The following is a 57,671-nucleotide window of genomic DNA, read 5'->3' as shown; positions in this document are numbered from 1 at the left end:
TATCCAGATACTGTTACAAATAGGAATTATCAAAAATCAGTTGCATTGACAACGAGTTGTGGCGATCCGGATTATTTTTATGATTTTTTTGTAAATATGGACGATTTGACTACTACGTTTGCAAGTCGCCCAACAAATCCTGTTACAATCAATTCTTCTACAGCTGTCCGAATGGCTATGGTTGACAATATGGGAGCCCAAAAATCGACTGTGTGTAGTCCTGCTTCAGCTTCGGATATTGCGGGTGTGGACTCCTCTTGCGGTTCTCTTGAAAATTGTTTAGGTACTATTATTGATAATTATACACCATGTCCTCCTGGGCAGGTATGTCTGGATCGTACGACTTGTCCAACTATTACGGGGTCATATACTGCATCTTCGACAGCAATTAGTGGGACTTCAAATGAAGCTTCGGGTACACTTATAAACGTTTCTGTTTATGCAAGTGACGGAACTACTTTTTTAGGAAGTGGAACCACTACTACATCGGGAATTAACTGGACAATTAATGTAGCCGCCTTATCTCCAGCGGTGACATTGGCAGCTGGACAAATTATAAGAGCAACCGCAAAGGCAAGTGGAAAAGGAGAATCTATTGATAATTGCAGCTCGAAAACAGTTGGTGCTTCTTGTAACACAACAGCATTAACAGGCGTTTCTGGTAATTCGAAGGGAGTTTGTGGTGGTGGTTTAACTTCTGGAGCCACATTAAATGTTTATAAAGATGGAATCTTAATTCTTTCAACAGCAGTTACAACTAGTGTTCTTCAGATATCGGGAACATCTTGGTCTTATAAACCAAATGGAAGTTTTTCAAATTGTAGTAGTGGAGCAGCTAATATGCCTACTGGTTATTATCAATTTTCACAAGTCGTGGGCGGATGTGAAGGTACAAAAGTCGATTATGACAATGGAACAGGATGTTCGGGTGCCGCAACTACTCCTGTAATTACAGGTACAATTTTTGCAGGTACAACTTCAATATCAGGAACTTCAGGTAACTCTGCTTCTTTGGAATTGTTTATTGCTGGTGTTTCTAGTGGAACAGTTACCGCAAGTGCAGGTGGAGCTTGGACATTTACTTCCAAAGTAGTTACTGCGGGTCAGTCTGTTTATGTAATTGCAACTGAAACGGGAAAGTGTACAAAAACAGCAAGTAGTTCAATTACTGTTATTGCTGCGCCAATTCCTACTATTTCTGGGACTTATTGTGGTTCTGTGACTACGGTTTCGGGAAGTGTTGCCACAACATCTGGTACAATCCAGTTGTATAAAATTGGAACTCCCGATGTGGCTGTTGGTTCGCCGGTATCTATTTCGTCAAATGGTAGTTGGACTGTCTCTGGATTGAGCCTGGTTTCAGGAAATCAAATATATGCCAAAATTACTTTAAATGGGGGTGTTACCTCCAACTCAGCCACGACTACCATTGGAAATCAGACAACCAATGCAGTGGTGATTTCTACATCCATAACCGAAGGGGACACTTCTATTTCAGGAACGGGTACAAATGGAGATTTTGTTCAACTTTATATCGATGGATATTTAAGTTCTTATTTTACAACAGTGAGCGCTTCAAATACCTGGACTATTAGTGGTATTTCTGTTAATGATTTATATCTTAACGCTACTGTATATGTGACAGCAACTACGTCTGGACTTTGTGAAGGTAATGCATCAACTTCAAAAGTAGTGCAATGTAAAAGTCCAACTCTCCAAAATTATTTAGGCGGTAGTAAAAATTATTGTTATGGATCGGCTGGATCTATTACCTTAGATTCATCTGAATCGGGTGTGATTTATGAATTGGTTAATGGAGCGGGGACTAGTGTTGGGCCTTCTGCAGTAGGTACAGGAAGTTCAATAACTTTGTCTACAAATGCGTTGACTGCTAATTTGACAAATGTATATGTAAAAGCATATAAAATATTGAACACAAGCTGTTCGATAACATCTACTGTAGCAATTAATTTTGATACTCAATTACCTTCTCCTGGGATTACTTTAACAAGTACCAATGTTCCTGTTTTGCAAAGTGTAACAACAGCGGCATTTGCTTATACTTCTCCGGTAAATTCACCAACAAATTATAGCATCGCTTTCTCGATAGCAGCCAAAAACCAAGGATTTGTAGATGTTAGTAGTGCAGCATTGTCCTCGAGCCCTATTAATGTAACTGTACCCGCTGCCGCCGCTGTAGGCAGTTACTCAGCGATTTTGACAATTATAGGAGGAGGTGCCTGTTCAAGTACTTATCCAATTTCAATAACTGTTTATTCAAATTCAAGTCCACCGGTTATATCGACCCAACCTGCAAGTGCTTCCATTTGTAGTGGTTCAGCAACTACATTAAGTGTTAGTGTTTCGGGTGCATCGAGTTACCAATGGCAGTCGGCTTCATCTTTTGGAGGAACTTATGCTAATGTTGTTGGTGGTTCAGGCGCAACATCAGCAAATTACACAACGGCGACTCTTAATTCAACAACATACTATCGTGTGCTAGTTTCAAATGGCTCAGGTACAACAACGAGTAATGTCGCAACCGTAACGGTGAATAGTCCTACTGCTCAAACAATATCAGGGACTAGTCCAATATGTGGTATTGGAAATTCAGCAACTTGGACAAGTACTACTTCAGGGGGTACTTGGTCTAGTGCCACTCCTGCTGTTGCTAAAGTTGACGCCTTAACAGGATTAGTGACTGCTGTCTCAGTAGGAACATCGGTAATTACTTATTCAGTAACTGTTGGAGGTTGTGTTAATACGGCTAACAAAACCGTAACGGTATACGCATCACCTACCATTACCGGAGCAATTACAATTGCGCAAGGAGCCTCTACTACTTTCGTGGGTAGTGCAACTGCAGCGGCTAGTAATCCTTGGGTTTCTAATAACATAGGAATTGCAACAGTGACAAGTACAGGAGTGGTTACAGGGGTTTCTCCTGGTACGGCAACAATTACTTATACAAATACCAACGGATGTCAAGCTACTAAGAATATAATTATTACAATGCCAGCTTCAGACAATGACAATGATGGTATTTCTGATTCAGTTGATTTGGATGACGATAATGACGGTATTTTAGATACAGACGAATGTTCACAATCAACCACAAATGTTTCTCTCGATGGTTTAACTTTTTTAACAGGTACGGGAACGGCATCCAATATTAATGCCAACGATTATTTATTAAAAACAAATGCTATAAATTATTTAGGAGTAAATTATGATGCCGTCATAAAAATAATCAACAAACAAGTTCCTTCTGGTCAGTTAGACATAACCACAGCTTCTCCTTTGGGAACTTTGCAATTATCAGGTGCGATTCCAAATGAAAATCCGTATGTTACCTATTCTCTCAGCATTGTTCAATCTGGTTCTGCTACTGCCGGAAATCCGACAGGAACACCTGTTTCAATTAGTAAGTTATGGATTACGATTGCAGATTTAGACGGTAATGGTGGAACTAATAATTATGGAGATGTTGGGGGATATTCATCTTCTTTAAATGCAGAAGCATTAATTGTTGGTTCCAATCTTAATAATAATGGATTCATCTCTGGAGGTCCGTCAGGTTATAATTCTTTTAGACCTAATGTGATACCTGCTCCAAATGTAGTCGAAACTGATTTAACTTATGCTTATCAGGCATTGTTTGGCAGTTATACAACGGGTCAATTTGTGTTTGGAATAACCGGTACACATACAAGTACTGTTAGCAGGAAACAAGTTATATCGCTACGCTCAGAATATTCTTGTGATAACGATGGTGACGGAATACCAAATCAAATCGATTTGGATTCTGATAATGATAATTGTTCTGATGCTAATGAATATTATAATTTAACTACAGCCGATGGTGGAGATGGAGGAGTTTATGGAATTGGGACACCAACGGTAAATGGGAATGGTCAAGTAACTACTGCAGCCTATGCGGGAACTTATGCAAATGCCATAAATGCTGGTTCTGCCAGTACATTAAATTCTTCAACTCCAACTGATCAATCTACTAGCATTGGAGGGAATGCAGCATTTACAACAACAGTTACAACTCCAGGATCAGGAACTACACAACACCAATGGCAAGTAAGTACTAACAATGGTGCTACTTGGACGAATTTAACCAATACAGGTGTTTACACTACGACAACGACAGCAACTCTAAATATTACCGGTGCAACAGCAGGAATGAATGGTTATAAATATAGAGATGTTGTTACCCAAAGTAATTTCATTTGCGGAAGCGTAATTTCTACAATTGCTAATTTATGTATTATTCCGGTGGTTCCGACTTTGTCCTTGACAGCGGCCACATGTTCATCGGCGGGGACTAGTACGATTAGCAATTACAGCGCATCGAATACTTATACATTTAATCCTGCTACGGCTGGAATCACTGTCGATTCATCGGGATTGATAAGTGGAATGACTCTTGGTACATCCTATACGGTGACATCAGGAAATGGGACTTGTACATCGGCTGCTTCGGCTTCGTTTAGTAATGCGGCAATGTTGGCAACGCCATCGGCACCGATTGCTTCAGCACAAACGTTCTGTTCGGTTGAGGGTAAAAAAGTAAGCGACTTGTTAGCCACAGGCACATCGATCAAATGGTACGATGCGGCAACGGCCGGTACATTATATGCAGGAACAGAAACGTTGGTAAGTGGGACGTATTATGCGAGCCAAACGGTAAACGGCTGTGAGAGCAGCAGAACTTCGGTAAGCGTAACGGTAACTCCAACGCCATCGGCACCTACGGCCTCGGCACAAACGTTCTGTTCGGTTGAGGGTAAAAAAGTAAGCGACTTGTTAGCCACAGGCACATCGATCAAATGGTACGATGCGGCAACAGCCGGTACATTATATGCAGGAACAGAAACGTTGGTAAGTGGGACGTATTATGCGAGCCAAACGGTAAACGGCTGTGAGAGCAGCAGAACTTCGGTAAGCGTAACGGTAACTCCAACGCCATCGGCACCTACAGCATCGGCACAAACGTTCTGTTCGGTTGAGGGTAAAAAAGTAAGCGACTTGTTAGCCACAGGCACATCGATCAAATGGTACGATGCGGCAACAGCCGGTACATTATATGCAGGAACAGAAACGTTGGCAACTGGGACGTATTATGCGAGCCAAACGGTAAACGGCTGTGAGAGCAGCAGAACTTCGGTAAGCGTAACGGTAACTCCAACGCCATCGGCACCTACAGCCTCGGCACAAACGTTCTGTTCGGTTGAGGGTAAAAAAGTAAGCGACTTGTTAGCCACAGGCACATCGATCAAATGGTACGATGCGGCAACGGCCGGTACATTATATGCAGGAACAGAAACGTTGGTAAGTGGGACGTATTATGCGAGCCAAACGGTAAACGGCTGTGAGAGCAGCAGAACTTCGGTAAGCGTAACGGTAACTCCAACGCCATCGGCACCGATTGCTTCAGCACAAACGTTCTGTTCGGTTGAGGGTAAAAAAGTAAGCGACTTGTTAGCCACAGGCACATCGATCAAATGGTACGATGCGGCAACAGCCGGTACATTATATGCAGGAACAGAAACGTTGGCAACAGGGACGTATTATGCGAGCCAAACGGTAAACGGCTGTGAGAGCAGCAGAACTTCGGTAAGCGTAACGGTAACTCCAACGCCATCGGCACCTACTGCTTCGGCACAAACGTTCTGTTCGGTTGAGGGTAAAAAAGTAAGCGACTTGTTAGCCACAGGCACATCGATCAAATGGTACGATGCGGCAACAGCCGGTACATTATATGCAGGAACAGAAACGTTGGCAACAGGGACGTATTATGCGAGCCAAACGGTAAACGGCTGTGAGAGCACCAGAACTTCGGTAAGCGTAACGGTAACTCCAACGCCATCGGCACCGATTGCTTCAGCACAAACGTTCTGTTCGGTTGAGGGTAAAAAAGTAAGCGACTTGTTAGCCACAGGCACATCGATCAAATGGTACGATGCGGCAACGGCCGGTACATTATATGCAGGAACAGAAACGTTGGCAACAGGGACGTATTATGCGAGCCAAACGGTAAACGGCTGTGAGAGCAGCAGAACTTCGGTAAGCGTAACGGTAACTCCAACGCCATCGGCACCTACGGCCTCGGCACAAACGTTCTGTTCGGTTGAGGGTAAAAAAGTAAGCGACTTGTTAGCCACAGGCACATCGATCAAATGGTACGATGCGGCAACATGTACGGTACATTATATGCAGGAACAGAAACGTTGGCAACAGGGATGTATTATGCGAGCCAAACGGTAAACGGCTGTGAGAGCTCAAGAACTTCGGTAAGCGTAACGGTAACGCCAACGCCATCGGCACCGATTGCTTCAGCACAAACGTTCTGTTCGGTTGAGGGTAAAAAAGTAAGCGACTTGTTAGCCACAGGCACATCGATCAAATGGTACGATGCGGCAACGGCCGGTACATTATATGCAGGAACAGAAACGTTGGCAACAGGGACGTATTATGCGAGCCAAACGGTAAACGGCTGTGAGAGCAGCAGAACTTCGGTAAGCGTAACGGTAACGCCAACGCCATCGGCACCGATTGCTTCAGCACAAACGTTCTGTTCGGTTGAGGGTAAAAAAGTAAGCGACTTGTTAGCCACAGGCACATCGATCAAATGGTACGATGCGGCAACGGCCGGTACATTATATGCAGGAACAGAAACGTTGGCAACAGGGACGTATTATGCGAGCCAAACGGTAAACGGCTGTGAGAGCTCAAGAACTTCGGTAAGCGTAACGGTAACGCCAACGCCATCGGCACCGATTGCTTCAGCACAAACGTTCTGTTCGGTTGAGGGTAAAAAAGTAAGCGACTTGTTAGCCACAGGCACATCGATCAAATGGTACGATGCGGCAACGGCCGGTACATTATATGCAGGAACAGAAACGTTGGCAACAGGGACGTATTATGCGAGCCAAACGGTAAACGGCTGTGAGAGCAGCAGAACTTCGGTAAGCGTAACGGTAACTCCAACGCCATCGGCACCGATTGCTTCAGCACAAACGTTCTGTTCGGTTGAGGGTAAAAAAGTAAGCGACTTGTTAGCCACAGGCACATCGATCAAATGGTACGATGCGGCAACGGCCGGTACATTATATGCAGGAACAGAAACGTTGGCAACAGGGACGTATTATGCGAGCCAAACGGTAAACGGCTGTGAGAGCAGCAGAACTTCGGTAAGCGTAACGGTAACTCCAACGCCATCGGCACCTACGGCCTCGGCACAAACGTTCTGTTCGGTTGAGGGTAAAAAAGTAAGCGACTTGTTAGCCACAGGCACATCGATCAAATGGTACGATGCGGCAACGGCCGGTACATTATATGCAGGAACAGAAACGTTGGTAAGTGGGACGTATTATGCGAGCCAAACGGTAAACGGCTGTGAGAGCAGCAGAACTTCGGTAAGCGTAACGGTAACTCCAACGCCATCGGCACCTACGGCTCTCGGCACAAACGTTCTGTTCGGTTGAGGGTAAAAAAGTAAGCGACTTGTTAGCCACAGGCACATCGATCAAATGGTACGATGCGGCAACGGCCGGTACATTATATGCAGGAACAGAAACGTTGGCAACAGGGACGTATTATGCGAGCCAAACGGTAAACGGCTGTGAGAGCAGCAGAACTTCGGTAAGCGTAACGGTAACTCCAACGCCATCGGCACCTACGGCCTCGGCACAAACGTTCTGTTCGGTTGAGGGTAAAAAAGTAAGCGACTTGTTAGCCACAGGCACATCGATCAAATGGTACGATGCGGCAACGGCCGGTACATTATATGCAGGAACAGAAACGTTGGCAACAGGGACGTATTATGCGAGCCAAACGGTAAACGGCTGTGAGAGCAGCAGAACTTCGGTAAGCGTAACGGTAACTCCAACGCCATCGGCACCTACGGCCTCGGCACAAACGTTCTGTTCGGTTGAGGGTAAAAAAGTAAGCGACTTGTTAGCCACAGGCACATCGATCAAATGGTACGATGCGGCAACGGCCGGTACATTATATGCAGGAACAGAAACGTTGGCAACAGGGACGTATTATGCGAGCCAAACGGTAAACGGCTGTGAGAGCAGCAGAACTTCGGTAAGCGTAACGGTAACTCCAACGCCATCGGCACCTGCGAGCCTCGGCACAAACGTTCTGTTCGGTTGAGGGTAAAAAAGTAAGCGACTTGTTAGCCACAGGCACATCGATCAAATGGTACGATGCGGCAACAGCCGGTACATTATATATGCAGGAACAGAAACGTTGGCAACAGGGACGTATTATGCGAGCCAAACGGTAAACGGCTGTGAGAGCAGCAGAACTTCGGTAAGCGTAACGGTAACTCCAACGCCATCGGCACCGATTGCTTCAGCACAAACGTTCTGTTCGGTTGAGGGTAAAAAAGTAAGCGACTTGTTAGCCACAGGCACATCGATCAAATGGTACGATGCGGCAACAGCCGGTACATTATATGCAGGAACAGAAACGTTGGCAACAGGGACGTATTATGCGAGCCAAACGGTAAACGGCTGTGAGAGCAGCAGAACTTCGGTAAGCGTAACGGTAACTCCAACGCCATCGGCACCGATTGCTTCAGCACAAACGTTCTGTTCGGTTGAGGGTAAAAAAGTAAGCGACTTGTTAGCCACAGGCACATCGATCAAATGGTACGATGCGGCAACGGCCGGTACATTATATGCAGGAACAGAAACGTTGGCAACAGGGACGTATTATGCGAGCCAAACGGTAAACGGCTGTGAGAGCAGCAGAACTTCGGTAAGCGTAACGGTAACGCCAACGCCATCGGCACCGATTGCTTCAGCACAAACGTTCTGTTCGGTTGAGGGTAAAAAAGTAAGCGACTTGTTAGCCACAGGCACATCGATCAAATGGTACGATGCGGCAACGGCCGGTACATTATATGCAGGAACAGAAACGTTGGCAACAGGGACGTATTATGCGAGCCAAACGGTAAACGGCTGTGAGAGCAGCAGAACTTCGGTAAGCGTAACGGTAACTCCAACGCCATCGGCACCTGCACAGTATCGGCACAAACGTTCTGTTCGGTTGAGGGTAAAAAAGTAAGCGACTTGTTAGCCACAGGCACATCGATCAAATGGTACGATGCGGCAACGGCCGGTACATTATATGCAGGAACAGAAACGTTGGCAACAGGGATGTATTATGCGAGCCAAACGGTAAACGGCTGTGAGAGCTCAAGAACTTCGGTAAGCGTAACGGTAACGCCAACGCCATCGGCACCGATTGCTTCAGCACAAACGTTCTGTTCGGTTGAGGGTAAAAAAGTAAGCGACTTGTTAGCCACAGGCACATCGATCAAATGGTACGATGCGGCAACGGCCGGTACATTATATGCAGGAACAGAAACGTTGGCAACAGGGACGTATTATGCGAGCCAAACGGTAAACGGCTGTGAGAGCTCAAGAACTTCGGTAAGCGTAACGGTAACGCCAACGCCATCGGCACCGATTGCTTCAGCACAAACGTTCTGTTCGGTTGAGGGTAAAAAAGTAAGCGACTTGTTAGCCACAGGCACATCGATCAAATGGTACGATGCGGCAACGGCCGGTACATTATATGCAGGAACAGAAACGTTGGCAACAGGGACGTATTATGCGAGCCAAACGGTAAACGGCTGTGAGAGCTCAAGAACAGCTGTTTCGGTAACGGTAGATCCAGCCTCAGTTGGCGGAACCGTTGCGGGAAGTGCTTCAGTTTGTACAGGAACCAACAGTACGGTTTTAACTTTATCAGGCCATACAGGAACGATAGTAAGATGGGAATCTTCATTAGATAATTTTGCTACAGCAGGAACCCCAATTGCTAATACGGCAACTACTTTAACAGCAACGAATCTAACGACAACAACGTCGTACAGAGCAGTTTTACAAAGTGGGGTTTGTGCTTCGGCAAATTCAGCATCAGCCACTGTAACGGTAGATGCCTTGCCGTCATTTAGTATTTCAAATGTAGCTGTTGTAGAAGGAGCTAATGCTGTTTTTGTTTTAAGTTTGAATACTAGCACTTGTGAAAATACCATAATTAATGTTACAACTACTTCGGGAACTGCCGGAGCATCGGATTATACTTCAGTGACAACTACGGTAACGATCCCTGCTGGACAAACATCGGTAACGGTGAGTGTTCCGACCACGGATGACGTTATCGATGAACCATCTGAGAACTTTACTTTGACAGGAACAGTAACATCAGCAAATACCACTAACACGACGACCACAGGAACTGCGACTATCAATGACAACGATGCTACGCCAACGTTGAACATCAGCAGTCCGGTTGTAACTGAAGGTGCTAATGCGGTCTTCACGGTATCGCTAGACGTTGCGAGTTCTGTAGATACGGTTGTGAATGTGGTGACTACTTCGGGAACTGCCGGAGCATCGGATTATACTTCAGTGACAACTACGGTAACGATCCCTGCGGGACAAACATCGGTAACGGTGAGTGTTCCGACTACAGATGACGTTATTGATGAACCATCTGAGAACTTTACTTTGACAGGAACAGTAACATCAGCAAATACCACTAACACGACGTCCACAGGAACTGCAACTATAAATGACAACGATGCTACGCCAACGTTGAGCATCAGCAATCCTACGGTTGTGGAGGGTGCTAATGCGGTCTTCACGGTATCGCTAGACGTTGCGAGTTCTGTAGATACAGTTGTTAATGTTACAACTACTTCAGGCACTGCCGGAACATCGGATTATACTTCAGTGACAACTACGGTAACGATCCCTGCTGGACAAACATCGGTAACGGTGAGCGTTCCGACTACAGATGACGTTATTGATGAACCATCTGAGAACTTTACTTTGACAGGAACAGTAACATCAGCAAATACCACTAACATGACGTCCACAGGAACTGCAACTATAAATGACAACGATGCTACGCCAACGTTGAGCATCAGCAATCCGACGGTTGTGGAGGGTGCTAATGCGGTCTTCACGGTATCGCTAGACGTTGCGAGTTCTGTAGATACAGTTGTTAATGTTACAACTACTTCAGGCACTGCCGGAACATCGGATTATACTTCAGTGACAACTACGGTAACGATCCCTGCTGGACAAACATCGGTAACGGTGAGCGTTCCGACCACAGATGACGTTATTGATGAACCATCTGAGAACTTTACTTTGACAGGAACAGTAACATCAGCAAATACCACTAACACGACGACCACAGGAACAGCGACTATCAATGACAACGATGCTACGCCAACCGCTAGTATAGTGGCAAGTATAGCGAATGCTTCTGAACCATCGACAAATGGTCAATTTACAGTTACCTTGACGAACCCGATATCTACTGATACTAAAGTGACTTATACTGTAACAGGTACTGCTACCAATGGTACAGACTATGCAATGATAACTAATACAGTAACGATTCCTGCAAACAGCTTGAGCACAACGATCCCGGTGACGGTGACTGATGATAGTATTTTGGAAGGTAATGAAACGGTAATTATTACCTTAAATACTACAGATAATGGTGTGACGGTAAATACTACTTCTGCTACAGTAACGATTGGAGATAATGAAGTTGCTTCCGTTATCCAAGCTAATCCAGATGAGGTGGGATCAGTGGTGGGAATTAATCAAACGGTTGCAGTTATCAATGTTTTGGCAAATGATGAATTGAATAATGCAGCTGTATTATTAAATAGTGTTAATTTAAGTAAAACAGTTGTTTCTCCAACAGGTTATATGACATTACAACCAGATGGAACTGTGGAGTTGTTGCCAAATACACCAGCAGGAACTTACACTTTAACGTATTCTATCTGTGAGAAATTGAATCCTGCAAATTGCAGCAGTGCAACAGTTACTGTAACTGTGGTTGCTCCAACAATGACTATAACTGCAAACAGTTATTGTTCTAATGATGCGCCTTACGTTTCTTATTCTGTTGTTGCAAATAATTTTACACCAACTGGTTTATTAACTATAAATTGGATTGATAGTGCTAACAGGGTAGTGGCAACACAAAGTAATATGCCATTATCAGGAAATGTACTTTGGCCAGGAGCAGTTGTTGATGCAAATAGCAATCCGGTAGATTGGCCAGGTTGGTTATTGGTAAACGGGCAATGGACACAAGGAGCTGATGGTTTCGAATTAACCAGACCCGCAGTTACTATGCAGTTTGTATTGAATCCAACTCAAAATGTGACTGTGAATTATCCGGCTGCTACATCAGGATGTAATGCGTCTCCAAGATTTAGTATTAAAGCTAATAATGATGATGCAGGTATTATTGATGGATCAAAAGCTTTAAGTGGAGTTTTCAATGCTTTAGCCAATGATACTTTTAACGGATTGCCAATAAATGCTGCTAATGTGACAGTGACTTTCAGTGCAAGTCCTAATTTCACAATGACTGCTGCAGGATTATTAAATACATTGGCAAATATTCCTGGAGGAACTTATACGTTGACATATAATATTTGTGAAAAAGCAAATCCAAATAATTGCAGTACGGCAACTATAACAGTATTTGTTTCTAGTCCAAGTATTGGTTTAGTGAAAAAGGCAAATTTCAACGATGAGAATGGCGATGGTTATGCACAAGCGGGAGAAACTATTACTTATACTTTTGAAGTAAAAAATAAAGGAAATGTTCCATTGTCAAATATAACAATATCTGATCCACTTCCTGGAGTAACAATGACAGGTGCTCCATTGAGTTTGGCAGTTGGTGAAACCAATACAACCCAATTTAAAGCGGTGTATGTTATCAAGCAAACGGATATTAATGAAGGATCTATTTCAAATCAGGCTACTGTTTTTGGTACTGCTCCAAATGGCCGCGTTGTTGAAGATAAATCGGATGACACTGATTTTGATAGTGACGATGCAACTTCATTGGCAATTTCCGGATGTGTGATTAAGGTGTACAACGCAGTAACACCTGACGGAAGTGGAGATTATGATAAACTGGTGATACGCGGATTAGAATGTTATTCTGATAATTCGATACAGATTTTCAACCGTTGGGGAGTATTAGTATTTGAACGTGAACATTATAATAACGATGATGTTGTGTTTAAAGGTTTCTCTGAGGGTAGGGTAACTGTTGAGAGATCACAAGAATTGCCGGCTGGAACTTATTTCTATATCTTGAAATACAGAGACAGTAAATCTAACGCTTTTGAGAAATCAGGTTATTTGTATTTAAATAGAAAATAATCAATGAGTCCAAGCTATTACAAAAAAAATCAGAACATGAAAACAAGAATAATCGGGTTGGTAACATTGCTTTTTACTATTGTTAGTTCAGCTCAACAAGATGCACAATTTACTCAATATATGTACAATACAATTGTAGTAAATCCTGCCTATGCAGGATCGAGGCAAGCGATGAGTATTTTTGCATTGCATCGAAACCAATGGGTTGGAGTTGATGGGGCTCCGGTGACGAATTCCTTTTCTATTAATACTCCTTTGAGTGAAAGTAAAGTTGGATTGGGATTGTCTGTTGTAAATGATAAGATTGGAATTTCTACCGAGAATAATATCGCAGCGGATTTCTCCTATACTATCCCAGCTTCGGAGAATTATAAATTGTCTTTTGGATTAAAAGCAAGTGCCAATTTGTTAAGTTTGGATTTTAGTAAATTGAATTATCAGCCGGGAGATCCAAATGCCTATCAATCAAATATTGATAATCAATTTTCTCCAAATATCGGAGTTGGATTGTATTTGCATTCCGATAACAGTTACATAGGAATATCAGCACCTTATTTAATCGAAACTGAACATTTTGATAAATCAGATTCGAATTCTGCAAGTCATATTTCTAAAGAAAAAATCAACTATTATTTGATTGCCGGATATGTTTTCGATTTGAGTCCAAGTTTGAAATTGAAACCGACTTTGGAAACCAAATATGTTCAGGGAGCTCCTTTGCAGGTGGATGTATCGGCTAATTTGATGTTGAATGAAAAATTTGTTGTTGGACTGGCCTACAGATGGGATGCAGCCATGAGTGCTATGGTTGGATTTCAGGCAAGTGAATCATGGTTTTTTGGATATGGATATGATTTTGATACCACAGAATTTTCTAAATATAATTCGGGTTCTCATGAAATCTTTTTACGATTCGAATTGTTTAATAAATATGACAAAATTATCTCTCCAAGATTTTTCTAAAACTGACTCTTATGAAAGTTAAAAAATTACGATATAGTCTATTCTTAAGTGTTTTCTTTTTACATGGAATTGCACAAAAAGCTACAATAAGCAGAGCCGATAAAAATTATGATTCTTATGCTTATGTTGATGCAATAGGTAATTATGAAAAAGTTGCCGAAAAAGGATATCAAGACGAGAAAATGTTCCAAAAATTAGGTAATGCCTATTATTTTGGAGCCGAATTTTCAAAAGCATTAAAATGGTATGAACAGCTTTTTGCTTTATATCCCAATCAAGATCCAGAGTATTTTTATCGTTATTCCCAAACTTTAAAATCCAACGGGGATTATGCAAAAGCGAATCAAATATTGGAGCAGTTTAACGAAAAAAAAGCTAATGATAAAAGAGGCCTGCTTTTTAAGGATAATAAAAATTACCTAGAAGAAATCAAAGCCAATTCGGATCGTTTTGAAGTGGTAGATGCAGGTGTAAATTCAGAATCTTCAGAATATGGTAGTTCATTTTTAGGGAATAAATTAGTTTTTGCTTCTGCAAGAGACACTGGAGGGGTTTCTAAGAATGTATTTAAATGGACCAATAAATCGTTTACCAATCTATATTGGTCAGAGATTAAACCTGATGGAGAAATGGGAACTCCAGAGCGCTTCGAACGCAAGATAAATTCTAAGTTTAATGAGTCAACTCCTGTTTTTACTCAAGATGGGAGAACAATGTATTTTACAAGGAACAATTTCTTGGAAGGTAAAAGAGGAAGGGATGCTAATAAAAATACTTTGTTAAAGTTATATAAGGCAACTCTAAATGCAGAGGGACAGTGGGACAATGTGAAAGAATTGCCATTTAACAGTAATCAATACAGCGTTGCACATCCAGCTTTGAGTGTAGATGAAAAAACGCTTTATTTTTCTTCGGATATGCCCGGAACATTAGGGCAATCGGATTTGTTTAAGGTAAAAATCAATGATGATGGAAGCTATGGAACTCCTGAAAATCTCGGCACGGAAATTAATACCGAAGGAAGGGAGACTTTTCCTTTTGTTTCAACTGACAATGAATTGTTTTTTGCGAGTGACGGAAGACCGGGTCTAGGAGGATTAGATGTTTTCATGGCAAAGATTGACGGTGATAAAAGCTTTTACGGAATTCAAAATCTGGGAGAGCCTATCAATAGCAAGCAAGATGATTTTGCTTTTTTGATTAACAGTAAAAACAGAAATGGTTTTTTTAGTTCCAACCGTGAAGGAGGAAAAGGAAATGATGATATTTATCGATTTATAGAAAATAAGAAACTGGATTGTGAACAAACACTTTCGGGAAGTATAACCGACAAGGATTTAAAAACACCGCTTTCAGGTGTTAAAGTGACTTTGCTTGATGCCAATTTTAAGGCTCTTCAAGTAGTTCAAGCCGATGCTCAAGGATATTATAGTTTTCCTGTAAATTGTGGAAGGGGATATCATGTGAGAGCTGAAAAAGACGAGTACTTGACTAATGAGCTTTATATTAAAACCAAAACTCTTTCTACAAGTAAAAACGAGCTTTCAGTGCCACTTGAGCGTCGTATTAAACTGGTAGGAGTTGGTACTGATTTGGCTAAGACTTTGAATATTCCAATTATTTATTTTGACTTGGATAAATCAAATATTCGTAAGGACGCAGCTTTTGAATTGGCTAAAGTATTAGCGGTAATGCAGGAATTCCCAGAGATAAAAATCGAGGTACGTTCGCATACAGATAGCCGCCAATCGGTTAAGTATAATATGAAATTATCTGATAAGCGAGCGAAAGCCACTGTAGATTGGTTAGTGAAAAACGGAATCGGTTCAGAACGATTGATCGGTAATGGTTATGGAGAATCGCAATTGGTAAATAATTGCTCTGATGGAGTGCCATGTACCGAAGAGGAACATCAGGCCAACAGGAGAAGTGAGTTCATTATCGTTTCGATGAATAAATAACATAATTTCAATTTATTATAAATCCCTTTTTTCAAAAGTTTTTGAATGAAGGGATTTTTTTTATGATTGTCATAAAAGTGAATGTTTTAAAGAATAAAAAGTATGCTTTTTGATTTTTGTATATGATTTTTTTTTAAATTTAACATTCTAAAATTTTTTTATTATGACTGTAAATCAAATACTAAGCACGAAAGGAAGCGAAGTTTATTCAATTGTTTCAACCATTACAGTATTCGAAGCGTTGAAAGTTTTGGGAGAGAAAAACATTGGGGCAATTCCTGTAATTGAAGACGGAATTTTAAAAGGAATTCTATCTGAAAGAGACTACGCAAGAAAAATTGTTTTAAAGGATAAGTCTTCTAAGGAAACACTCGTAAGTGAAATTATGGCAACTGATGTGGTGACCGTTAAGCCAACAGATAATGTGGATTATTGCATGGAATTAATGAGTAAAAGAAGAATAAGACATTTACCGGTTGTTGAAAATAATACAGTAATTGGTTTGGTGTCTATTGGGGATGTTGTAAAAACAATTATTGAGGTTCAAAAAGAAACAATCAAGCATTTGGATTCTTATATTTCACAATAACAGATGATTGGTAAAAAAATAGTAATAGCTGCACCTTTGTGTGGCTATTTTTTTTGGTTATAAATTATTTAATAAATTGAATAAAGAATGTTATAAAAGCAACTGTTTAAATGAAGTCAGTTATCTTTGCTTAAAAAAAAAATAAAAAATAAAAATGGATAAGAATAGTAAAAGAAGAGAGGCGTTATTGTATCACGCTGAGCCCACTCCAGGAAAAATCCAAGTAGTTCCAACCAAAAAATATGCAACACAAAGAGATCTGTCTTTGGCTTATTCTCCCGGAGTTGCTGAACCTTGTTTGGAAATTGCAAAAGACATTAACAATGTTTATAAATATACAGCCAAAGGGAATTTGGTAGCAGTTATTTCGAATGGAACTGCGGTTTTGGGACTTGGCGATATTGGTCCTGAAGCGGGAAAACCAGTAATGGAAGGGAAAGGTCTTTTATTTAAAATATTTTCGGATATTGATGTTTTTGACATCGAAATTGGAACCAAAAATGTTGAAGAATTTATCCAGACAGTAAAAAATATTGCACCCACTTTTGGTGGAATCAATTTAGAAGACATTAAAGCACCTGAATCTTTTGAAATTGAAAGAAGATTGGTCGAAGAACTTGATATTCCGGTTATGCACGACGATCAGCATGGTACCGCAATTATTTCTTCGGCGGCTTTAATCAATGCATTGGAATTGGCCGGGAAAAAACCCGAAGAGGCAAAAATGGTTGTATCAGGAGCGGGATCAGCAGCTATTGCTTGTGCTGATTTGTATGTGTCCTTGGGAGTGAAAAGGGAGAATATTTCAATGTTCAATAGTAAAGGGCTTTTGACAAAAGACAATCCGTCACTGTCTGAATTGCAACAAAAATATGCGGTAGAAGGTCCAGCAATTTCACTTGCAGAATCTGTAAAGGGAGCTGATGTTTTCATTGGATTGTCAACTGCGGATGTGTTGACTTCGGAAATGTTATTGACCATGGCTGATAATCCGATAGTATTTGCAATGGCAAATCCAAATCCTGAAATTGACTATAATGTTGCGATTTCAACTCGTAAGGATGTTATCATGGCAACGGGACGTTCCGATCATCCTAACCAGGTAAATAATGTACTTGGATTCCCATACATTTTTAGAGGGGCACTTGATGTTCGTGCTACCAAGATAAATGAAGCAATGAAAATGGCTGCTGTAAAAGCACTTGCGGCATTGGCCAAAGAAAATGTTCCGGAACAAGTAAACATAGCTTATAATGCAACCAAATTGGTTTTTGGTACAGAGTATATTATTCCAAAACCTTTTGATCCGAGATTGATTGCTGTTGTGCCGCTAGCTGTTGCAAAAGCCGCAATGGAATCGGGTGTGGCATTGAATCCAATAACAGATTGGGAAGCGTATGAAGAAGAACTTCGTAATCGTCTTGGCAATGACAACAAAATGGTTCGAATGATTACCAATAGGGCAAAAACTGATCCCAAGAGAGTAGTTTTTGCGGAAGCGGAACACTTGGACGTTTTAAAAGCTGCCCAAATTGTTTATGAAGAAGGTATCGGTTTTCCAATTTTGTTAGGAAATAAAGAAATAATAGTAGAGTTGAAACAAGAATTAGGTTTCGATGCTGATGTTCAGATTATTGATCCAAAACTGGATGAAGAGAATGAAAGAAGATCGAGATATGCTGTAGCTTTGTGGGAATCCAGAAAAAGAAATGGGGTTTCGCTTTTTGATGCTGAAAAGTTCATGAAAGAGAGAAATTATTTCGCAGCCATGATGGTGAATACAGGTGAGGCTGATGGTTTGGTTTCCGGACATTCCAGAAGTTATCCATCTGTAGTAAAACCAATGTTGCAAGTAATTGGTAAGGCTCCAAATGCTGCTTTGGTTGCGACCACAAATATCATGATGACCAGTCGTGGACCAATGTTCTTGGCAGATACAGCAATTAATGTTGATCCAACTGCTGAAGAATTGGCAAAAATTGCGGTGATGACAGCTAATACAGTCAGAATGTTTGGCGAGGAACCAGTGATTGCAATGGTGTCCTATTCCAATTTTGGATCTTCAGGATTTAAAAGTGCCACAAAAGTGAAAGATGCGGTAGCTTTCTTGCACGAAAATCACCCGGAGATTGTTGTTGATGGCGAGATTCAGGCTGATTTTGCTTTGAATCCAGATATGTTGGCTGCAAAATTTCCTTTTTCCAAATTGTCTGGGAAAAAAGTAAATACTTTAGTTTTTCCAAATCTGGAATCGGCTAATATTACTTATAAACTCATGAAAGAGTTGAATAAAGTTTCTTCTATTGGGCCAATTATGATGGGAATGAAAAATCCTGTTCATGTTTTTCAATTAGGTGCAAGTGTTGAAGAAATGGTCAATATGGCTGCCATTGCGGTTATTGACGCACAGGAAAAAAGCAAGAGGTTGAACGGTTAATAGAACCAAGATACCCAGAAATTATAATTTGAGATTTTAAGATTTAAATGTAATGTGTTGGTTTATACTCAAAAGAGTAGTCCAATATGCACGAATCATTTGTCTTTTAATCTCAAATTTTCTTATATTTGAATAGATAATTTATTTTATGATAGCACACTTACAAGGAAAATTAGTTGAAAAAACACCCACTGATGTCGTGATTGACTGTGGAGGAGTTGGTTATCAAGTAAATATATCTTTACATACCTATTCGTTGTTGCCCAATGTTGATTTTGTAAAACTTTATACCCACCTTCAAATAAAGGAAGATGCACATACTTTATTTGGTTTTGTGGAAAAATCAGAAAGAGAAATTTTTAAAATGTTGTTGTCGGTATCAGGAATTGGAGCGGGCATCGCTCGAACGATGCTTTCTTCCTTGGAACCTAAACAAATTATCAATGCTATTGCCTCAGGTGACGTGGCTACCATTCAAAGAATAAAAGGGATTGGTAGTAAAACGGCACAAAGGGTAATACTTGATTTAAAAGAAAAAGTGTTAAAATTGTATGATTTAGATGAAGTTTCTATGTCTTTGAGCAATACAAATAAAGAAGAAGCGTTATCTGCACTAGAAGTTCTTGGATTTGTCCGAAAAACATCCGAAAAAGTCATCGAGAAAATCATCAAAGAAGATCCCGAAGCCACTGTAGAGGCTATAATTAAAAAAGCTTTAAAAAATTTATAAAGGAAAATTTGAAGCCTGATCGATATGCATAAAATTTACATTTTTTTGCTGGTATTTTTTTGTGGTTTTATATCACAGGCTCAAGTGCAAGGTGTTGTTCAGGACACCGTAAAAAAAGGATATGATGTAGGGGAAATAAAGCTGGCAAACCCTAAAAGTATTTTGTCTGCCTATACCTATGATCCAGTTACTGATACTTATGTCTATAGTAATTCCGTAGACGATTACAATATCAATTACCCTATTGTTTTGACTCCTGCTGAATATGAAAAATTGATGCTGAGAGAATCAATGAATCAATATTTTGCTAAAAAACTTGACGCTATTGACGGTAACAAAATAGGAAGTGATGCCGCCAAAAAAGATTTATTGCCACGGTATTACATAAAATCCGGGCTTTTTGAATCTATTTTTGGAAGTAATACTATTGATGTAAAACCTACTGGATCCATTGAGATAGATTTGGGAATGTTGTATACCAAACAGGATAATCCGGCATTTTCTCAACGTAACAGGACAAATACTTCATTCGATTTTAATCAAAGGATAAGTATGAGTTTGTTGGGGAAAGTGGGAACCAGACTTCAGGTTAATGCCAATTTTGATACTCAGTCTACTTTTGCTTTTCAAAATTTATTGAAATTAGAATATACTCCGGCTGAAGATGATATTATTCGAAAAATTGAAGTAGGAAATGTTAGCATGCCGTTAAATAGCACTTTGATTCAAGGAGCACAAAGTTTATTTGGGGTAAAAACAGAATTACAATTTGGGAAAACAACGGTTACCGGTGTTTTTTCAGAACAAAAATCTCAGGCCAAAAGTGTAATTGCTCAAGGTGGAGGTACTATTCAGGAATTTGATATGTATGGTCTGGATTATGATAATGACCGTCACTTCTTTTTGTCTCAATATTTTAGGGACAAATATGATGCTTCGCTAAAAAATTACCCTTTTATTGATTCGAGAATCCAAATAACAAGGTTGGAAGTTTGGGTTACCAATAAGCAAAATAGGGTAAATACAACCAGTAATAATTTAAGAAACATTATAGCGATTCAGGATTTGGGGGAAGCGCAATTGAAAAATGTTCCAGATAATAAAGTGGTTGTGCTTAATCCTTCTACAGGGATGTTTGTCAAACCAATTGATTCTCCATCAGATAATGCGAATAACTTATATGACCCAACTTTAATTAAAACCAATTCAGGTTATTTAAATGATAATATCCGTGAAATAGTAACGGCAAGTTCTGGTTTTTCACCTTCTATCAGTGTGAGTGAAGGACGAGATTATTCGAAATTGGAGAATGCCAGAAAGTTATTGCCGAATGAGTACACTTTTAACGCACAGCTTGGATATATTTCCCTTCAACAACGATTGGGGAATGATGAAATTTTGGCGGTAGCTTATCAATATTCTATCGGAGATAAAGTTTATCAGGTGGGTGAGTTTGGAAATGACGGTATTGAGGCAACAGTGGTTAATGGATCACAGCCATCCAATCAAACGATTGTTTCTCAGACTTTGGTTCTTAAAATGTTAAAAAGTAGTTTGACGAACGTAACAGATCCAGTTTGGAATTTGATGATGAAAAATATCTATCAAATACAAGGAGCTTATCAATTACAGCAAGAAGATTTTAGGTTGAATGTTTTATATAAAAACCCTTCGGCTTTAAATTACATAACTCCAGTAGAGGGGCATCCTTTTCCAGCGAACCCAACTCCCGAAAATACTATTGAGAACACTACTTTGTTGAAAGTCCTTAATTTGGATAAATTGAACTACAACAATGATCCGCAAGCTGGCGGCGATGGTTTTTTTGATTTTATTCCAGGTTTAACAGTAGATACACAAAACGGTAGAATCATTTTTACGACCAAAGAACCTTTTGGTGAGTTATTGTTTAAAAAGTTGGATGATCCAAATGCTCCGGCAAATTACGATGATGTAAAGACTTATAACGAAAACCAAAGAAAGTACGTAAACCCTTATATGTACAGGCTTACTCAAGCAGCAGCCATACAAAATCCCGAAGTGAACAAGTTTTTATTACGAGGAAAGTATAAATCTGTGGGGAGTGAAGGAATTCCTATTGGGGCATTCAACGTTCCTTTGGGATCGGTAAGAGTAACTGCAGCTGGTAGGGTTTTGGTTGAGGGAGTCGATTATAGTGTCAATTATCAATTGGGGAGAGTACAAATTTTGGATCCTTCATTACAGGCATCAAATACACCTGTTGAAATTTCATTGGAAAACAACTCTGTTTTTGGACAACAGACAAGAAGATTTTTTGGGGTTAATGTAGATCATTTAATTTCAGAAAATTTTATGGTCGGGGCTACTTTCTTGAATATGAAAGAGAAGCCATTTACCCAAAAATCAAGTTATGGCCAGGAATCTGTAAATAATTCCATTTTTGGATTGCATGGAAATTTCTCTTCACAAGTGCCATTTTTTACTCGTTTGGTTAATAAATTGCCAAATATTGATACCGATGTTTCTTCCAATATTTCGGTAAGGGGTGAATTGGCTTATTTGATGCCTAATGCATCTAATGGAGATAAATTTCAAGGAGAATCTACTATTTATGTTGACGATTTTGAAAGTTCACAGTCTTCTATAGATTTGCGTTCGCCTTATGCTTGGTCATTGTCATCGACGCCAGAGAATAATACAACCAGTACTTATAATTTTAACGGAAACTTGGATGGGTTGGATTATGGTTTCAAAAGAGCCAAACTATCCTGGTATTCTATAGATCCTGTTTTTTATACATCAAAGCCATCGGGAATAAGTAATGATGATTTGTCCTTGAATACAACGAGAAGAGTTTATAGCGAAGAATTGTATCCGCTGACTGATATAGTACAGGGGCAGTCGCTCGTTGTGAGTACCCTGGATTTGAGTTATTATCCAAAAGAACGTGGACCATATAATAACTCATCTAATGTATCTAATAATCCCAAAGAAAATTTTGGAGGAATAGTGAGATCCTTAAGTTCAACAAATTTTGAACAAAGCAACGTAGAGTATATTCAATTTTGGGTTATGGATCCTTATGTAGGAACCGGAAGTATTCCAAAATCAAATACAGGAAAAGTCTATTTTAACCTTGGGGAAATTTCAGAAGATGTCTTGAAAGATGGACGAAAAGTATATGAAAACGGTTTTGGCTCTAATCAAGTTTTGGTAAGTCCGCCTCCTGTTTGGGGAAATGCGCCAGCTTCTCAATCATTGATTTATGCTTTTGATAATAATTCTGGTAATAGAACTAGCCAGGATATAGGTTTTGATGGGCTTCCTACCAGCGAAGAGGGAAAAGTGTATACTAATTATGCTTCACAACCCGACCCGGCAGGTGATAATTATACTTACTACTTGAATACTTCAGGTGACATAGTAAGTCGTTATAAAAATTATAATGGAATTGATGGAAATTCAGATGTTGACATTAATTCTGCCAATAGAGGTTCTTCAACAGTTCCGGATGTGGAAGACGTGAATAGGGATAACACTATGAATACTATCAATGCGTATTATGAATACAGTGTTGAAATGAAACCAGATATGACCGTTGGGCAAAATTATATTGCGGACATAAGAAATACGTCGGTTACATTACCAAATGGAAATACGACTGAAGCCAGATGGATTCAGTTTAAGATTCCAATTTCTCAACCGGAAAATACTATTGGGAAAATAACTGATTTTAGGTCTATCCGATTCATGAGAATGTTTATGACCAATTTTACCGATCAGGTTACGTTGCGTTTTGGGGCATTGGATTTAATAAGAGCAGAATGGAGACGTTATGCTCAGGCGTTGGATTATAATGATACCAATCAGGATGATGACGGGACTATTTTTGAAACGGCTTCGGTAAATATTGAGGAAAATTCCACCAGATGCCCAATAAATTATGTAACTCCGCCAAGTGTAGTAAGAGAGGAGTTGTACAATAATAATACGCTTATCCGTCAGAATGAGCAATCTTTATCAATGAGAGTTTCAGGAAATGGACTTGAACCTAAAGATGGACGTGGGGCTTTCAAAAGTTTCAATATTGATATGCGTCAATACAATAAACTTAAAATGTTTTTGCATGCAGAATCTTTGCCGGGAGAAATTGCTTTACAAGATAACCAAATGGTAGCTTTTTTGCGTTTTGGAGCCGATTATTCAACTGATTTTTATCAAGTGGAAATTCCTTTGAAAGTTACGGTTGCCTCTTCTTCAGGAGGTAAAGAATGTCCACCGTTGAATGCGGAATTAGTTTGGCCAACGGAGAACGAAATCGATTTGTCTTTGGCATCATTGACACAATTAAAACTTAAGTCTTTGAAAATTGATAAATCAACTTTGCCGCCAGATGGGATTTATTATTCGGATGACGATCCAAGTGAGCCAGATGGTGATGGTAACACTAAGCTGCGTTTAGGAATCAAAGGAAATCCCAATTTAGGGTTGATTCGAAATATAATGCTTGGTGTAAAAAGTAATGAACTGCATCAGGATATAAAAGGTGAAGTGTGGTTCAATGAACTTCGTTTGGCCGATATGGATAACAAGGGAGGAATGGCAGCTTTGTTAAATATCGATACTAATTTTGCTGATTTGGCGACAGTCTCATTAACCGGAAACATGAAAAATATCGGTTTTGGAACTATTGAACAAGGTCCTAACGAAAGAAGCAGGGAAGATATCCAACAGTATAATGTGGTTACCAATATTAATTTGGGTAAATTTTTACCTAAAAAATGGGGTGTGAACGTACCTTTTAATTATTCTGTAGGGGAGGAAATTATCAAACCTGAATACGACCCTGTTTATGAAGATATCAAACTGAAACAAGTTTTGGATAATGCCGAAAACGCTGAGGATAGAAAGACTAAATTGGATCAGGCGATTGACTATACCAAACGTAAAAGCATCAATTTGATTGGGGTTCGTAAAGAAAGACCGACCGAAAAAAAACCGATGCCATATGATGCCGAAAATTTTACTTTTTCGCAATATTATAATGAAGTAGAACGTCACGATTTTGAGATTGAAAAGAATAAAGATCAGCAGTCCAGAACAACAGTGGATTATGCTTATTCTTTTCAACCTAAGCCAATAGAGCCTTTTCAGAAAACGAAGTTCATGTCGAAAAGCAGTTATTGGAAGTTCTTGAAGGATTTTAATTTTAATTATTTGCCTTCCAGTATCACGTTTAATACTAATGTGGTCAGACAAAGCAATGAGCAACAATTTAGACAGGTAGAGGAAATTGGTATCGGTTTTGAGCCATTGTACCGAAGAAACTTTGGTTTCAATTATCAGTATGGTTTTAATTTTAATTTGACTAAATCATTAAAAATAAACTACACGGCAGCTTCCAGAAACTTGGTGAAAAACTATTTGGATGAGAATAATCAGCCTATGGATGATGTGACTATTTGGGATGGTTATTTCGATACGGGAACCCCAAATTTCCATATGCAGCAGTTTGTTTTGAATTATGAAATTCCTTTTGAAAAAATTCCGTTTTTAAGTTTTATCAAGGCTAATTATACATATACAGGAGACTATAGTTGGCAGAAAGCTTCAAATGCTTTGACTAATATAGAGATTGAAGGTGAAACCTATGATTTAGGGAATACCGTTCAGAATGCTAGGTCGACTAGTTTTAATTCAACTATGAATATGGAAACCCTATATAAATATTTAGGGATTTCCAAAAGTTCTGGCAGTAAGCCAAAACCAGTTGCAGCGCCAAAGCCAGGTGAAAAAATTGTGAAAGTGGATGCGGCAAGAAAGATCAACCAAAATCAGTTTGTTGATGGTTTGAAAGGAATATTGACGAGCGTAAAAAGTATTACTTTAAGTTTTACTCAAAACGAAGGAACAAATCTGCCGGGGTATCTTCCAAGTGTTGGATTCTTTGGTTCTTCAAAACCTACTATGGGATTTGTTTTCGGTAGTCAAAGCGATGTTCGATATGAAGCCGCAAAAAGAGGTTGGTTGACTACTTATCAAGAGTTCAACCAAAACTACACAACTGTCAATACTGAAACATTTAAGGGTTCTGCTAATTTGGAGTTGACGCCAGATTTGAAAATTGATTTATTGGGTGATCGTTCTTATTCGGAAAGTTTCTCAGAACAGTATGATGTTGGTGCTGATGGAAGTTACAATCCGAGATCTCCATACAGTTTCGGTAATTTCTCAGTTTCGACAATATTGATTGGAACTTCTTTTTCGACCAGTAACGAAGTTAGATCGACTGCTTTTGATCAATTTAGAAATAACAGGCTTACAGTAGCTAATAGGCTGGCAACCGAAAGGGGGATTGATATTAATGATCCGGCAAATCTTGATTCAAAAGGCTATCCAAAAGGCTATTCGAGTTCCAGTCAGGCGGTTTTATTACCTTCATTTTTGGCAGCGTATTCTGGGACAAGTGCGGATAATGTTTCATTTGATATTTTTAAAAGTTTCCCGCTACCTAATTGGGCTATCAGATATACCGGATTGATGCGTTATGAGTTTTTCAAGAAAAATTTCAAACGTTTCTCTTTGCAACAAAATTACAGGGCATCCTATACGGTGAATTCGTTTAGATCGAATTTTAATTATACCAAAGAACCAAATGGCATCGATGACAGCGGGAATTATTATAGTCCAACAATTATGTCAAATGTTACTTTGGTGGAACAGTTTAATCCGTTGATTAGAGTCGATTTCGAATTGAAAAATTCGATGAAGTTATTGACCGAAATAAAAAGGGACAGAGCCTTGTCTATGAGTTTTGATAATAATTTATTGACGGAAGTTCACGGGGTTGACTATACTGTAGGTTTAGGTTATCGTATAAAAGATGTTACTTTTTCTTCCCGATTGGCTGATAATCCGATGGGGATTTTAAAAAGTGATATTAATATCAAGATGGATTTGACTTACAGGGATAGCCAAACGATTGTTCGTTATTTGGATTATGATAACAATCAGTTGGGAGGAGGTACTAATACATGGACAATAAATACTACCGCCGATTATTCGTTGAGTAAAAATTTGACGATAATATTTTATTACAATCACTCTTTTTCAAAACCAGTAATTTCGACTTCATTCCCAATAACGAATATCCGTTCAGGATTTACTTTCAGATATAATTTTGGAAATTAATTTTTCAAAATCTAAACCATAATTGTGCATAAGATTGTTACATTTGCACAAAAAATTAGTATTAATTATCAATTATTATTTTATGAGCATACCGGCAAATTTAAAATACACAAAAGATCACGAATGGGTTAGTCTTGAAGGAGATATTGCTACAGTAGGAATTACTCATTTTGCACAAAAGGAATTAGGGGATATTGTATATGTTGAAGTAGAAACTTTGGATCAAACTTTAAGCAAAGATGAAGTTTTTGGAACAGTTGAAGCTGTGAAAACAGTATCAGATTTGTTTCTTCCTTTGTCTGGTGAAATTATCGAATTTAACGGTGATTTAGAAAGTGCTCCAGAAAATGTAAATTCGGATCCTTATGGTGCTGGATGGATGATTAAAGTGAAAATTTCAGATCCATCTGAGGTTGAACAATTGCTTTCAAGTGAAGCATACAAAGAACTTATTGGTGCCTAAATATCTTTTGCTTTCGATTGCCTTGTTATGGACAGGAATTGTGAGTTACTTATGTTTAGTTAATTCAAATGAAATTCCGGTTGTAAACATTCCAAATTTAGACAAGTGTATTCATACTTTTTTTCATTTAGTATTTACGTTTGTTTGGTTTTTGTTTTTCGCTAGACAGTTGCAATACAATTCGATATCAAAACCTTTGATATTTTCGGCTGTGCTTTCATTTGCTTTTGGAATAACAATTGAAATATTGCAAAGTTTATTTACTACGACTAGAAGTGCCGATGTTCTTGATGTTGTAGCTAATTTAGTCGGAACAACATTGGCTATTTTTGTTGTGTTGAGTTGTAATAAATTCAATATTTTAAAATCAATAATAAAGAAATAATACCCACTTCGGTGGGTTTTTTTATTTTGAGTGATATAGGATTGAGGTCATATCATTCGAATAATGTATTTTTACCCCGTTTAACCTTATAAATTTTTGAGATGAATATTAGAGATTATTTGGATTCGACATATTTGAAAACCAATGTTCAAGCTGGTTTGGACGAAAATGAAAATATAGCTGTCGCAAAAGGTTTTATTCAAGAAGCGATCGACGAAGGTTTTAAATTGATAATGATTCGCCCCGATAGAGTTGCTTTGGCAAAGCAAATGATTGAGGCAGCACAATCAAAAGTGTTGGTTGGAACCGTGATCGATTTTCCGGAAGGGAAATCTACAATTGATAAAAAATTGGCTGAAGCTCGTGAATGCATTCAAAATGGTGCCGACGATTTGGATTTTGTATGCAATTATGAAGCGTTCAAAGCAGGCGAAATTGATCTTATAAAAGAAGAAATTCTCAAAGGAACTCAATTAGGATTAGATCACAACAAAACAGTAAAATGGATTATTGAAGTGGCGGCCCTGAGCGATCTACAAATTGCACAATTATCTGCTTTGATTAAAGATGTAGTAGTTGCAATTTTTAAACCAGAATCCTATAGTTCTGTTTTTGTAAAATCATCAACTGGGTTTTATAAAACAGAAAACAATTTGCCAAATGGAGCGACTGTTCACTCTATAAAAATAATGTTGGAAAACGCATTGCCACTTCCCGTAAAAGCAGCAGGTGGTGTTAGAACTTATGATGAAGCTAAGCAAATGATAAAACTTGGCGTAAAACGTATAGGGACTTCGGGAGCCAAAGCGATTGCAAATGGGGAAGAGTCTTCTTCTCAATATTGATTAGATATAAATTCAAATGATTAAAAAATATTTTTCTTTTATTCTTTTCTTAAGTGTATTGGCTGGAAATGCTCAGACTCCTGCTTCCAATAAAGTGGAAATCTCCGATGAGCGCTTTCCAGTTTTTTTAAATTGCCAAAATTTACAAGCTGACGATCTGAAAAATTGCTTCTATAACGAAGTGCAGCAATTGGTTTACCATAATTTTAAGGTACCCGAAAAGTTGCAACAGAATAATTACAAAGGACTAGTAAAAGTATTGTTTGAAGTTGATGTTACGGGTACATTTAAAGTGCTGTACGTTAATTCTAATAATGAAGAAATTATCGCCGAAACTAAAAGGGTTTTTGCAGGTTTTCCAAAAATTGAACCACCTACTTATGCTGGGAACCCAACGTATTCCAAGTTTAACATCAATATTGATATTCCGTTGCAGTCTCCGGAGCAAATTGCGGCTACCAATCAGGCAAAGAAAGAAAATATTAATGTTAATCAGGGTTTGACAGAGTTAGATAGTATTGTTTACAAACGTTTTAATAATCCACAATTTTCAAGTCATTTAGCGATTCCTTTTTCACACAGTTATTATGCACAGTTTGATGGCGATATAAACAGGGTGGGGAGTAATAATCATACGGCTTCAAAACCTTATACTTATGCTGAGGTTGAAAAATATTATAACTTTCAAAAAGTCAACGCCGCTCTTATGAAAAATAAGACAAGTTGGTGGGGACGTAAAACCTGGAATGAAAATTTAGCCGAAATACAAGGAGAAGGATATTGGTTTGCATTGAACTTCTTGTTTGACGTACAAGGCGGAATTTCTAATCCAAGTAAAACAGATTATACGTTTGTCAATACAAGAGCCCTTAACTTCAAAGGAGGTCTTGGGCCTCGCTTGAATTTTACTACTACATTTTATGAAAGCCAAGGACGTTTTGCCGATTACTACAATGCGTATGCCAATTCGATAAAACCTTCTGGAGGGAATCCTGCTATTGTTCCTGGAATTGGTATTGCAAAACCATATAATTCGGATGCTTACGATTTTCCAATGGCCGAAGCGAATGTTTCTTATAATGCCGCAAAATTTTTGGATTTGCAATTGGGTTATGGTAAAAACTTCATAGGGGATGGTTATCGTTCTTTGTTTTTAAGTGATGGAGCTAGTCCGTATCCTTTTTTTAAGATAGATGCTAATTTTTGGAAAATTAAATACACGGTAAATTATATGTGGCTAAAGGATGTTCGTCCTGAGGTCACCGTGGATAAAACCTATGCTTCCAAATATATGGTGAATCATTATCTGAGTTGGAATGTTTCGAACAAATTGAATTTAGGTTTTTTTGAATCAGCAATTTGGACAAATACAAACGGACGAGGTTTTGATGCCAATTTTGTGAACCCGATCGTTTTTTACAGAGCAGTTGAGTTTTCTTCTTCTTCCAAAAGCGGGAATGCGGTTTTAGGATTAAGTTCTAAATACAAATGGAATAATCAAGTGAATCTTTACGGTCAATTTCTAGTTGATGAGTTTTCAACGGGAGATATTTTTGCAGGAGAAAAAAGTTGGAAAAACAAGTTGGGTTATCAATTGGGTGCGAAATATTTCAATGCCTTTCATGTGGATAATTTGTTGTTGCAAATGGAGTTTAACCATGTTCGCCCTTATACGTATTCACATAGCGAACCAATTACCAATTATGGGCATAATAACCAAAGTTTGGGACATCAATGGGGAGGTAATTTCCAGGAGTTGGTTTTGTTAGGCTATTATCATAAAGACCGATTTTATTCAAATGCGAAACTTACTTGGGGAACACGAGGTTTGGATTTTGATACAGCAACTAATAATTACAACTATGGACAAAATATCTATAAGGATTATGACTTGAATAGGCCTTATGATAAAGGAGTAGAAGTTGGGCAAGGTAATAAAACAAAGCTTTTTATATCCGAAGTTCAGGTTGGGTATTTGGTAAATCCCGCAACTAATTTGAAGTTTTTTGGAAATTTTTTATTTAGAAATTTTGACCCTACAACTGCTACGCCGACAGTTTTCAAAGAGCAAACCACTTGGTTTACTATTGGTTTTAGATCGGATGTGTTCAATTGGTATTTTAATTATTAATAGCTTACGTTCGGTTTTTTAGGAGCAAAAACATAAGGCATTTTTGTAATGATGAGTCCCGCCATACGCTACAATTCCCGATAAAGTAAAACTACGGCAAAAAAAACCTTGTTTTTCTAAATCTGGAGATTTCCACTTCTGTCGGGGCTAAAAGGAAGGAATGGGCTTTTATGGATTCAAAATATTTTTAGCTCAAAAACCAGAAATTTGAAAGGTTTTAAAGATTAATCTTGACGCGAGTTTGTAAGACGAACAGGCTAATCAAAATCATTATAATCAGCGATAAAAACAATTAACATCATAATTTGTTTGTAGGAGAAGAAAAAAGGGTTTAATTTTGGTTGTTTGGTAAATCGATTTAGTGAATTAAAATATTTTCAAATTAATAAAATATGAAAGCTATGAAAAAAATCCTGATGACTGTTCTTATAGTAGTCTTGTCTTTAAGTTTGCATGCTCAAAAAACCAAAAATTTTGCAGTTTTGGCATATTACACCGGTGACGACAAACAGATCGATAATTTTGAAATTGAAAAATTAACTCATATCATTTATAGTTTTTGTCATTTGAAAGATGGAAAATTAAATGTAGATAACGCCAACGATTCTATTGCTATTAAACATTTAGTTTCATTAAAGGCCAGAAATCCGAAACTGAAAATAATGTTGTCTTTAGGAGGCTGGGGTGGTTGTCCAAGTTGCTCTGAGGTTTTTTCTACAGCTGATGGAAGAGTAATTTTTGCAAAATCAGTAAAAGAAGTTAATGATTATTTTAAGACAGATGGCTTGGATTTGGATTGGGAATACCCAACTATTGAAGGACATCCTGGACATTTATATCAGCAGGCAGACAAGAAGAATTTTACTGAATTAGTCAAAGTTTTGAGAGCAGAATTAGGAAAATCGAATGAATTAAGTTTTGCAGCTGGTGGTTTTCAAAAGTACATGGATGAGTCAGTAGAATGGAAGTTGATAATGCCTCTTTTGGATCGTGTGAATATTATGAGTTATGATTTGGTTAATGGATATTCTAAAGTTACAGGACATCATACACCACTTTTTAGTACCAATAAAAATGAAGAATCTACAGATAGAGCAGTTGAATATTTGTTGAAACTGGGAATTCCGTCTCATAAAATAGTTATTGGATCAGCCTTTTATACCCGAACTTGGAAAGATGTAGCTGATGTCAACAACGGATTGTATCAGTCTGGAACTCCTACTGGTGGAGTGAGTTTTAAAGATTTCAAAGATACTTTGACCGAAGCAAATGGCTGGAAATATTTTTGGGATGAAAAAGCTAGCGCTCCATATTGGTATAACCAGAGAGAACAAAAATTTGCCACAAGTGATGATATTGCTTCTGTCAAAGCCAAAACTTCTTATGTTATAAAAAAGAAATTAGGAGGAATTATGTTTTGGGAGCTTACTTTGGACAGTGCCAAGGATGGTTTGGTAAATGCGATTTATGAATTGAAGACTAAAAAATAGTTTTTTAATCTTGTCATATGTTGTTTTCTCTTTAATGCGAACTAATTAAGCAGTAAAAACCGACTAAAGAGTTAACTAATTTTTCAAATTTGATTTTGATAGACCGTTTTTGAATCTAATTTGTATATTTGCACCGAATTTCAAAAAATATACCAATTTTATCTGTATTGACAACAACATCTAATCCTACTTCGATTAAATCTATATATATTGATTTTAAAGCGATTACAAAAGCCGGTTTGGCCATAAGTGTTGTTTTTTCATCAATTGCAGGTTATGTGCTCGGTTTTGATTCCACTCATTCATTTGATTGGTTAGTTTTGGTAAAACTGGCAATTGGAGGTTATTGTATGGTTGGGGCTTCTAATGCTTACAACCAGGTAATAGAGAAAGATTTGGATGCATTGATGGATCGTACCAAGAATCGTCCGGTTGCATCTGGAAGAATGTCTCCAAGATTGGCAGTAATCGTTGCAACTTTGCTTACTATTTTGGGTGTGGCTTTGCTTTATACGATTAATCCAAAATCGGCAATGTTTGGTGCAATTTCCATTTTTTTATATACCAGTATTTACACACCGCTTAAAACGGTAACTTCGCTTTCGGTTTTTGTTGGGGCATTTCCCGGTGCAATTCCGTTTATGCTAGGATGGGTTGCCGCCACGGGAGAATTTGGAATTGAAGCAGGAACTTTGTTTTTAATACAGTTCTTTTGGCAATTTCCACATTTTTGGGCTATTGGCTGGTTTTTATATGAAGATTACGAAAAAGCTGGTTTCTTTATGTTGCCAACAGGAAAGAAAGATAAAGGTACTTCGTTGCAGATTATATTATATACCGTTTGGTTAATAATTGCATCACTTTTACCTTCATTGGGTTATACAGGGCAATTATTTATTAGTCCTATAGCGGCGATTTTTGTTTTGGGATTAGGGCTTTGGATGTTGTTTTACGCAGTTCGTTTGTATCAAATAAAAACAGCAAAAGCAGCAAGAACACTGATGCTTGTTAGCGTTTCTTATATATCGTTATTACAGTTAGTATATATTTTAGATAAATTTTTAAGATAATTATGGAGATAACAATGACAGCCGAAGATCATAAATTGAGAACGGCAAGATCGTACAAATTGATTTTATTGTTTGCCATGGTGAGCATGACAATGATGTTCGCAGGTCTTACAAGTGCTTATGTGGTAAGTCAATCAAGAGCAGATTGGTTGAAGAATTTTGAATTGCCTTCTGCATTTTTTGCTAGTACTATAGCTATTTTGGGATGCAGTGTTACTTTTCATTTGGCCAAAAAAGCGATTCAGAAAGATGAAATCAGTAAAACGACTACTTTTCTTTTGGCTACTTTGGCTTTAGGAATTGCATTTGTAGTGTTGCAGTTTGTTGGATTTGGACAAATCGTTGCAAATGGCTATTATTTTACCGGAAGTGCAAGTACAATTACGACTACTTTTCTGTATTTAGTGGTAGTTGTTCATTTATTGCACCTTGCTGGCGGGATGATATCATTATTAGTTATTATTTATAATCATTTTAAACAAAAATATAATTCTACTCAAACGCTTGGAATTGAGCTAGGTGCGATGTATTGGCACTTTCTGGACTTTTTGTGGCTTTATTTATTTTTATTTTTATATTTCTTTAAATAAGAAAAAAACGTAAATTTGAAACCTTTTTTATAACCAATTACTTTTATGGAAGCGACAGTTACTACTGCAAATAATGAAAAAACTTGGGGAGGCGGCAATGAGCCAATGGGAGCAAGTTATGGAAAGTTGATGATGTGGTTTTTTATCGTATCAGATGCCTTAACATTCTCTGGATTTTTAGCTGCTTACGGTTTTTCTAGATTTAAATTTATTCAAACTTGGCCATTGGCTGATGAGGTGTTTACACACTTCCCATTTTTACACGGAGTAGAGGCTCCAATGTATTATGTAGCCTTGATGACGTTCATTTTGATTTTCTCATCTGTTACTATGGTTTTGGCCGTTGATGCAGGTCATCAAATGAAAAAGGATAAAGTAGCCCTTTATATGTTTCTAACAATCATCGGGGGTATGATCTTCGTTGGTTCACAAGCTTGGGAGTGGAAAAACTTTATTCAAGGAGAATATGGTGCTGTTGAAACAACAGGAGGTAGCTTGTTACAGTTTGTTGATAAAGAAGGACACAGAGTTGCTTTGAAAGATTTTGCTGCAACATTGCCGGTAGAAAGAGAGCAGTTGTCAAGAGATAAAGGAAAATGGTTCATGGATGAATCAGCAATTCCAGATTACACAGTAGCTGAAATTCAAGCTGGATTCAAAGCTCATCCAGATGTTTTGGTAAGAATCGAAACATTAAACAAAGACAAAAAGAAAACAATCCTATCTAGAGAAGAATCTCAAAAACGTTTGGATCAAGCCAAAATTGTAATTGAAGGAGCTAATTTGACTCATAATGAATACGGAAGCAAGCTTTTTGCTGATTTCTTCTTCTTCATTACAGGTTTCCACGGATTCCACGTTTTCTCTGGTATCGTAATCAATATCATTATCTTTTTTAATGTTTTATTGGGTACTTACGAGAAAAGAGGTTCATACCAAATGGTTGAAAAAGTGGGGTTATACTGGCACTTTGTAGATTTAGTTTGGGTATTCGTTTTCACATTCTTCTATTTAGTTTAATTTTAGATTTATCACATTATGTCACACGAACATGTTTCTAATACAAAAAGAATTTGGACTGTATTCGGTCTATTGTCTTTAATCACAACGGTTGAGGTTGCTTTCGGTATCATCAGACCAGATTTTTTAGTTAATCACCATCTTATTACTATGAGTTGGTTAAACTGGATGTTTATCATACTTACGTTAGTTAAAGCATATTATATTGTATGGGCATTTATGCACATGGAAGGAGAAAAAAAGGTGTTGAAAAATGCCGTTGTTTTTCCTTTAGTATTCTTAGTTTGTTATTTAATCTTCATTCTTTTAACGGAAGGGGATTATGTATTTGAGGTTTTTAAAAATGCTACCATTAAATGGAATTTTTAACAAGATATTAATTCAAAGAAAAAGGTATCCGTCACCACGGATGCCTTTTTTTATTTTAATACACTAAATTTTATAAAATCCTGATGAAGAAAAATATAGTTCTTTTTGTGTTATTTATTCTGCCTATAGTTGCTTATTTGTTTTTTGCTTCGGGGGTAAACAGTTTCACAAAATTGCCTGTTATCACTCCCAAAATTCCTGATCTTGGGGAATGGAAATCTTTGAAAGGCGAAACAGTAAGTTTGGACAATAAAATTACTATACTGGGTTTTTCCGGAACAGAAATCCTTAAAAACAGAGGAAACTATTTCAACTTAAACGAGAAAATTTACCAACGTTACCATGATTTCAAGGATTTGCAGTTTGTTGTCGTTGCCCCTCTAGGAACCGAAAAAGATGTCAAAGCCGTTGTTGACGCTTTGGCCGCTTTTACCGACGTAAGTCAATGGCATTTTGTTTTTGCCAAACCTGATGAAATCAAGTCTTATTTTGGTAAACTAAAATTAAAAGGGAATTTGGATCCTGATTTTGGAACTTCTAATGTTTATATCGTCGATAAAGAAAGAAATCTACGTGGGAGAAAGGCCAAGAAGGATTATAAAGAAGGCTATGATACATTTCATCCGGCAGAATTAAGTAACGAGATGCTGGACGATTTTAAGGTTATTCTTTACGAATACCGTGCAGCACTGAAAAAGAATCATAACGCTACAAAACAATTATAAAATGCTTAAAAATAAATCATACATAGGGATTTCTTTTATAATACTTGTTTTTGGGATATATGCTATTCCGAAAATTGTTGATAGAATGCAAAATAATAGTGTTGTTCAGGGTGAACGATTGGACAAAGTAGGCGGATCTAAAGCGGTAGATGGAAAGTTAATTGTAATTGGCCCAGCTCCAAAATTTGAATTGACAAATCAGGACAATGTGAAAATTTCCAATGATTTTTATAAAGGGAAAGTATATGTTTTAGAGTTTTTCTTTGCAACCTGTCCTTCCATTTGCCCAAAAATGAATGCGAATATGGTAACACTTCAAAATACTTTTTTTGGAAATCCTAATTTCGGAATTGCTTCTATAACTATCGATCCAGAGCATGATACTCCTGCTGTTTTAAAAGAGCATGCCAAATTATTAGGAGTGAAATCATCTAATTGGAATTTTCTGACCGGTGACAAAGATTATATCTATAGTTTGTCAAATAAAGGATTTAACATCTACGTTGGCGAAAACAGTAAAGCCAAAGGAGGTTTTGAACATTCAGGGCTTTTTGCTTTAATTGATAAAAACGGAAATATAAGATGCAGAAAAGACGACTACGGTAATCCGATTTTATATTACGACGGATTGGAGAAAAAAGGAGTTAGGGACATTCAGCAAGATATACAAGCATTGTTAAAAGAATAAAAAATGAAAGAAAATACAATTGACCAAAAGTTTAATAAATTTATAATTACCGTTTCCATATTAATTCCGGTTGTAGTTGCGATTCTTTTTGGGGTGAAGTTAAAAGACTTTGGATATGATGTTCAACCATTGTCCTTTTTGCCACCAATATATGCTACAATAAATGGTCTTACTGCAATTGTTTTGGTAGCTGCTGTATTAAGTATAAAAAATGGAAATAGAATTCTTCATGAAAGATTGATGACAGGAGCTATTTGTTTATCAGTAGCTTTTCTTGTGATGTATGTTGCTTATCACATGACATCTGATTCTACTAAATTTGGAGATGTCAATCATGATGGCGCCTTAGATTTAACTGAAAAAGCAAATGTGGGGTATGCAAGGTTGGTGTACTTTTTCATATTGATTTCGCACATTATTTTGTCTATAGCTGTTATTCCATTGGTTTTGGTTACTTACGTTCGTGCTCTGGCTAACAAATTTGATAAACATAGAAAAATTGCCAAAATCACTTTCCCGATTTGGCTTTATGTGGCCGTAACAGGAGTGATAGTATATTTAATGATTTCGCCTTATTATGTTTAGTAAAGAAATTAGAGAGAAGAAAATGGAGAAAAGAAGAATGGGGGCAAGAGTATATTTTTATATTCTATGTTCTTTATTTTTTTCGCTTGCAGCAAATGCGCAATGTGCTATGTGTCGTGCAGCTTTGACAGGTAACGAAAACAAAACTCAGGCAGCAGCAGTAAACGACGGAATCGTTTATTTGATGGTGATTCCATATGTGCTTGTGGGTGCCGTAGGTTATTATGTGTATCGAATGAAAAAGAAAAAGCAATAACAATATCAATAATAAAAAAAAAGTAAGGCTCAAAAAACACTTTTTTTGAGCCTTACTTTTTTTTGTATTCTAAAATCTGTGTTCTGTCTTATGCTACTTTACTTAAGTCCGTCGATTGAAACATTTATATTTCCGTTTACTTTTATGAAAGCAATCATTGCCTGATTGGTTAGTTCTATTTTTTCAAATTTGATGTCTTCCATTTTTCCATTAATGAAAACGCCAGGCATTGGAGAATAATTTTTTAGGTATGTCATCATGCTTTGTTTGGCTTCGTCCAAATTTGGTTTGATTGAGTAACGACAACTTTCTTCCATTTTTCTTAAAATCATTCCCTGAGCCAGCCAGTTTGCGGTTCGCATTAATCGGCTTTTGGTGTCCAGTACATAATCCAATTTGTCGAAATAGATTTCTTTTGTGGTGTCATTGTATTGCGGAATCCCATTTAGATAGATAGTGCCATTTACCGAGCCAAGGAGATCCAAAGCAATTATTAGTTTTCCATCTTTGTGCCATAGGGCAACATTCTGTACTTTTACTTTTTTGCTTCCCGAACCAAATTCCTGTCCCGAAAAATTAGCCGTCATTAATTTGGAAGCTTCCTGATAATTGGAAACTGCAGCGATATTAGCTGAAATCTGCTCAGGAATCTTATCTACGGCTTTCAATACAATTTTGTTGGGTTCAAATTTTGATTCCGGTTTTTTTCCAATCAAAGTTTCCATATTACATTTCATCCCCATATTAATTAGAAACGAATCGTTTTTTAATTTGGCATTGGTTGAATAAGCTTCTAAAGGAACAATTCGAAGCCAACTTTTGTAGGTTTCACTCATTTCAAAAGGAGTGCATATTTTGGACAAAGCATCCATTACGTTGGGCTTGAAATCCATCGATTTTTCAATGGCCGAATCAATACTTTTTTCAATATCTGATTTAAAAATGCTCACGGCTGGGTTGATAAGATAAGTCACCGGCATGTTTTTTCCGAAAACTGTCATTGTGGGGCTTTCGACCCAGTCCAATGATTTTAAAGATGTTTTTGAACTCAAACGCCAATTGTTCAGGCTTACGCTGCTCAATAAAGTGACTATTCCGTTTAGATTGAATTCTTGTGTTTTGTATAAATCCACTCCCATAGTCTTGGTTCCTATTCTGTATTTTGCCCAAACTTTTAAGGGTAAAACGGTTTTTATTTTTTCACCATCTTTTGCTAGATCATTGGTAATCGTAATTGGAGCCTGTTTCCAAACTTTAATCTCAATATTGTCGTCTTCAATGTTATTGTCTTCATAGATCAGGCCATTCAATAAAGTGTTCGTTTGGTTCTGAATGTCTTTCAGCTTAATGCTGACAGGTAGGTTTATAAACGAAGGTGTGTTAGTGTAGGTTAATGGCACGGCATCGTCTGGTTCGGGTTTTAAGGCTTCAATTTTTGAGGTAGCTGAAGAACAACTTGTTAATAGTGTTACTGTAACTATGCAAATAATTAGAATAGAAATAGGTTTTAGCATTTTTTTAAAATTTGAGTTCAAATTTAACAAAACAAATATATTTTTCTTATATGTGTGTAACATTTTACTGAGACATAAGTCTTATGCAATGTGCGTCGTTAAAAAATGACTTGGAATGATCAAGGTTGTTCGTAATTTATTCATTATCAATTAATAGAATAATTGAAATTTGAAAGTGAATTAATTAGTAATTTTAGCATTCATTTTTTGTGTCGCTGTTTTTTGAAAGATAATTACTATTGCTTTAAAATATAGAAATCATGATTGAAATTAAAGACTTACACAAATCATACAAAATGGGACATTCCGAATTGCATGTGCTAAAAGGAATTAATTTCAACATAAAAGAAGGGGAATTAGTCGCCATTATGGGGTCTTCAGGATCTGGAAAATCAACTTTACTTAATATCCTCGGAATCCTCGATGAAGCCGATTCTGGACTTTATACTTTGGACAAAGTGCCAATTAAAAAATTAAATGAAACTATTGCTTCCAAATATCGAAACCAATTCCTTGGTTTTGTTTTTCAATCTTTCAACCTGATTAATTACAAAAGTGCATTGGATAATGTGGCTTTGCCGCTGTATTATCAAGGTGTAAAGAGAAAAGAACGCAATGACATTGCCATGAAATACCTTGAGAAAGTTGGATTGGCTTCGCATTCACATCATTTGCCAAATGAACTTTCGGGAGGACAAAAACAACGTGTGGCTATTGCTAGAGCCTTGGCTTCCAATCCAAAAGTATTGTTGGCCGATGAGCCTACGGGGGCTTTGGACACCATGACTTCCTATGAGGTGATGGAGTTGATACAAGGAATTAACGATGAGGGAAAAACGATTTTGATTGTTACCCACGAACCGGATATTGCCGCTATGTGTAAAAGAAATGTGGTCCTGAAAGACGGATTGATTATTGATGACAAAATGATAGAACAAGTTAGAGCTTCGTCTTATGTTTAATATTGAACGTTGGCAAGAAATATTTGAGGCTATCGCCAAAAATAAACTGAGAACCTTTCTCACTGGAGTTTCTGTGGCTTCGGGTATCTTTATTTTGGTGATTCTTCTTGGTGTTGGAAAAGGTTTGCAAAACGGAATCGAAAAACAATTTGAACGTGATGCCGCTGGCGTAATTGAGGTTTGGTCAGGTGCGACAACTAAAGCATACAAGGGATTAAATCCTGGGAGAGAAATCCAATTTAGAAATAGCGATTTTGATCTTGCAGTGCAAAAATACGGGGACCAATTGGATAAAAATGGAGCTACTGCTACTGGCTGGGGAATTACCGTAAGTTATGGAAAGGAATCAGGAAATTATCAATACAGAGGTGTTAATACAGACGGTATGGAAATAGAAAATGTATCAGTTATAAAAGGCAGGTACATTAACGCAAATGATTTGAGAAACAATGTAAAAGCAGCTGTGATTGGTCAAAAAGTTAAATTAGATCTGTTTAAAGAAAAAAATCCTATAGGCGAACAAATTACTGTTGCGAATATTAATTTTAAAGTTGTTGGTGTGTTTACTGATCCAGGAGGGGAGAGAGAAGAAAGTAGAGTATTTGTGCCTTTAACTACAGCACAGCAGGTTTTTGGATTAGGAGATAAAATAAGTTATATGGCTTATACTATGAAAAAGAAAGACACTTATGAAGAAGCTGTAGCTGAGTCCGAAAAATTCAAAAATGATTATGGAAAATTATTGAGAACTAAAAATGGTGCCGCTCCTGATGATGAAAGCGCTGTTGGAATTTTTAATTCTGTCAAAGAAGCCAAAAAGTTTTATGATTTGAATCTTTATATTCGATTGTTTTTTTGGTGGGTTGGAATCTGTACTATTATTGCCGGTGTTGTTGGAGTTAGTAATATCATGATGATTATTGTAAAGGAAAGAACCAAGGAAATTGGGATTCGAAAAGCACTTGGGGCTTCGCCAGTTTCAATTATTCTAATGATTTTGCATGAATCTATTTTTATTACTACTATTTCTGGATTCATGGGATTATTAACAGGATTAGCTCTTTTAGAATTGATTGGTCCCCATGCGCAAAGCGAGTATTTTCAGAATCCGCAGGTCGATTTTACTGTTGCAACATCAACCTTAATAGTTTTGGTCGTTGCAGGAGCTTTAGCAGGATTTGTTCCAGCTTACAGAGCAGCAAAAATTAGGCCTATTGTAGCACTTAGAGACGAATAATTATGTTTGATAGAGAAAACTGGAACGAAATTCTAGAGGCTTTAACGGCCAATACCTTCCGAACGTTACTTACGGCTTTTGGTGTGTTTTGGGGTATATTTATTTTAGTGATTTTATTAGCCGCTTCAAATGGTCTTGAGAATGGTGTGAAAAAAGGATTTGATGGTATTGCTACTAATACCATGTTTATGTGGACACAAACTACATCAAAACCATACAAAGGTCTGCCAAAAACCAGAAGATATGATTTTAAAAATAGCGATGTCGATGCCTTAAAACAAAAATTTCCTGATTTATTGTATGTGTCTCCCCGTAATCAGTTAGGAGATTTTAATGGAGTGAGCAATGTAGTCAGAGGAACAAAAACAGGTGCTTATACTATTTATGGAGATTATCCAGAATTGGTAAAACAAGAGCAGATGGATATTGTAAAAGGGCGTTTTGTAAATCAGCAGGACATTCTTTCGAAGCGTAAAGTAACTGTAATAGGGCAGGGTGTCATTAATGAATTGTATAAGAATGGTGAAGAAGTAATGGGGACTTACATCAAAATAAATGGTATCAACTTTATGGTGGTTGGAGTATATAAATCTAAAGGACAAAATAATGGAAATGCGGAGTCTGCCCAAAAAAATATATTCATCCCTTTTACCACATTTCAGCAATCTTTTAATTTTGGAGATAAAGTAGGTTGGATGGCGCTTACTGCAAACGATGAAGCGTCAATTACTGAGCTTAGACCAGGGATTCTTGCATTTATGAGAGAAAGACATTCGATTCACCCAGATGATGAAAGAGCTGTCGGTAACTTTGATTTATTTGCTGAATTTCAAAAAGTACAGGACTTATTTATGGTTCTTAAATTCATCGCTTATTTTGTTGGAACATTAGTGTTATTGTCAGGTATTATTGGAATTTCAAATATTATGCTAATCGTTGTAAAAGAGCGTACTAATGAAATTGGAATCCGAAGAGCTTTGGGAGCCACACCGGGAGCCATTAGATCCCAAATATTATTAGAAGCAATTTTCCTGACAATAATAGCTGGAATGTTTGGTATAGCCGTTGCAACAGGTTTGTTGGCTATTTTGAACATGATTTTGGCGTCAATGCCTGCAGACGGGATGATGTTTGTCAATCCAAGTGTTGATTTAGTGGTTGTTTTTATCGCTTTAATGATTTTAGTTGGATCAGGGTTGTTGGCAGGACTTATTCCGGCGCAAACTGCGATAAAAGTTAAACCCGTAGATGCTTTAAGAACAGAATAAATATGCAATCAAAAAACAATATAATAATCGAATAAAAATTTATAAAATGAAAAAAGGAGTAACCATAACCGCATTGATTTTAATAGCAGTAGTTTTTTTTGGAGCTTTATATTATTTGTATGCAAAAAACCAAGAATCACCTATTGTTTTTGAAACTGATAAGGTCGAAGTGAAAACGATAGTGAAAAGTACCCTTGCTACAGGAAATATCGTTCCAGATGAAGAAGTATTGATTAAACCAAATATTTCCGGAATCATAGAAGCTGTTTATATTAAAGCTGGTGAGTCGGTTAAAGCTGGAGATTTAATTGCAAAAATTAAAGTGGTTGCCAATGTGTCCAGTTTAAGCAATTCTCAAAATCAGGTGAAAACTGCAAAAATTGCATTGGATAACCAAGAGAAATTATTCAAAAGACAAAAAACTTTGTTTGATAAAGGAGTGATTTCTGCCAATGATTTTGATGCGGCACAATTGGCTTACAATCAGGCAAAGCAAAATTATTATGCGTCGACTCAAGGATTAGATATTGTGAAAACCGGGACTTCTTCAGGAATGGGGAATTATGCAAATACTTTGATTCGTTCAACTGTAAACGGAATGGTGTTAGATGTACCTGTAAAAGTGGGTAATCAGGTAATTGAGAGTAATAATTTTAACGAAGGAACCACTATTGCAAGTGTTGCTGATGTTGGAAGAATGATTTTTGTAGGGAAAGTAGATGAATCCGAAGTTGGTAAGATAAAATTAAATATGCCAATCGAAATCACCGTTGGAGCTATCGAAAATAAAAAGTTTACAGCTGTTTTAACAGATATTGCCCCAAAGGGGAAAACAGAAAACGGAGCTATCCAATTCGAAATTAAAGCAAAATTAACCAATAGAGATAATACTTTTATCAGAGCAGGTTTGAGTGCGAATGCTTCTATTATTTTGGAAAAAGCGGATAACGTTCAGGCTTTAAAAGAGTCTTTGGTTCAATTTGACAAAAAGACAACAAAACCTTATGTTGAGGTTCAAACCAGTCCTCAAAAATTTCAGAGAAAAGATATAACATTAGGTGTTAGCGATGGAATTTATGTACAGGTAAAAAGCGGCTTAAAAAAATCAGATAAAATAAAAGTTTGGAATCAAGGTTTGATAACTGAAGATGCAAAACCAAAATAATCGTTGAAGTAAGTTTTGATAAACAAATTAAATAAATATATGCAGTGTATTTCTGTGTTTTTAATCGATTAAAAATGAAAAAAATAAATTACATAAGTGCCGTTTTTGTATTCTTGATTGGATTTGCTTCGCAGGCGCAAACTAAAGTATGGACTTTAGAGGAATGTGTGAGATATGCATTAGACAATAATATCACCATAAAAAATTCTGAATTAGATGTGAAAAATGCCGATATTGATAAAAAAGATGCTTTCGGTAGATATCTTCCTAGTGTAAGTGGTAGTGCATCCCATTCTTGGAACATTGGTAGGAATGTGAACCCAGTTACTAATATTGCTACTACACAAACAACACAATATTCACAATTAGGAATTAGTTCCGGTGTAGATATTTATAAAGGGTTACAAAATCAAAATGCATATCGAAGAGCGAAATTGGGAATTATTGCATCACAATATCAATTATTAAAAATACAAGAGGATGTTTCTCTGAATGTTGCAAATGCTTTTCTTCAAATTTTATCTTTTAAAGAAGATTTAAAAGTAAAAAAAGAGCAGTTATCAATTGATGAAAAACGTTTAAAACGTTCTGAAGAGATGGTAAAGGCAGGAACAATTCCAAGAGGTGATTTGTTTGATTTAAAAGCAACTATAGCGACAGATAAACAAAACATAACAGTTTCTGAGAATAATTTACTCATTTCTAAGTTAAGCTTGGCGCAGCTTTTACAGTTGAAAGAGTTTGCTGATTTTGATGTTGTTGATGATACAAATGTTAATGACGAGAACAACATAATGTCTCAAAAACCTATTGATATTTATAATAAAGCCAAAGAAACAAGAACTGAATTGAAATTGGCACAAACTAATCTTGAAATAGCTGAAAAAAATGTCACTATTGCTAAAGGAGCATATCAGCCAACTCTTAGAGGGGTTTATTCATTTGGTACAAGTGCCAGTTATAGTCACATGCTTTCAGGAGTGGATTCCGCAGGTAATCCAATTTATGTATCTCCAGATCCAATATTTGATCAGTTTAGTAATAATAAGGGACATTATTTTGCTTTCCAGTTAAATGTGCCAATTTTTAATGGGTTTTCTGTTAGAAATAATGTAGAACGCAATAAAGTAAGTTTGGAAAAATCCAAAATAGATTTAGAGCAAAAAAGTTTAGATTTGCAACGTAACGTTTATACAGCATTTACAGATGCAAAAGGAGCTTTGAATACCTATGAATCAGCTACGGTGGCTTTGGAGGCGAGACAGCAGTCTTATGATTATGCAAAAGAAAAATATGATGTTGGTTTAATGAATTCTTTTGATTTTACTCAGTCACAAACATTGTTGACTAATGCTCAATCTGATGTTATAAGAACAAAATATGAATACTTGTTCAGAGTAAAAATACTTGAATTTTATTTTGGAATTCCGATTGTTCCAATTGAAAAAAAATAAATTTATTATGTCAAAAAAAACAATTTACATATTAATAGGCTCAGCAATAGTAATTATTGGGGTTTTAGTAGGGCTTTCAAAAGCAGGAATTATTGGTAATAAAGACAAAGGCAAAGAAGTGGAGATTGCCGATGCCCAAACAGGAACGATAGTAGAAACTGTTTCGGCAACAGGTAAAATCCAACCGGAAATCGAGGTAAAAATGGCTTCGATGGTTTCGGGCGAGATTATAGATTTGCCAATAAAAGAAGGACAAGTTGTTAAGAAAGGTGATTTGTTGTTAAAGATAAATCCTGATCTATACACTTCCGGTTTGAATAGAACGGTCGCAAATTTGTCGGTTTCCAAGGCAAGTTTGAGCCAGTCCGATGCTTCTTTTAATCAGGCAAAAGCTGATTATGAAAGAAATAAGGTTCTCTATGGGAAAGGGATTATTTCAAAATCAGATTGGGATAAATCTGTGGCTTCTTTTGAGGTGGCAAAAGCCAGTAAACAATCGGCTTATTACAATGTGCAAAGCGCTTCGGCTTCCGTAAATGAAGCTAGAGACAACTTAGGAAGAACAGTAATTTACGCTCCTGCAGACGGAACTATTTCTGTGTTGAACGTAGAATTGGGAGAACGAGTTTTGGGAACGCAACAAATGGCAGGTACTGAGCTTTTAAGAGTTGCCAATCTAAACAATATGGAAGTTGAAGTTGATGTTAATGAAAATGACATTGTAAAAATAAAAGTTGGTGATGCTGCTAACGTTGAAGTAGATGCTTATTTGAAAAAACAATTCAAAGGAGTTGTAACAAGTATTTCCAATTCGGCGAGTACAGCTTTGACAGCTGATCAGGTAACCAACTTTAAAGTGAAAGTTAGAATTCTAAAAGAATCCTATAAAGATTTGATGGTTGGGAAACCGGATACATATTCTCCATTCCGACCAGGAATGACAGCGACGGTTGATATTATTACTACGACCAAAACCAACGTGGTTTATGTTCCAATCAGTTCGGTTGTTGTTAAGTCTGATACTGCAGCAGTGAAAATGCCTAAAATTGATGATCCAAAAGATAGCGAGAATAAAAAACCAAGTCCTAAAAGTGATAAAAAGCTAGAGTGTGTTTTTGTGAAAGTTGGAGATAAAGCTAAAATCCGAATTATAAAAACGGGAATTCAGGACGATACTAATATCGAAGTAATGTCCGGTCTTAAAAAAGGTGATGTTGTAATTACAGGGCCTTACACAACAGTTGCTAAAGATTTGAATTCCGGAGATAAAGTTTTTGTCCAAAAGGAAGACGATAAAAAGAAATAGTTTTCTTTTTTTAAGTTAAAAAATAATACACGTCTTGAATTTTCAGGGCGTGTTTTTTTTATAAAGGTTTTATCAAAAAACGATGTAAATTTGCAATCAGCAATATAAAATCAATAATCTAAAATCTAAAATTAAAAGTGTCCTATATTCTTAACATCGAAACCGCTACGAAAAATTGTTCTGTTGCTTTGGCAAAGGACGGGAAAACTGTATTGTGCAAAGAAATTGCAGATGAAGGTTACTCGCACGCTGAACGTTTACATGTTTTTATAGACGAAGTTATCCGTGAAGCCGGAATAGAGATGAAAGATTTGACGGCTGTTGCTGTGAGCCAAGGACCAGGTTCTTATACGGGATTGCGTATAGGTGTTTCTGCGGCCAAAGGAATATGTTATGCTTTGAATATACCGTTAATTGCGGTTGATACTTTATTGGCGTTGGCTTCCAAAGTTTCGGTGACTGATGGTTTGATTGTCCCAATGCTTGATGCTCGAAGAATGGAAGTGTATAGCGCTGTTTTTTCGGCGGCGTTGGAACGAAAAAGAGAAACCTTAGCCGAGATTATAGATGAGAATTCTTTTGCGGATACGCAAGAAAAAATATATTTTATTGGTGATTGCAATGAGAAATGTAAAAGTGTTTTAACGAAAGATGATTTTGTGTTTTTGGATGAAATTAAATATCCTTCGGCTAACGAAATGAGCGCTTTGAGTTTTGATAAATACAAAAAAAGCGACACTGTTGATGTCGCTTATTTTGAACCGTATTATTTGAAGGACTTTTTGATTGCCAGTCCTAAAAAACAGTAGTTTTTTTATGATTGTTTGTTCGTGTTAGACAACTCTGAAACATAAGGTTGGAAAGTGATTCCAGCATTGTCAAAGGCTATTTTGCAGTCTTCCAAAGTTGCAGCTACCATTGAACTAAAATCTTCGGTTTTTGACCAAGGTCTTACTGCTAGTTGAATGGAGCTGTCAGTTAAATTCTTAACGGATACCTCTGCCACTGGAGTAGTTAGTACTTTTGGGTTTTTTGCCAAGGCTTCAGTTATAATGTCTTTGGCTTTTTTGAGGTCGGTTCCATACGATATTGAAATGGTCAAATCGGCTCTTCTTGTTCCCTGCATCGAATAGTTGGTAATGATTCCGTTTGACAAAGAACCGTTTGGAACAAAAATAGTTTGATTGTTTCCGGTTACCAATTTGGTAACAAAAATTTGTATTTCTTGTACAGTTGCCATAACTCCCTGAGCTTCGATAGTGTCTCCAACTTTGAAAGGTTTGAAGAGAATAATCAAAATTCCACCGGCAAAATTAGATAATGAACCCTGCAACGACATACCAATTGCAAACCCCATAGTCGCCAGAATGGTAACAAAGGAAGTAGTACCGATACCTAATTTATCGATGACTGTTACAAATAATAATCCTCTTAAAACCCAAAGTAAAATGTCGGCTAGAAATTTGGATAATGTAGGATCCAAATTTCTTTTAATCATCAATTTTCTAATAAATCTATTGATGATTCGAATGGCGTAGAGTCCAACAAATAAAATAATAAAGGCAGAAATAACTTCAGGGGAATATTCTATAATTTTTGTTGTAAAATATTCTATGTAACGGGCAATGTAACTAGGTTCTAAAGTCATATTTTAATTCATAAAAACCTTCTCAAAATAGAAGGTTGTAAGTTGAATTGCAAAAATACAATTTTATATTTTTTATTAAAAGTTATTCGGGATCTTCTTCTTTTTTATCCGGATTTTCTAGTCTTTTCTGGTCTGCTGAATTTGTTTTTTCTTTTAAGTTGTTAATCATTTCGATGCCTTTTGTTTTAGCATCGTCTATTACCGATTCCGCTTTTTCGATATAGGGAGTCGCAGTCTCTTTAGCTTTAGCGACAGCATCTTCTACAAATGCTTCGGCTTTTTCAATATGGGGTGTCGCTGTTTCTTTGGCTTTTGTAGCAGTTTCCTCAATAAAAGTTTCTGCTTTTTCTATGTATGGTGTCGCTGTTTCTTTGGCTTTGTTTACAGTATCTTCCAGAAAAGATTCTGCTTTTTCGACATAAGGTTGAGCAGCTATCTTAACTTCTTCAATAGCAGATTCAGCTTGGTCAACAATCTCGTTTGTAGTTTCTTTGGCTGTTCCAAAAAAGTTCTTAAAAAATGATGATAATCCCATGATCTTTTAGTTTTGATTAGAAATCAAATATAACTCTTTTATTTGTAATTAACTTAAAATCAATTAGTAGTGTTTTGTTTTTTTGAAATTGAGTTGATAAAAAAAAGCGTCTCTTTACGAAACGCTTTTTATATGTTTTATGATTTTAACTTTAGAAAGAAGTTACTTAGACCTAGTAATACAGTTTTTTTAATTAGAAGTAAACTAACTAAGAAACGGTTTGCCGCTTTAGGAATTTTTATTTAAACCGGAATTATGTTGTTGCTTTGTTATTTTGCAACAGGAACAGCCATTTATTATAATCGCTGTTAATGATAGGGTTAATAAAATTGCTATTTTCATTTTAAATTATTTGTTAAGTTGAACAGATAAAAAAAATGCTATGTTCCAAATATTAAAGGGCTTCTACCTGTATTTCCTGATCATTCAACATACTTTTCAGCATGTTTTCGATACCGCTTTTTAAGGTAAAAGTTGATGATGGACATCCGCTACAAGCACCTTGCATGATTACTTTCACCGTTTTTGTGTTATTATCGTAAGATTCAAAAACGATATTTCCTCCATCAGCAGCTACGGCCGGTTTTACATATTCTTCCAGTATGTTGATGATTTTTTGAGAAGTCTCATCAAGAGAATCAAACGATTCGTCTTTGGCTTTTTCGTCTTTGACAATGTTTTTAATCAAATTCTCATCAAGTACGGTTCCCCCGTTTTCAATAAATTGCTTGATGAAAGTTCTTAATTCCATCGTGATGTCCTGCCATTCATTGATGTCGTATTTTGTTACCGAAATATAATTTTCGTCGATGAAGACTTCTTTTACATAAGGGAATTTGAATAGTTCGGTAGCCAATGGCGAAGGTGCGCTTTGATCTATGTTTTTGAATTCAACAGCACTTTTTGTTATCATTTTGTTGACAACAAATTTCAATGCCGATGGATTTGGAGTAGATTCACCATAAACGGTAACAGGTTGTTTTTTTGGTTTGTTTTCGTCAATGTTGATGATTGCCCCACCTTTGTTTACGTAGGCTTCGATCTGTTCCGCTACCGCTTCCTGCACATCTTCCCACTCCACAATACTGAATCTTTCGACAGCAATAAAATTTCCAGATATATATACCGTTTTTACAAATGGCAAATAGAAAAGTTGTTGGGCAAGAGGAGAGGATTTTGCCTCATCGATATTCTTGAATTCGTAACTTTCGTTTTGCGTGATGAAATCCGGGAATTCAAATTTTATAATAGTCGGGTTTTGTGTTTCTTTTATCGTTATTTTAGTCATGATTCGTCGATTTTCTGCAAATTTACTAAAGTTATTTTCTACGATTGATTATATTTGGTTTTTTAATGAATAAATTAACAAAAGTTCTTTTGTTCGAGCTAATTTTATAAAAAGTACCCTCATGCGTTTTAAAATTAAGTATTTAATTGCCTTTTTTTTTATAAGTTCATTTGCATTTTCTCAGGAAGGAATACCGGTTTATTCGGATTATCTATCGGATAATTATTATTTGATTTTTCCTTCTATGGCGGGAGCTTCCAATTGTCACAAATTAAGGTTTACTGAACGTAAACAATGGTTCGATCAAACTGATGCACCTGCATTGCAAACATTAAGTTACAATGGTAGAGTGGGTGAAAGATCTGGAATCGGAGCGATAGTTTTTAATGATGTCAATGGATATCATTCGCAATTTGGTTTTAAAGCTACTTATGCACATCATATTATGTTTTCGAGGGATGAAGTTGATTTGAATCAATTGTCTTTTGGTGTTAATGTTGGCGTTAACCAAAGTCAATTGGATGAAACTGATTTTATGAATTCAGGAGATTATGATCCGGCATTAGGAAATGTTGTTCAACATGCTTCTTATTTTAATATGGATATAGGAGCTTCTTATAATCTTCTTGATTTTAGTTTGCATGCAGTAGTTAAGAATGTTTTGGAAACGAGACAGAATCTTTATAGCGAATACGAAAGCGACAATTTGAGAAAATTTATTGTTAGTGGTGGTTATATTTTTGGTAATGCCGATAAAATTTTATGGGAACCTTCGCTTTTATATCAATATGTTGACAAAACGAGAGAAAGTGCATTGGATGTAAATATGAAGGCTTATAAAAATCTGGAAATGGGGCAGCTATGGGGAGGTTTGTCGTATAGAAGAAGTTTTGACGGAGCAGAATACAGAACAGGAAGTGGGACTAATAGCCAGAAATTGCAATATGTTACCCCAATCTTAGGATTCAATTATAAAAATTTCATGTTTGCATATACTTATACTCATTTGTTGGGTGATATTCAATATCAAAGTGGAGGATTTCACCAACTTACTTTAGGATTTAATTTCTTGTGTAAACCTGTAAAATACGATTGTAATTGTCCTGCGGTTAATTAAATTGTTTAGTGGTTTAGCCGTTTAATTGTTTCGTGGCTTATTAAACCTAAAACTTGAAATTTTAAAAAAATAAAAATGATAATAAAGGCTGTAAAAGGAAAATCACCTGTTATCCCCGAAGATTGTTATGTGGCCGATAATGCTACTATTGTTGGTGATGTAACTTTTGGGACTCAATGTAGTGTGTGGTTTAATGCCGTAATTCGTGGAGATGTTCATTCTGTTACCATTGGGAATAAAGTAAATATTCAGGATGGGGCTATCGTACATTGCACTTACCAAAAGCACCCAACAGTTATAGGTAATAATGTTTCTATTGGACATAATGCAATTGTGCACGGCTGTACGATTCAGGATAACGTGTTAATAGGCATGGGGTCTATTGTGATGGACAATTGTGTCGTTGGGAGTAATTCAATTATCGCAGCTGGAGCAGTTGTTACACAAAATTCAATAATAGAACCAGGTTCCATTTGGGCTGGTGTTCCTGCCAAAAAAGTCAAAGATATCGATCAATCTGATTTTGCCGGAGAAATCGAGCGTATCTCCAATAACTACGTAATGTATTCGAGTTGGTTTAAAGAGGAATAAACGATTAGAATCAAAGATTTATTTTTTCAAAAAAAGCCGTTTTGTAACTTTCACTAATTGGAATTCTTTTATCGGCAATTAAGACCTTATTTTTCTGAATGGATTTTACATGTTTGATATTGATGATATACGAACGGTGAATCCTTGCAAAACCTTTCGGAGATAATAGGTTTTCAAGTTTTATTAAACTGATTAAGGTTAAGGTGTATTTATTGTCGGTAGTGTATATTTTTACATAATCTTTCAATCCTTCGATAAATAAAATATCGGCAAAATTAATTTTTACATTTTCATATTCCGAGCGTACAAACATAAAATCATGTTCGATTTCGGGAGCATTTGGAGCAGTAGGGGATTCTATTTGAGGATTTTTTGCAGCAAAAATTTGCTGCGCCCGCAAAACTGATTTAAGAAAACGATTAAAAGGAATTGGTTTTACCAAATAATCTACTGCACCAAGATTGAATCCTTCAACTGCATAATTGGAATAAGCGGTTGTAAAGATGATTAAAGGTTTTTTTTCGATAGCATTGATAAAATCAATTCCTGAAAAATGAGGCATTTCGATATCTAAAAAGATTAAATCAATTTCGGTTTGATTAATTATCGATATAGCGTCTATTGCATTGGTAAATGTGGTGACAAGTTCCAATGAGTCAACTCTTCCAACAAATTCGACCAATAATTCTACTGCTAATGGTTCGTCATCTATAATTACACATTTCATATTTGAAAAAATTATTTTTTTATGGACATTTTTAATCGCCTTTTATTTATTCGTGTTTGATTTCAACAGTTGTGTGTTAATGGCGATTTTATGTTTCTATATTTAAGAAGCTGCCTAAGCCTGAATTTTGTCTAATTCTAAAATCAAATGTACGGTATATTTTGCATCTGTAGTAGATATATTCAGTTCATGGGCGTTTGGGTACAGCAAATTAAGTCTGTTCTCAATGTTGGATAAACCAATTCCTGAATTTTCAGGATCTTTTTTATTGTTTTCGATTTTGTTTTCCACCCAAAATGTCAACACGTTTTCTTCAATGGTTATTACAATTTTGACGAAAGCTGCACCTTTATAATCGGTTCCGTATTTGAATGCGTTCTCAATAAATGAAATTAATAGCAGAGGTTCGATAAACTTATTTTTGGTGTCACCATGAACGTTTATGCTAATATTTTCAATATTGTTAAGTCGAAGTTTTTGTAAATCAATAAAATTTTTAATGTAATCAATTTCCTTTTCCAGTAAAACCGTTTTATTGTCAGTTTCATAAAGCATATACCGCATCATTTCCGACAAAGTCACAATGGCATCGGGCACTAAGTCTGATTTTTTATGGGCAAGTGAGTAGATACTATTAAGGGAATTGAACAAAAAATGAGGATTGGTTTGCTTTCTTAGATAGTTTAATTCCGTTGAGGTTCTTTGGCTTTCTGCTAGTAACTTATTTTGTTGATCGCTATAAAATTCGGATAATGTTTTGATTATTGTTCCGATAGCTACAATTAAAATATAAAAGAAAGAAGGGAAAATTTTAAAGAAAAACGGCTGTTTTCTTCTGTGGTTTCTAAACTCGATTTCGTTCCTAAGCGTATGAATTTTGTCATCGGACATATGATTTGGTGGTCTCATTTCCCGAAACTCTGGCATAAAAAACTGGTATTTGCAAAGCATGATAATTACTATCAAAAGAAATATGATCCCTAAGTAAGATCCATATTTTTTTTGCAAAAGCAAATGAGGAACAAGATAAACGTAATTCAGATAAAACAGCGCTATTCCAGAAATCCACTGGAAGTAAAAATCATTGTTGATTTGAAAAGGGCTTTCGTAAAACTGAATGAGAGAGGTACTAATAAAAAAACACCAAATGATACTGTGAATGAGTATTTTGTTAGAGTCATTGTTTTTTATTGATACGAAATTCATTTACAGTTTTATTTTTAATAAAATTAAATCTTTTTTGGTAATGGTCGGAGATAAATTTGTTTCTAGTTTTTTCATTACCAATTGTCCTACTGCCATAGCTTCTTTCTCAGTTTGGAAACTTTTGTTTTTACTGATGACAGGGATAATCGTTTGTTTTATAATTATCCGATTATTGTTTGTAATGACGTATCCCCAACCTTGATTAAGTTTAATAGTTGCAACATCTAATTTTTTTTCCTTTGGGAACGAAATTAAAAGCAGTATTGCTACTAATAGTATAATTATTGATAAATTAAATGGAAATGAAAAATTCTTCCGTAATTGTTCACGGAAGAATTTGTTTTTGTTATTAGTTGTCGTCGTCATTTTGTTCGTCGTTTGGTTTGAATTCCCATACATCATCAAAATAGGATGTTCCTGATTTTCCAAGTACCACAAAACCTCTTTCTTCGTTGAGTGTTATTCCTACTGCATCAGATCTTCCTGAACCTTCCAAAGCTGTTTTTTGTTTCCATATATCAGTTTTAGGGTTGTATTCCCAAATACTGTTGCTACTGTCACCACAACAAATATATCCCAAACCATTAATTGAAAAACTGGAAGCGTTAGCTCTTTTGATGGTGTAGGCGTCGTGATCGTCTTCGTCATCATCTAAGTCTCTTTTTCGTGTCCAAATTTCGGTATTTGGATCAAATGCCCAAAAGTCAACTTGGTTCACACCGCTGTTTATACCTGTTCCAAAGTAAGCAATCCCATCAATGATAAATACAGTCGCATTTCTTCTTTTGTTGCCGCTAAACCCATTAATTTGAGCCCAGGAATTATCAGTTGGATTATATTGGTAAAAATCTTTTAAATAATTACCATCATATCCAGTTCCCATTAAAGCTTTTCCTCCTACTTGGAAAGCTACTGCACCATATCGGGCTGTTCCGGCAAAATCTGCTTTTTGTGTCCAAGTATTGGTAGTTGGATTGTATTCGTAAAAGTCTTTTAATTTATTGGTTCCATCATAACCAAGTCCAATATATCCTTTTCCGTCCAATTCAAAACCTGAACTGGAACTTCTGGGAACTCCTATGAAATCTGCTTTTTGTTCCCAATAATCGCCTTCTGAGTTGTATGCCCACATGTCTTTTAGGTATTCGTCACCCGTGTATCCTGTAGCTATATAAGCGTATGTGCCAATAACGAAACTGGCTGCACTTGATCTTGCCGGACCATCAAAAGCTGATTTTTTTATCCAGTTTCCTAGTATTTCTTCATCATCGGAATCATTGTTGCAGCTGATGCAAATTAAGGCAATGAGTAAAGTACTGAGAAATATCCCTTTTTTTAAGTGTTTCATAATGTGCATGGTGTTTGTTAAAATTTATATTTTATACTGACAGAATAGACGCCGCCATTTTTTAAGTCCTTATTCATTTCGGTTGTTCTGTTTTCATCTGAAAATTTAAATTCCTTGTTTGATGAATATCCTCCTTTGATGTCGAGAAACCAAGAAGTATCTAAGTTTCTTTCGAATTGCAATGTGGTTTCCATTTGTGAGAATCCTAGTTTTGATATGGTATTTGAATCTTCGGTTATTATTGGAGAATTTAGATTGTAACTGCTTCCGCTAAAGTCATTGTTTAAACTAAATTTATTCCGAATCGAATTCGAGAAGGATAGTTCAGCATTAGGGAATCCTAATTTTAAATTTACCTTGTCGCTGAATTGGTGATTATAGGAAAATGTTGGGAGTATTTCGGGTTTCCCAAAAACAGTCATTCTCTTTATCCCTAAAACAATACTGGTGTTTTTGTTAATTGATTGGCTCAATTCAACGCCTCCTAAAATGCTTATGTCCGAAAAATCAAAGTTACTCTCATAATTAACTGTCGGTTGTATCTCTATGTTCAATTTTGTTTTTTCGGTTAACTGATGAGAAAATTCAAAAATATTTTCGAAACTATTAAAGCTAGTGCTGCTATAATTTGTGGTGTAATTTTTCAATAAATAGGTTTCGACTTCATCTGTAACGGTTGTGTTTTTGTATTTAAAAGTACTAATCAATTTATTTTTAGTTCCAATATCCTTAAGAAATATAAACCCAATTCCGGTTTGTTTTATTGAGCCGTTGTCTATAGGTTCCGTTTTTAAGTTCAGATCAACAGAAAGACCTTTTTGCGCATAAACACTAAACATTGGAATCAATATCAAAAGCTTTGTAAATTTTTTTATTCTCATTATTTAATTATTGGTTCAAAAGTAGTTGTGTTGCCAATGATTAAAAAAGAATATATATGCATCGCTTCATTCAATAGACAAATGGGCAATTATTTTGGCTGAATGCGGATTTTAGAAGACATAATAAGTTATAGACTGTTTGTTGCTCTTTATAGATGGATTATGCGGAATCGTATATGTTATTAGGACTGCAGGTAAGGGCGCTTATATATTTGCCTCAAAAATATAGTTATGCACAAGTTTTTGAGTTTGTTGTTTTTGGGTTTATTGATCGTTTCCTGCGATTCGGATACAGACGCAGGGGAATTTGTGGTAGGGGCAGATTATTTGGCGATAAAAAATAAAGTAATTGAGATTGATACCGTAAACATTGATGTTTCCAATATAAAGTTAGATTCTCTAGTAACTTCCAATCAAAGTAGAATTTTAGTAGGGAATTATGATGATCCTCTTTTTGGAAAAGTAAAATCAGACAGTTATTTTCAAGTTGCGACAACATCTTTCAATCTTAATTCGAGTTCAGATACCGAATCTACTGGATATGTGTTTGATTCGATTGCGATGATTTTGAGATATGATGATTATTATTTTGCAGATACTACAAAAGTACAGACGTTAAATATTCGAAGAATTACACAAAACTTTAAACCGAATAAAGACGATAAAAGTTTTTACAATAGTTCCAGTTTAACTTATGACAGTCCTATTTTGGGAACAATAAGCTACAAGCCAAAACCAATTGGCAGAGATAGTATCAATATTAAAGTGAGTAACGAATTCGGTTTAGAGTTCTTCAATAAATTTAAAAATAATGAAATTACCAGTTATGATGATTTTACGGATTATTTGAAAGGTTTTGTAATAAGTTCTGAATCCGGAAATTCTAACAGTGTAATTGGATTTAACTTATCAAGTGTACTTCGTCTGTATTATTCTAAAGGGAAAGGAGATGCTGGAAATAAATATCACATGGATTTTGCTATTTCTGATGCTACTAAGCAGTTCAACGCTATTTCTTCAGACCGGGCAGGAACATTGATTCAAGATCTGCCTTTAGCTAAAGCAAATTTGTCTAGTTCACTTACCGGTAATAAAGGATTTATTCAATCGGGTACCGGAATTGTTTGTCGAGTCGATTTTCCCAATGTCAAACAATTGAAATACCTTTCAGAAAAAGGTGCTATTGTAGATGCTAAACTAATAATGAAACCGGTCAAGGATTCCTATTCTAAAATGTTCCCTTTGCCGGAGAGTTTGAATGTATATGTTGTTGATAAATTAAACCGAATAAAAACAACACTGACCAATTCCAGTGGAGGAACTATGGTTGCAACTTTAACGAAAGGCAATGACGAATTTGATGAAATAGTAGGTTATCAATTGTCAGTTGGAGCTTTTTTGCAAAAGGAAATGCTCAAGCAGTCGGATTCGAAGAGTGGTTTGATTTTTACGTTGCCTATTTTATCCAAAGTTGTTGATAGAGTTGCTTTAGGTGATCAGTATAGTAAAGAGAGCCATATGAAATTACAAATCTATTATATAAGTTATTAAATGAAAAAGAGTTGCCTTTTATTGGTTTTAGTGTTTTTTACGTCCTTTTTCTCCCATTCTCAAAGTATTTCGACTTCGCCTTATTCTCTTTATGGGTTAGGGAGTCTGTATGAAGCGAATTTTGGGCTGATACCGTCCTTGGGAACAGCGGGTGTAGCA

Annotated in this window: 45 protein-coding genes (2 of these 45 cut by a window edge); 36 read left to right on the top strand and 9 right to left on the bottom strand. The window is 36.6% G+C overall.

What is annotated here, in order from left to right; genetic code table 11:
• The 24 genes from OZP12_RS20160 to OZP12_RS20045 all read left to right on the top strand — a co-directional run.
• On the top strand, positions 1 to 6,276 hold the 3' portion of the coding sequence (locus OZP12_RS20160; protein WP_281226890.1) for an Ig-like domain-containing protein. 564 nt of this gene lie to the left of the window's left edge; only the last 6,276 of its 6,840 coding nucleotides appear in the window; the start codon falls outside the window, past its left edge; the stop codon is at positions 6,274 to 6,276.
• Positions 6,207 to 7,496, top strand: a complete 1,290-nt coding sequence (locus OZP12_RS20155) for an Ig-like domain-containing protein (protein ID WP_281226889.1) — start codon at positions 6,207 to 6,209, stop codon at positions 7,494 to 7,496. Before OZP12_RS20160 ends, OZP12_RS20155 begins: the two co-directional genes overlap by 70 nt.
• 19 nt (positions 7,497 to 7,515) lie before the next feature.
• The gene (locus OZP12_RS20150) at positions 7,516 to 8,172 is read left to right on the top strand and encodes an Ig-like domain-containing protein (RefSeq protein WP_281226888.1); all 657 of its coding nucleotides are present in this window, start codon (positions 7,516 to 7,518) and stop codon (positions 8,170 to 8,172) included.
• A gap of 45 nt (positions 8,173 to 8,217) precedes the next feature.
• The gene (locus OZP12_RS20145) at positions 8,218 to 9,090 is read left to right on the top strand and encodes an Ig-like domain-containing protein (protein ID WP_281226887.1); all 873 of its coding nucleotides are present in this window, start codon (positions 8,218 to 8,220) and stop codon (positions 9,088 to 9,090) included.
• Between the two features lie 5 nt (positions 9,091 to 9,095).
• Entirely contained in the window at positions 9,096 to 13,244 is a 4,149-nt protein-coding gene (locus OZP12_RS20140) for a Calx-beta domain-containing protein (RefSeq protein WP_281226885.1), read from the top strand.
• Positions 13,245 to 13,280: 36 nt separating this feature from the next.
• Entirely contained in the window at positions 13,281 to 14,207 is a 927-nt protein-coding gene (locus OZP12_RS20135) for a PorP/SprF family type IX secretion system membrane protein (RefSeq protein ID WP_281226884.1), read from the top strand.
• An 11-nt stretch (positions 14,208 to 14,218) separates the two neighbouring features.
• On the top strand, positions 14,219 to 16,168 hold the full coding sequence (locus OZP12_RS20130; protein ID WP_281226883.1) for an OmpA family protein: 1,950 nt from the start codon (positions 14,219 to 14,221) through the stop codon (positions 16,166 to 16,168).
• Positions 16,169 to 16,331: 163 nt separating this feature from the next.
• The gene (locus OZP12_RS20125; protein ID WP_281226882.1) at positions 16,332 to 16,757 is read left to right on the top strand and encodes a CBS domain-containing protein; all 426 of its coding nucleotides are present in this window, start codon (positions 16,332 to 16,334) and stop codon (positions 16,755 to 16,757) included.
• Between the two features lie 154 nt (positions 16,758 to 16,911).
• Positions 16,912 to 19,194, top strand: a complete 2,283-nt coding sequence (locus OZP12_RS20120; protein WP_281226881.1) for an NADP-dependent malic enzyme — start codon at positions 16,912 to 16,914, stop codon at positions 19,192 to 19,194.
• A gap of 148 nt (positions 19,195 to 19,342) precedes the next feature.
• Positions 19,343 to 19,924: a Holliday junction branch migration protein RuvA gene (ruvA, locus tag OZP12_RS20115; protein ID WP_281226880.1), complete on the top strand. Its 582-nt coding sequence runs from the start codon at positions 19,343 to 19,345 to the stop codon at positions 19,922 to 19,924.
• Positions 19,925 to 19,948: 24 nt separating this feature from the next.
• Complete coding sequence (gene sov, locus OZP12_RS20110) at positions 19,949 to 27,097, top strand: T9SS outer membrane translocon Sov/SprA (RefSeq protein WP_281226879.1); 7,149 nt, start codon at positions 19,949 to 19,951, stop codon at positions 27,095 to 27,097.
• 82 nt (positions 27,098 to 27,179) lie between these two features.
• Positions 27,180 to 27,560, top strand: coding sequence for a glycine cleavage system protein GcvH (gcvH, locus tag OZP12_RS20105; RefSeq protein WP_281226878.1), 381 nt, complete (start codon positions 27,180 to 27,182; stop codon positions 27,558 to 27,560).
• Entirely contained in the window at positions 27,553 to 27,945 is a 393-nt protein-coding gene (locus OZP12_RS20100; protein WP_281226877.1) for a VanZ family protein, read from the top strand. Before gcvH ends, OZP12_RS20100 begins: the two co-directional genes overlap by 8 nt.
• Positions 27,946 to 28,046: 101 nt before the next feature.
• Positions 28,047 to 28,790 (top strand): deoxyribose-phosphate aldolase, encoded by a 744-nt coding sequence (gene deoC, locus OZP12_RS20095; RefSeq protein WP_281226876.1) that lies wholly within the window; start codon positions 28,047 to 28,049, stop codon positions 28,788 to 28,790.
• Positions 28,791 to 28,806: 16 nt separating this feature from the next.
• Positions 28,807 to 30,921, top strand: coding sequence for a gliding motility protein RemB (locus OZP12_RS20090; protein ID WP_281226875.1), 2,115 nt, complete (start codon positions 28,807 to 28,809; stop codon positions 30,919 to 30,921).
• A 401-nt stretch (positions 30,922 to 31,322) separates the two neighbouring features.
• Positions 31,323 to 32,411 (top strand): glycoside hydrolase family 18 protein, encoded by a 1,089-nt coding sequence (locus OZP12_RS20085; protein WP_281226874.1) that lies wholly within the window; start codon positions 31,323 to 31,325, stop codon positions 32,409 to 32,411.
• A gap of 155 nt (positions 32,412 to 32,566) precedes the next feature.
• A complete protein-coding gene (gene cyoE, locus OZP12_RS20080) occupies positions 32,567 to 33,481 on the top strand; it encodes a heme o synthase (protein ID WP_432419534.1) in 915 nt (304 codons plus the stop codon).
• A 2-nt stretch (positions 33,482 to 33,483) separates the two neighbouring features.
• The gene (locus tag OZP12_RS20075) at positions 33,484 to 34,071 is read left to right on the top strand and encodes a cytochrome c oxidase subunit 3 (RefSeq protein WP_281226871.1); all 588 of its coding nucleotides are present in this window, start codon (positions 33,484 to 33,486) and stop codon (positions 34,069 to 34,071) included.
• Between the two features lie 45 nt (positions 34,072 to 34,116).
• Positions 34,117 to 35,091, top strand: coding sequence for a cytochrome c oxidase subunit 3 (locus OZP12_RS20070; protein WP_281226870.1), 975 nt, complete (start codon positions 34,117 to 34,119; stop codon positions 35,089 to 35,091).
• Positions 35,092 to 35,109: 18 nt separating this feature from the next.
• Positions 35,110 to 35,460, top strand: a complete 351-nt coding sequence (locus OZP12_RS20065) for a cytochrome C oxidase subunit IV family protein (RefSeq protein WP_281226869.1) — start codon at positions 35,110 to 35,112, stop codon at positions 35,458 to 35,460.
• Between the two features lie 83 nt (positions 35,461 to 35,543).
• Positions 35,544 to 36,185 carry a hypothetical protein gene (locus tag OZP12_RS20060; RefSeq protein ID WP_281226868.1) on the top strand — a complete coding sequence of 214 codons (642 nt, stop codon included), beginning with the start codon at positions 35,544 to 35,546 and terminating at the stop codon, positions 36,183 to 36,185.
• 1 nt (position 36,186) lies between these two features.
• Positions 36,187 to 36,873 carry an SCO family protein gene (locus tag OZP12_RS20055; protein ID WP_281226867.1) on the top strand — a complete coding sequence of 229 codons (687 nt, stop codon included), beginning with the start codon at positions 36,187 to 36,189 and terminating at the stop codon, positions 36,871 to 36,873.
• 3 nt (positions 36,874 to 36,876) lie between these two features.
• Positions 36,877 to 37,458, top strand: coding sequence for a DUF420 domain-containing protein (locus OZP12_RS20050; protein ID WP_281226866.1), 582 nt, complete (start codon positions 36,877 to 36,879; stop codon positions 37,456 to 37,458).
• Entirely contained in the window at positions 37,451 to 37,714 is a 264-nt protein-coding gene (locus OZP12_RS20045; protein ID WP_281226865.1) for a hypothetical protein, read from the top strand. Before OZP12_RS20050 ends, OZP12_RS20045 begins: the two co-directional genes overlap by 8 nt.
• A 98-nt stretch (positions 37,715 to 37,812) precedes the next feature.
• Here the strand turns inward: OZP12_RS20045 and OZP12_RS20040 are convergent, their stop codons facing one another.
• Entirely contained in the window at positions 37,813 to 39,228 is a 1,416-nt protein-coding gene (locus tag OZP12_RS20040) for a DUF4403 family protein (protein WP_281226864.1), read from the bottom strand.
• Positions 39,229 to 39,488: 260 nt separating this feature from the next.
• Here OZP12_RS20040 and OZP12_RS20035 point away from each other — a divergent pair, with 260 nt between their 5' ends.
• From OZP12_RS20035 to tsaB, 7 genes are all read left to right on the top strand, one after another.
• The gene (locus tag OZP12_RS20035; protein WP_281226863.1) at positions 39,489 to 40,190 is read left to right on the top strand and encodes an ABC transporter ATP-binding protein; all 702 of its coding nucleotides are present in this window, start codon (positions 39,489 to 39,491) and stop codon (positions 40,188 to 40,190) included.
• Positions 40,183 to 41,427, top strand: a complete 1,245-nt coding sequence (locus tag OZP12_RS20030; RefSeq protein WP_281226862.1) for an ABC transporter permease — start codon at positions 40,183 to 40,185, stop codon at positions 41,425 to 41,427. Before OZP12_RS20035 ends, OZP12_RS20030 begins: the two co-directional genes overlap by 8 nt.
• A gap of 2 nt (positions 41,428 to 41,429) precedes the next feature.
• Entirely contained in the window at positions 41,430 to 42,695 is a 1,266-nt protein-coding gene (locus OZP12_RS20025; protein ID WP_281226861.1) for an ABC transporter permease, read from the top strand.
• 46 nt (positions 42,696 to 42,741) lie between these two features.
• Positions 42,742 to 43,860 carry an efflux RND transporter periplasmic adaptor subunit gene (locus tag OZP12_RS20020; RefSeq protein WP_281226860.1) on the top strand — a complete coding sequence of 373 codons (1,119 nt, stop codon included), beginning with the start codon at positions 42,742 to 42,744 and terminating at the stop codon, positions 43,858 to 43,860.
• A gap of 74 nt (positions 43,861 to 43,934) precedes the next feature.
• A complete protein-coding gene (locus OZP12_RS20015) occupies positions 43,935 to 45,314 on the top strand; it encodes a TolC family protein (RefSeq protein ID WP_281226859.1) in 1,380 nt (459 codons plus the stop codon).
• A gap of 7 nt (positions 45,315 to 45,321) precedes the next feature.
• Positions 45,322 to 46,620: an efflux RND transporter periplasmic adaptor subunit gene (locus tag OZP12_RS20010; RefSeq protein WP_281226858.1), complete on the top strand. Its 1,299-nt coding sequence runs from the start codon at positions 45,322 to 45,324 to the stop codon at positions 46,618 to 46,620.
• Between the two features lie 137 nt (positions 46,621 to 46,757).
• On the top strand, positions 46,758 to 47,429 hold the full coding sequence (gene tsaB / locus OZP12_RS20005) for a tRNA (adenosine(37)-N6)-threonylcarbamoyltransferase complex dimerization subunit type 1 TsaB (RefSeq protein WP_281226857.1): 672 nt from the start codon (positions 46,758 to 46,760) through the stop codon (positions 47,427 to 47,429).
• 5 nt (positions 47,430 to 47,434) lie between these two features.
• Here tsaB and OZP12_RS20000 read toward each other — a convergent pair whose 3' ends face one another.
• The 3 genes from OZP12_RS20000 to OZP12_RS19990 all read right to left on the bottom strand — a co-directional run bounded on the left by OZP12_RS20000 (position 47,435) and on the right by OZP12_RS19990 (position 50,091).
• Positions 47,435 to 48,268 carry a mechanosensitive ion channel family protein gene (locus OZP12_RS20000; RefSeq protein ID WP_281226855.1) on the bottom strand — a complete coding sequence of 278 codons (834 nt, stop codon included), beginning with the start codon at positions 48,266 to 48,268 and terminating at the stop codon, positions 47,435 to 47,437.
• Between the two features lie 82 nt (positions 48,269 to 48,350).
• The gene (locus OZP12_RS19995; RefSeq protein ID WP_281226854.1) at positions 48,351 to 48,803 is read right to left on the bottom strand and encodes a YtxH domain-containing protein; all 453 of its coding nucleotides are present in this window, start codon (positions 48,801 to 48,803) and stop codon (positions 48,351 to 48,353) included.
• Between the two features lie 394 nt (positions 48,804 to 49,197).
• A complete protein-coding gene (locus OZP12_RS19990) occupies positions 49,198 to 50,091 on the bottom strand; it encodes a NifU family protein (RefSeq protein ID WP_281226853.1) in 894 nt (297 codons plus the stop codon).
• 121 nt (positions 50,092 to 50,212) lie between these two features.
• Between OZP12_RS19990 and OZP12_RS19985 the strand changes: the two genes are divergently transcribed.
• Complete coding sequence (locus OZP12_RS19985; protein ID WP_281226852.1) at positions 50,213 to 51,208, top strand: PorP/SprF family type IX secretion system membrane protein; 996 nt, start codon at positions 50,213 to 50,215, stop codon at positions 51,206 to 51,208.
• Between the two features lie 75 nt (positions 51,209 to 51,283).
• Positions 51,284 to 51,799, top strand: a complete 516-nt coding sequence (locus tag OZP12_RS19980; protein ID WP_281226851.1) for a gamma carbonic anhydrase family protein — start codon at positions 51,284 to 51,286, stop codon at positions 51,797 to 51,799.
• 10 nt (positions 51,800 to 51,809) lie between these two features.
• Here OZP12_RS19980 and OZP12_RS19975 read toward each other — a convergent pair whose 3' ends face one another.
• Both OZP12_RS19975 and OZP12_RS19970 read right to left on the bottom strand, forming a co-directional pair.
• Positions 51,810 to 52,526 carry a LytR/AlgR family response regulator transcription factor gene (locus OZP12_RS19975; RefSeq protein ID WP_281226850.1) on the bottom strand — a complete coding sequence of 239 codons (717 nt, stop codon included), beginning with the start codon at positions 52,524 to 52,526 and terminating at the stop codon, positions 51,810 to 51,812.
• 114 nt (positions 52,527 to 52,640) lie between these two features.
• A complete protein-coding gene (locus OZP12_RS19970) occupies positions 52,641 to 53,417 on the bottom strand; it encodes a sensor histidine kinase (protein ID WP_281226849.1) in 777 nt (258 codons plus the stop codon).
• Between the two features lie 123 nt (positions 53,418 to 53,540).
• Here OZP12_RS19970 and OZP12_RS19965 point away from each other — a divergent pair, with 123 nt between their 5' ends.
• The gene (locus tag OZP12_RS19965; protein ID WP_281226848.1) at positions 53,541 to 53,720 is read left to right on the top strand and encodes a hypothetical protein; all 180 of its coding nucleotides are present in this window, start codon (positions 53,541 to 53,543) and stop codon (positions 53,718 to 53,720) included.
• Positions 53,721 to 53,732: 12 nt separating this feature from the next.
• Here OZP12_RS19965 and OZP12_RS19960 read toward each other — a convergent pair whose 3' ends face one another.
• Genes OZP12_RS19960 through OZP12_RS19950 form a run of 3 tightly spaced genes read right to left on the bottom strand, consistent with a single transcriptional unit; the run spans position 53,733 to position 55,961 of the window.
• Positions 53,733 to 54,098, bottom strand: coding sequence for a DUF4907 domain-containing protein (locus tag OZP12_RS19960; RefSeq protein ID WP_281226847.1), 366 nt, complete (start codon positions 54,096 to 54,098; stop codon positions 53,733 to 53,735).
• Positions 54,082 to 55,080 (bottom strand): Kelch repeat-containing protein, encoded by a 999-nt coding sequence (locus OZP12_RS19955; protein ID WP_281226846.1) that lies wholly within the window; start codon positions 55,078 to 55,080, stop codon positions 54,082 to 54,084. The genes OZP12_RS19960 and OZP12_RS19955 overlap by 17 nt, the downstream gene beginning before the upstream one ends.
• A gap of 17 nt (positions 55,081 to 55,097) precedes the next feature.
• Positions 55,098 to 55,961 (bottom strand): DUF6268 family outer membrane beta-barrel protein, encoded by an 864-nt coding sequence (locus tag OZP12_RS19950; protein WP_281226845.1) that lies wholly within the window; start codon positions 55,959 to 55,961, stop codon positions 55,098 to 55,100.
• A 231-nt stretch (positions 55,962 to 56,192) separates the two neighbouring features.
• Here OZP12_RS19950 and OZP12_RS19945 point away from each other — a divergent pair, with 231 nt between their 5' ends.
• Together OZP12_RS19945 and bamG are read left to right on the top strand one after the other, a co-directional pair.
• Complete coding sequence (locus OZP12_RS19945; protein WP_281226843.1) at positions 56,193 to 57,512, top strand: DUF4270 family protein; 1,320 nt, start codon at positions 56,193 to 56,195, stop codon at positions 57,510 to 57,512.
• Positions 57,513 to 57,671, top strand: the 5' end (the start) of a protein-coding gene (gene bamG / locus OZP12_RS19940) for a BamG family beta-barrel-assembly machinery protein (RefSeq protein WP_281226842.1). The gene runs 1,080 nt beyond the window's last position; the window shows 159 of its 1,239 coding nt (coding positions 1–159); its start codon is at positions 57,513 to 57,515; its stop codon lies off the right edge, out of view.

It is taken from the genome of Flavobacterium aquiphilum (assembly GCF_027111335.1).
In the GTDB taxonomy this organism is placed as follows: Bacteria; Bacteroidota; Bacteroidia; order Flavobacteriales; family Flavobacteriaceae; genus Flavobacterium; species Flavobacterium aquiphilum.
Note: the sequence above shows the minus strand (reverse complement) of the source record. Positions and strands in the feature narration are given on the sequence as shown.

Excerpts from the sequence above, each read along its gene's own strand:
- OZP12_RS20155 (WP_281226889.1), top strand. The coding sequence starts at position 6,207 with ATGTACGGTACATTATATGCAGGAACAGAAACGTTGGCAACAGGGATG.
- OZP12_RS20145 (WP_281226887.1), top strand. The coding sequence starts at position 8,218 with ATGGTACGATGCGGCAACAGCCGGTACATTATATATGCAGGAACAGAA.
- OZP12_RS20135 (WP_281226884.1), top strand. The coding sequence starts at position 13,281 with ATGAAAACAAGAATAATCGGGTTGGTAACATTGCTTTTTACTATTGTT.
- OZP12_RS20130 (WP_281226883.1), top strand. The coding sequence starts at position 14,219 with ATGAAAGTTAAAAAATTACGATATAGTCTATTCTTAAGTGTTTTCTTT.
- OZP12_RS20125 (WP_281226882.1), top strand. The coding sequence starts at position 16,332 with ATGACTGTAAATCAAATACTAAGCACGAAAGGAAGCGAAGTTTATTCA.
- OZP12_RS20120 (WP_281226881.1), top strand. The coding sequence starts at position 16,912 with ATGGATAAGAATAGTAAAAGAAGAGAGGCGTTATTGTATCACGCTGAG.
- ruvA (WP_281226880.1), top strand. The coding sequence starts at position 19,343 with ATGATAGCACACTTACAAGGAAAATTAGTTGAAAAAACACCCACTGAT.
- sov (WP_281226879.1), top strand. The coding sequence starts at position 19,949 with ATGCATAAAATTTACATTTTTTTGCTGGTATTTTTTTGTGGTTTTATA.
- gcvH (WP_281226878.1), top strand. The coding sequence starts at position 27,180 with ATGAGCATACCGGCAAATTTAAAATACACAAAAGATCACGAATGGGTT.
- deoC (WP_281226876.1), top strand. The coding sequence starts at position 28,047 with ATGAATATTAGAGATTATTTGGATTCGACATATTTGAAAACCAATGTT.
- OZP12_RS20090 (WP_281226875.1), top strand. The coding sequence starts at position 28,807 with ATGATTAAAAAATATTTTTCTTTTATTCTTTTCTTAAGTGTATTGGCT.
- OZP12_RS20085 (WP_281226874.1), top strand. The coding sequence starts at position 31,323 with ATGAAAAAAATCCTGATGACTGTTCTTATAGTAGTCTTGTCTTTAAGT.
- OZP12_RS20075 (WP_281226871.1), top strand. The coding sequence starts at position 33,484 with ATGGAGATAACAATGACAGCCGAAGATCATAAATTGAGAACGGCAAGA.
- OZP12_RS20070 (WP_281226870.1), top strand. The coding sequence starts at position 34,117 with ATGGAAGCGACAGTTACTACTGCAAATAATGAAAAAACTTGGGGAGGC.
- OZP12_RS20065 (WP_281226869.1), top strand. The coding sequence starts at position 35,110 with ATGTCACACGAACATGTTTCTAATACAAAAAGAATTTGGACTGTATTC.
- OZP12_RS20060 (WP_281226868.1), top strand. The coding sequence starts at position 35,544 with ATGAAGAAAAATATAGTTCTTTTTGTGTTATTTATTCTGCCTATAGTT.
- OZP12_RS20055 (WP_281226867.1), top strand. The coding sequence starts at position 36,187 with ATGCTTAAAAATAAATCATACATAGGGATTTCTTTTATAATACTTGTT.
- OZP12_RS20050 (WP_281226866.1), top strand. The coding sequence starts at position 36,877 with ATGAAAGAAAATACAATTGACCAAAAGTTTAATAAATTTATAATTACC.
- OZP12_RS20045 (WP_281226865.1), top strand. The coding sequence starts at position 37,451 with ATGTTTAGTAAAGAAATTAGAGAGAAGAAAATGGAGAAAAGAAGAATG.
- OZP12_RS20040 (WP_281226864.1), bottom strand. The coding sequence starts at position 39,228 with ATGCTAAAACCTATTTCTATTCTAATTATTTGCATAGTTACAGTAACA.
- OZP12_RS20035 (WP_281226863.1), top strand. The coding sequence starts at position 39,489 with ATGATTGAAATTAAAGACTTACACAAATCATACAAAATGGGACATTCC.
- OZP12_RS20030 (WP_281226862.1), top strand. The coding sequence starts at position 40,183 with ATGTTTAATATTGAACGTTGGCAAGAAATATTTGAGGCTATCGCCAAA.
- OZP12_RS20025 (WP_281226861.1), top strand. The coding sequence starts at position 41,430 with ATGTTTGATAGAGAAAACTGGAACGAAATTCTAGAGGCTTTAACGGCC.
- OZP12_RS20020 (WP_281226860.1), top strand. The coding sequence starts at position 42,742 with ATGAAAAAAGGAGTAACCATAACCGCATTGATTTTAATAGCAGTAGTT.
- OZP12_RS20015 (WP_281226859.1), top strand. The coding sequence starts at position 43,935 with ATGAAAAAAATAAATTACATAAGTGCCGTTTTTGTATTCTTGATTGGA.
- OZP12_RS20010 (WP_281226858.1), top strand. The coding sequence starts at position 45,322 with ATGTCAAAAAAAACAATTTACATATTAATAGGCTCAGCAATAGTAATT.
- OZP12_RS20000 (WP_281226855.1), bottom strand. The coding sequence starts at position 48,268 with ATGACTTTAGAACCTAGTTACATTGCCCGTTACATAGAATATTTTACA.
- OZP12_RS19995 (WP_281226854.1), bottom strand. The coding sequence starts at position 48,803 with ATGGGATTATCATCATTTTTTAAGAACTTTTTTGGAACAGCCAAAGAA.
- OZP12_RS19990 (WP_281226853.1), bottom strand. The coding sequence starts at position 50,091 with ATGACTAAAATAACGATAAAAGAAACACAAAACCCGACTATTATAAAA.
- OZP12_RS19985 (WP_281226852.1), top strand. The coding sequence starts at position 50,213 with ATGCGTTTTAAAATTAAGTATTTAATTGCCTTTTTTTTTATAAGTTCA.
- OZP12_RS19980 (WP_281226851.1), top strand. The coding sequence starts at position 51,284 with ATGATAATAAAGGCTGTAAAAGGAAAATCACCTGTTATCCCCGAAGAT.
- OZP12_RS19975 (WP_281226850.1), bottom strand. The coding sequence starts at position 52,526 with ATGAAATGTGTAATTATAGATGACGAACCATTAGCAGTAGAATTATTG.
- OZP12_RS19970 (WP_281226849.1), bottom strand. The coding sequence starts at position 53,417 with ATGTCCGATGACAAAATTCATACGCTTAGGAACGAAATCGAGTTTAGA.
- OZP12_RS19965 (WP_281226848.1), top strand. The coding sequence starts at position 53,541 with ATGAGGAACAAGATAAACGTAATTCAGATAAAACAGCGCTATTCCAGA.
- OZP12_RS19960 (WP_281226847.1), bottom strand. The coding sequence starts at position 54,098 with ATGACGACGACAACTAATAACAAAAACAAATTCTTCCGTGAACAATTA.
- OZP12_RS19955 (WP_281226846.1), bottom strand. The coding sequence starts at position 55,080 with ATGAAACACTTAAAAAAAGGGATATTTCTCAGTACTTTACTCATTGCC.
- OZP12_RS19950 (WP_281226845.1), bottom strand. The coding sequence starts at position 55,961 with ATGAGAATAAAAAAATTTACAAAGCTTTTGATATTGATTCCAATGTTT.
- OZP12_RS19945 (WP_281226843.1), top strand. The coding sequence starts at position 56,193 with ATGCACAAGTTTTTGAGTTTGTTGTTTTTGGGTTTATTGATCGTTTCC.